This window comes from Streptomyces sp. NPDC048506 (genome assembly GCF_040651315.1).
Classification (GTDB): domain Bacteria; phylum Actinomycetota; class Actinomycetes; order Streptomycetales; family Streptomycetaceae; genus Streptomyces.
Window position 1 is genome coordinate 1 of record NZ_JBEZIX010000023.1, and the last position, 57671, is coordinate 57671.

General features: G+C 70.6%; 45 protein-coding genes. 14 read left to right on the forward strand and 31 right to left on the reverse strand.

Going from position 1 to position 57671, the window contains the following annotated elements; genetic code table 11:
• Window positions 1–332: 332 nt before the first annotated feature.
• The 3 genes from AB0C96_RS19840 to thyX form a co-directional block, all read right to left on the reverse strand.
• On the reverse strand, window positions 333–2018 hold the full coding sequence (locus tag AB0C96_RS19840) for a ribonuclease J (protein WP_362918967.1): 1686 nt from the start codon (window positions 2016–2018) through the stop codon (window positions 333–335).
• A 113-nt stretch (window positions 2019–2131) separates the two neighbouring features.
• Complete coding sequence (gene dapA, locus AB0C96_RS19845; RefSeq protein WP_362918968.1) at window positions 2132–3031, reverse strand: 4-hydroxy-tetrahydrodipicolinate synthase; 900 nt, start codon at window positions 3029–3031, stop codon at window positions 2132–2134.
• A gap of 197 nt (window positions 3032–3228) precedes the next feature.
• On the reverse strand, window positions 3229–3996 hold the full coding sequence (gene thyX / locus AB0C96_RS19850) for an FAD-dependent thymidylate synthase (RefSeq protein ID WP_362918969.1): 768 nt from the start codon (window positions 3994–3996) through the stop codon (window positions 3229–3231).
• A gap of 232 nt (window positions 3997–4228) precedes the next feature.
• Here thyX and AB0C96_RS19855 point away from each other — a divergent pair, with 232 nt between their 5' ends.
• Together AB0C96_RS19855 and AB0C96_RS19860 are read left to right on the forward strand one after the other, a co-directional pair.
• A complete protein-coding gene (locus AB0C96_RS19855) occupies window positions 4229–4468 on the forward strand; it encodes a hypothetical protein (RefSeq protein ID WP_362918970.1) in 240 nt (79 codons plus the stop codon).
• Window positions 4469–4594: 126 nt separating this feature from the next.
• Window positions 4595–5146 carry a hypothetical protein gene (locus tag AB0C96_RS19860; protein WP_362918971.1) on the forward strand — a complete coding sequence of 184 codons (552 nt, stop codon included), beginning with the start codon at window positions 4595–4597 and terminating at the stop codon, window positions 5144–5146.
• A 292-nt stretch (window positions 5147–5438) separates the two neighbouring features.
• On the opposite strand, the gene AB0C96_RS19865 is transcribed toward AB0C96_RS19860, so the two are convergent.
• The 6 genes from AB0C96_RS19865 to eccD form a co-directional block, all read right to left on the reverse strand.
• Window positions 5439–5894 carry a hypothetical protein gene (locus tag AB0C96_RS19865; RefSeq protein WP_362918972.1) on the reverse strand — a complete coding sequence of 152 codons (456 nt, stop codon included), beginning with the start codon at window positions 5892–5894 and terminating at the stop codon, window positions 5439–5441.
• A gap of 11 nt (window positions 5895–5905) precedes the next feature.
• Window positions 5906–6658: a 4-hydroxy-tetrahydrodipicolinate reductase gene (gene dapB, locus AB0C96_RS19870; RefSeq protein ID WP_362918973.1), complete on the reverse strand. Its 753-nt coding sequence runs from the start codon at window positions 6656–6658 to the stop codon at window positions 5906–5908.
• Between the two features lie 47 nt (window positions 6659–6705).
• Entirely contained in the window at window positions 6706–8082 is a 1377-nt protein-coding gene (locus AB0C96_RS19875; protein ID WP_362918974.1) for a pitrilysin family protein, read from the reverse strand.
• A 14-nt stretch (window positions 8083–8096) separates the two neighbouring features.
• Window positions 8097–10313, reverse strand: a complete 2217-nt coding sequence (locus AB0C96_RS19880; RefSeq protein WP_362918975.1) for a polyribonucleotide nucleotidyltransferase — start codon at window positions 10311–10313, stop codon at window positions 8097–8099.
• Window positions 10314–10605: 292 nt separating this feature from the next.
• The gene (gene rpsO, locus AB0C96_RS19885) at window positions 10606–10893 is read right to left on the reverse strand and encodes a 30S ribosomal protein S15 (RefSeq protein ID WP_100599495.1); all 288 of its coding nucleotides are present in this window, start codon (window positions 10891–10893) and stop codon (window positions 10606–10608) included.
• Between the two features lie 154 nt (window positions 10894–11047).
• On the reverse strand, window positions 11048–12511 hold the full coding sequence (gene eccD / locus AB0C96_RS19890) for a type VII secretion integral membrane protein EccD (protein ID WP_362918976.1): 1464 nt from the start codon (window positions 12509–12511) through the stop codon (window positions 11048–11050).
• Window positions 12512–12766: 255 nt separating this feature from the next.
• Here eccD and eccCa point away from each other — a divergent pair, with 255 nt between their 5' ends.
• Window positions 12767–16720 carry a type VII secretion protein EccCa gene (eccCa, locus tag AB0C96_RS19895; protein ID WP_362918977.1) on the forward strand — a complete coding sequence of 1318 codons (3954 nt, stop codon included), beginning with the start codon at window positions 12767–12769 and terminating at the stop codon, window positions 16718–16720.
• A gap of 110 nt (window positions 16721–16830) precedes the next feature.
• Here eccCa and AB0C96_RS19900 read toward each other — a convergent pair whose 3' ends face one another.
• On the reverse strand, window positions 16831–17583 hold the full coding sequence (locus tag AB0C96_RS19900; RefSeq protein ID WP_362918978.1) for a WXG100 family type VII secretion target: 753 nt from the start codon (window positions 17581–17583) through the stop codon (window positions 16831–16833).
• The gene (locus tag AB0C96_RS19905; protein WP_362918979.1) at window positions 17580–17888 is read right to left on the reverse strand and encodes a hypothetical protein; all 309 of its coding nucleotides are present in this window, start codon (window positions 17886–17888) and stop codon (window positions 17580–17582) included. The genes AB0C96_RS19900 and AB0C96_RS19905 overlap by 4 nt, the downstream gene beginning before the upstream one ends.
• Before the next feature lie 237 nt (window positions 17889–18125).
• Here AB0C96_RS19905 and AB0C96_RS19910 point away from each other — a divergent pair, with 237 nt between their 5' ends.
• The 3 genes from AB0C96_RS19910 to AB0C96_RS19920 all read left to right on the forward strand — a co-directional run bounded on the left by AB0C96_RS19910 (window position 18126) and on the right by AB0C96_RS19920 (window position 22505).
• Complete coding sequence (locus tag AB0C96_RS19910; protein ID WP_362918980.1) at window positions 18126–18536, forward strand: hypothetical protein; 411 nt, start codon at window positions 18126–18128, stop codon at window positions 18534–18536.
• A gap of 415 nt (window positions 18537–18951) precedes the next feature.
• Complete coding sequence (locus tag AB0C96_RS19915) at window positions 18952–21096, forward strand: ATP-binding protein (RefSeq protein ID WP_362918981.1); 2145 nt, start codon at window positions 18952–18954, stop codon at window positions 21094–21096.
• Window positions 21093–22505 carry an SUKH-4 family immunity protein gene (locus AB0C96_RS19920; protein ID WP_362918982.1) on the forward strand — a complete coding sequence of 471 codons (1413 nt, stop codon included), beginning with the start codon at window positions 21093–21095 and terminating at the stop codon, window positions 22503–22505. Before AB0C96_RS19915 ends, AB0C96_RS19920 begins: the two co-directional genes overlap by 4 nt.
• Window positions 22506–22765: 260 nt before the next feature.
• Here the strand turns inward: AB0C96_RS19920 and AB0C96_RS19925 are convergent, their stop codons facing one another.
• Window positions 22766–23125 carry a hypothetical protein gene (locus AB0C96_RS19925; protein ID WP_362918983.1) on the reverse strand — a complete coding sequence of 120 codons (360 nt, stop codon included), beginning with the start codon at window positions 23123–23125 and terminating at the stop codon, window positions 22766–22768.
• A gap of 695 nt (window positions 23126–23820) precedes the next feature.
• On the opposite strand from AB0C96_RS19925, the gene AB0C96_RS19930 reads away from it, so the two are divergent.
• Window positions 23821–24150 (forward strand): hypothetical protein, encoded by a 330-nt coding sequence (locus AB0C96_RS19930; RefSeq protein WP_362918984.1) that lies wholly within the window; start codon window positions 23821–23823, stop codon window positions 24148–24150.
• A gap of 124 nt (window positions 24151–24274) precedes the next feature.
• The gene (locus tag AB0C96_RS19935; protein ID WP_362918985.1) at window positions 24275–25282 is read left to right on the forward strand and encodes a PE-PGRS family protein; all 1008 of its coding nucleotides are present in this window, start codon (window positions 24275–24277) and stop codon (window positions 25280–25282) included.
• Between the two features lie 371 nt (window positions 25283–25653).
• Here AB0C96_RS19935 and AB0C96_RS19940 read toward each other — a convergent pair whose 3' ends face one another.
• The 7 genes from AB0C96_RS19940 to AB0C96_RS19970 form a co-directional block, all read right to left on the reverse strand.
• Window positions 25654–27009, reverse strand: a complete 1356-nt coding sequence (locus tag AB0C96_RS19940) for a S8 family serine peptidase (protein ID WP_362918986.1) — start codon at window positions 27007–27009, stop codon at window positions 25654–25656.
• An 87-nt stretch (window positions 27010–27096) separates the two neighbouring features.
• Complete coding sequence (locus tag AB0C96_RS19945) at window positions 27097–28644, reverse strand: hypothetical protein (protein WP_362918987.1); 1548 nt, start codon at window positions 28642–28644, stop codon at window positions 27097–27099.
• Between the two features lie 51 nt (window positions 28645–28695).
• On the reverse strand, window positions 28696–29001 hold the full coding sequence (locus tag AB0C96_RS19950; RefSeq protein WP_362918988.1) for a hypothetical protein: 306 nt from the start codon (window positions 28999–29001) through the stop codon (window positions 28696–28698).
• The gene (gene mycP, locus AB0C96_RS19955) at window positions 28994–30274 is read right to left on the reverse strand and encodes a type VII secretion-associated serine protease mycosin (RefSeq protein WP_362918989.1); all 1281 of its coding nucleotides are present in this window, start codon (window positions 30272–30274) and stop codon (window positions 28994–28996) included. The genes AB0C96_RS19950 and mycP overlap by 8 nt, the downstream gene beginning before the upstream one ends.
• 245 nt (window positions 30275–30519) lie before the next feature.
• Window positions 30520–30813, reverse strand: coding sequence for a WXG100 family type VII secretion target (locus AB0C96_RS19960; protein ID WP_362918990.1), 294 nt, complete (start codon window positions 30811–30813; stop codon window positions 30520–30522).
• Between the two features lie 122 nt (window positions 30814–30935).
• A complete protein-coding gene (locus AB0C96_RS19965) occupies window positions 30936–31259 on the reverse strand; it encodes a WXG100 family type VII secretion target (RefSeq protein ID WP_362918991.1) in 324 nt (107 codons plus the stop codon).
• 485 nt (window positions 31260–31744) lie between these two features.
• Window positions 31745–33391, reverse strand: coding sequence for a type VII secretion protein EccB (locus AB0C96_RS19970; RefSeq protein ID WP_362918992.1), 1647 nt, complete (start codon window positions 33389–33391; stop codon window positions 31745–31747).
• 346 nt (window positions 33392–33737) lie between these two features.
• On the opposite strand from AB0C96_RS19970, the gene eccE reads away from it, so the two are divergent.
• The 3 genes from eccE to AB0C96_RS19985 all read left to right on the forward strand — a co-directional run bounded on the left by eccE (window position 33738) and on the right by AB0C96_RS19985 (window position 38859).
• A complete protein-coding gene (eccE, locus tag AB0C96_RS19975) occupies window positions 33738–34967 on the forward strand; it encodes a type VII secretion protein EccE (RefSeq protein WP_362918993.1) in 1230 nt (409 codons plus the stop codon).
• Window positions 34967–35812, forward strand: coding sequence for a hypothetical protein (locus tag AB0C96_RS19980; protein ID WP_362918994.1), 846 nt, complete (start codon window positions 34967–34969; stop codon window positions 35810–35812). Before eccE ends, AB0C96_RS19980 begins: the two co-directional genes overlap by 1 nt.
• Before the next feature lie 326 nt (window positions 35813–36138).
• Window positions 36139–38859, forward strand: coding sequence for an SCO5717 family growth-regulating ATPase (locus AB0C96_RS19985; protein WP_362918995.1), 2721 nt, complete (start codon window positions 36139–36141; stop codon window positions 38857–38859).
• 878 nt (window positions 38860–39737) lie between these two features.
• Here AB0C96_RS19985 and AB0C96_RS19990 read toward each other — a convergent pair.
• The 9 genes from AB0C96_RS19990 to rimP all read right to left on the reverse strand — a co-directional run bounded on the left by AB0C96_RS19990 (window position 39738) and on the right by rimP (window position 51939).
• Window positions 39738–40685 (reverse strand): bifunctional riboflavin kinase/FAD synthetase, encoded by a 948-nt coding sequence (locus AB0C96_RS19990; RefSeq protein WP_362918996.1) that lies wholly within the window; start codon window positions 40683–40685, stop codon window positions 39738–39740.
• Between the two features lie 192 nt (window positions 40686–40877).
• Window positions 40878–44546 carry a hypothetical protein gene (locus AB0C96_RS19995; RefSeq protein ID WP_362918997.1) on the reverse strand — a complete coding sequence of 1223 codons (3669 nt, stop codon included), beginning with the start codon at window positions 44544–44546 and terminating at the stop codon, window positions 40878–40880.
• A 231-nt stretch (window positions 44547–44777) separates the two neighbouring features.
• Complete coding sequence (gene truB / locus AB0C96_RS20000; RefSeq protein WP_362918998.1) at window positions 44778–45707, reverse strand: tRNA pseudouridine(55) synthase TruB; 930 nt, start codon at window positions 45705–45707, stop codon at window positions 44778–44780.
• Window positions 45704–46159, reverse strand: coding sequence for a 30S ribosome-binding factor RbfA (rbfA, locus tag AB0C96_RS20005; RefSeq protein WP_362918999.1), 456 nt, complete (start codon window positions 46157–46159; stop codon window positions 45704–45706). Before rbfA ends, truB begins: the two co-directional genes overlap by 4 nt.
• A 65-nt stretch (window positions 46160–46224) precedes the next feature.
• Entirely contained in the window at window positions 46225–46518 is a 294-nt protein-coding gene (locus AB0C96_RS20010) for a DUF503 domain-containing protein (protein ID WP_362919000.1), read from the reverse strand.
• A gap of 199 nt (window positions 46519–46717) precedes the next feature.
• Window positions 46718–49798: a translation initiation factor IF-2 gene (gene infB / locus AB0C96_RS20015; RefSeq protein ID WP_362919001.1), complete on the reverse strand. Its 3081-nt coding sequence runs from the start codon at window positions 49796–49798 to the stop codon at window positions 46718–46720.
• 174 nt (window positions 49799–49972) lie between these two features.
• Window positions 49973–50254, reverse strand: a complete 282-nt coding sequence (locus AB0C96_RS20020) for a YlxR family protein (RefSeq protein ID WP_362919002.1) — start codon at window positions 50252–50254, stop codon at window positions 49973–49975.
• Window positions 50255–50392: 138 nt separating this feature from the next.
• Window positions 50393–51385 carry a transcription termination factor NusA gene (gene nusA / locus AB0C96_RS20025; protein WP_362919003.1) on the reverse strand — a complete coding sequence of 331 codons (993 nt, stop codon included), beginning with the start codon at window positions 51383–51385 and terminating at the stop codon, window positions 50393–50395.
• 2 nt (window positions 51386–51387) lie between these two features.
• Window positions 51388–51939: a ribosome maturation factor RimP gene (rimP, locus tag AB0C96_RS20030; RefSeq protein ID WP_362919004.1), complete on the reverse strand. Its 552-nt coding sequence runs from the start codon at window positions 51937–51939 to the stop codon at window positions 51388–51390.
• A gap of 169 nt (window positions 51940–52108) precedes the next feature.
• Here rimP and AB0C96_RS20035 point away from each other — a divergent pair, with 169 nt between their 5' ends.
• The 3 genes from AB0C96_RS20035 to AB0C96_RS20045 all read left to right on the forward strand — a co-directional run bounded on the left by AB0C96_RS20035 (window position 52109) and on the right by AB0C96_RS20045 (window position 54218).
• On the forward strand, window positions 52109–52603 hold the full coding sequence (locus AB0C96_RS20035; protein WP_362919005.1) for a hypothetical protein: 495 nt from the start codon (window positions 52109–52111) through the stop codon (window positions 52601–52603).
• A 66-nt stretch (window positions 52604–52669) separates the two neighbouring features.
• Window positions 52670–53224: a ferritin-like domain-containing protein gene (locus tag AB0C96_RS20040; protein WP_362919006.1), complete on the forward strand. Its 555-nt coding sequence runs from the start codon at window positions 52670–52672 to the stop codon at window positions 53222–53224.
• A gap of 82 nt (window positions 53225–53306) precedes the next feature.
• Window positions 53307–54218, forward strand: coding sequence for an aminoglycoside phosphotransferase family protein (locus AB0C96_RS20045; RefSeq protein ID WP_362919007.1), 912 nt, complete (start codon window positions 53307–53309; stop codon window positions 54216–54218).
• Between the two features lie 60 nt (window positions 54219–54278).
• On the opposite strand, the gene AB0C96_RS20050 is transcribed toward AB0C96_RS20045, so the two are convergent.
• The 3 genes from AB0C96_RS20050 to AB0C96_RS20060 form a co-directional block, all read right to left on the reverse strand.
• Window positions 54279–55988 (reverse strand): proline--tRNA ligase, encoded by a 1710-nt coding sequence (locus AB0C96_RS20050; protein ID WP_362919008.1) that lies wholly within the window; start codon window positions 55986–55988, stop codon window positions 54279–54281.
• A 90-nt stretch (window positions 55989–56078) separates the two neighbouring features.
• The gene (locus AB0C96_RS20055) at window positions 56079–56615 is read right to left on the reverse strand and encodes an N-acetyltransferase (protein WP_362919009.1); all 537 of its coding nucleotides are present in this window, start codon (window positions 56613–56615) and stop codon (window positions 56079–56081) included.
• Window positions 56616–56695: 80 nt separating this feature from the next.
• On the reverse strand, window positions 56696–57541 hold the full coding sequence (locus AB0C96_RS20060) for a GNAT family N-acetyltransferase (protein ID WP_362919010.1): 846 nt from the start codon (window positions 57539–57541) through the stop codon (window positions 56696–56698).
• Window positions 57542–57671: the final 130 nt, after the last annotated feature.

Sequence of the window (57671 nt, forward strand, 5' to 3'; positions counted from 1 at the left end):
GTCTTGCGTTTCCGACTCTATCAGATCCTCGCGGCTCCGATTTTCGCCGGTGCGATCCGGCCTTTCGGCTTTCTCGCGGTTCCGACTTTAGCAGACCCGGATTCGTTTCGTTTCCGGTTCCGATTTCCGTCGGAGGGTTTTTGCCTTTCGGCTGATCCGACTTTATCAGATTGCTCTGGGCCGGAATTCCGCCGCTTGTGGGCGCAGCTCCGGACGCGCAGGCGTCCGGGGCTTCCCGTTCAGGCGGAGCCGTAAACGTACTGGAGCGGGGCGCCTGGATGCAAATCCGGGCGCCCCGCTCCGACTTGAGTACCTTCGTACGGGCCTGTGCGTCAGACCTCGACGACGACAGGGAGGATCATCGGGCGGCGGCGGTAGTTGTCCGACACCCACTTCCCGACCGAGCGACGGACCAGCTGCTGGAGCTGGTGGGGCTCGGTGATGCCGTCCTGTGCCGACTTGCTCAGGGCGTCCTCGATCTTCGGGATCACGCCGGAGAAGGCCTCGTCGTCGATGCCGGAGCCACGGGCGTGGATGTTCGGGCCACCGACGATCTTGCCGGTGCTGCTGTCCACGACCACGTAGACCGAGATGATGCCCTCCTCGCCGAGGATGCGGCGGTCCTTGAGGTGGGCCTCGGTGACATCGCCGACCGAGAGGCCGTCGACGTAGACGTAGCCGGCCTGGATCTTGCCGGTGATCTTGGCGATTCCATCGACCAGGTCGACCACCACGCCGTCCTCGGCGATGACGATCCGGTCCTTCGGCACTCCGGTCAGAGCGCCCAGTTCAGCGTTGGCCCGCAGGTGGCGCCACTCGCCGTGCACCGGCATCAGGTTCTTCGGCTTGCAGATGTTGTAGAAGTACAGCAGCTCGCCGGCCGAGGCGTGGCCCGAGACGTGGACCCTGGCATTGCCCTTGTGGACGACGTTCGCGCCCCAGCGGGTGAGGCCGTTGATCACGCGGTAGACCGCGTTCTCGTTGCCCGGGATGAGGGACGACGCCAGGATCACCGTGTCGCCTTGGACGATGCGGATCTGGTGGTCGCGGTTGGCCATCCGGGAGAGGGCCGCCATCGGCTCGCCCTGGGAACCCGTGCAGACCAGCACGACCTCTTCGTCGGGGAGGTCGTCAAGCGTCTTGACGTCGACGACCAGGCCGGCCGGGACGCTCAGATAGCCCAGCTCCCGGGCGATGCCCATGTTGCGGACCATGGAGCGTCCGACGAAGGCGACCCGGCGGCCGTACTCGTGGGCCGCGTCGAGAATCTGCTGGATGCGGTGCACATGGCTGGCGAAGCTGGCGACGATGATCCGCTTCTGGGCGCCGGCGAAGACCTGGCGGAGCACATTGGAGATGTCGCGCTCGGGCGGGACGAACCCCGGGACCTCGGCGTTCGTGGAGTCCACGAGGAGGAGGTCGATGCCTTCCTCGCCGAGCTTGGCGAAGGCGGGAAGGTCGGTGAGGCGGCGGTCCAACGGGAGCTGGTCCATCTTGAAGTCGCCGGTGTGCACGACCATGCCCGCGGGGGTGCGGATCGCGACCGCCAGGGCGTCCGGGATGGAGTGGTTGACCGCGATGAACTCGCAGTCGAAGGGGCCCAGACGCTCGCGCTCGCCCTCGGCGACCTCCAGCGTGTACGGCCGGATGCGGTGCTCCTGGAGCTTGGCCTCGATCAGGGCGAGGGTCAGCTTGGAGCCGATGAGGGGGATGTCCGGCTTCTCGCGCAGGAGGTAGGGGACGCCGCCGATGTGGTCCTCGTGGCCGTGCGTGAGCACGATGCCGTCCACGTCGTCGAGGCGATCCCTGATGGACGAGAAGTCCGGCAGGATCAGGTCGATTCCGGGCTGCTCCTCCTCGGGGAAGAGCACTCCGCAGTCGACGATCAGCAGCCGGCCGCCGTACTCGAAGACGGTCATGTTGCGGCCGATCTCGCCCAGGCCGCCGAGGGGGGTGACGCGCAGGCCACCCTTGGGGAGCTTCGGCGGAGCGCCGAGCTCAGGATGCGGATGACTCAAAAGACTCTCCTCACCACACGCGCCACGCTGCCGTCGAGGCACGTGGCGCGCATGACATTCGTGCACTTGCTATATGGCGGTTGTTGGTCCGTATTCAGTTGTGAAGTCTGTGTTCAGAGCTGTACCCCGCCGGCGGCGAGATCGCGCTTGAGCTGCTCGGTCTCCTCGGGGGAGAGCTCGACGAGCGGCAGGCGCAGCGGTCCGCCGGGCAGGCCCTGGAGGCCGAGGGCGGCCTTGGTGGTGATCACGCCCTGGGTGCGGAACATTCCGGTGAAGACGGGCAGCAGCTTCTGGTGGATCTCGGTGGCCTTGGTGACGTCGCCGTTGAGGTGGGCGTCCAGGAGGGCGCGCAGCTCGGGGGCGACGACATGGCCGACCACGGAGACGAAGCCGATGGCGCCGACCGAGAGCAGCGGGAGGTTGAGCATGTCGTCGCCGCTGTACCAGGCGAGGCCGGAGCGGGCGATGGCCCAGCTGGCGCGGCCGAGGTCGCCCTTGGCGTCCTTGTTGGCGACGATCCGGGGGTGCTCGGCCAGCCGGACGATGGTCTCGGTGTTGATCGGAACACCGCTGCGGCCGGGGATGTCGTAGAGCATGACCGGCAGGTCGGTGGCGTCCGCGATGGCCGTGAAGTGGCGGAGCAGGCCCTCCTGCGGGGGCTTGCTGTAGTACGGCGTCACAGCGAGCAGGCCGTGGGCGCCGGCGTCCTGGGCGGCGCGGGCCAGCTCAAGGCTGTGGTGGGTGTCGTTGGTGCCGGCTCCGGCGACGACAAAGGCACGGTCACCGACCGCATCGACCACGGCGCGGACCAGCTGCGCTTTCTCCGCGTCGCTGGTGGTCGGGGACTCTCCGGTAGTGCCGTTCACGACGAGGCCGTCGTTGCCGGCGTCCACCAGATGGGCGGCGAGCCGCTGCGCGCCGTCGAGATCGAGAGCGCCATCCGCCGTGAACGGCGTGACCATGGCGGTCAGCACCCGCCCGAAGGGGGTCTGCGGTGTGGAAGTCGGAGCCATGGGTCCCACGCTACTCGTAGCTCACCGCGGGATGCGCCTCCGGGGAGCAGGGATGTGGACTCCGGCACTGCCTGCTCGGGGGTTCAAGCAGTGCCGGGTCCGTCTGTTCAGCGTAGATGAACATCTTAAAATGCCGCAATCCGGACACTTCACCCGGCTGTCCGGTGGGCCTGGGTATCCGGCCCGGGGCCTGGACGCTACGGAGCGATCCGTCCGTTCGCATTGAATGCGCCGTACGTGAGCGGCATCAGCTTGGCCCAGTGGGCCTCCATCTGCTCACCGACCATTTCGATCTCCCGCTGCGGGAAGGACGGCACCTTCGCCTGCTCGTGCTGCGTGCGCAGGCCGAGGAAGTGCATCAGCGAGCGGGCGTTGCAGGTCGCGTACATGGAGGAGAAGAGGCCCACGGGGAGCACCGCGCGGGCGACCTCGCGGGCGACGCCGGCTGCGAGCATCTCCTGATAGGCCTCGTAGGCCTGGCGGTAGGAGTCCTCCATGGCGCGGGTGGTGAGCTCGTGCTGCGCCTGGGTGCCCTCGACGAATTCGTACTTGCCGGGGCGGCCCTGCTGGACGAGCTTGCGGGACTCCCCGGGGACGTAGAACACCGGCTCCAGCTGGCGGTAGCGGCCGGACTCCTCGTTGTACGACCAGCCGACGCGGTGCCGCATGAACTCGCGGAAGACGAAGATCGGCGCGCTGATGAAGAACGTCATGGAGTTGTGCTCGAAGGGGCTGCCGTGGCGGTCCCGCATCAGGTAGTTGATCAGGCCCTTGGAGCGCTCCGGGTCCTTCTGGAGCTCCTCCAGGGACTGCTCGCCGGCCGTGGAGACCCGGGCCGCCCACAGCACGTCGCTGTCCGCTGCGCTGTGCTTGACCAGCTCGACCGTCACCTCGCTCCGGAAGCGGACGGCTGCACCCTCGGCGGGCTCAGCGCTCTCGGGGCTCTCGGCGGGGGTGTGGGACACCGGCGGTTCCTTCCGTTCGATCCTCGTGCGCGACCAGCCTACGACCCGCCACTGACAGTCCAGTAAATGCGGCGTGATGCCGCGTTAGCCGCAAATCGGACGCTCTATAGCAGGGCGCCGAACGGGAGTTGATATTTTTCACAGAAGTCTCGGAAAACGGGCACCAATCGGACGCCACAGACGTCTAACCCTGTGACAGTGCCCACTTCGAGGTTCCTAGGAGAGCCCGCTCATGTTCCGCCGGCGAGAGCCCGTCCCGTTCGCCTTCGTTGCCGAGGCAGACCGGTTCCGCAGCAATGTCACTCCCCCACCACGCGAGCGCGCCTCCCGCGCGCAGCTCGTCGGCCAGTCTCTGATCACCCTGACAGTCGTGGGCGGCCTGGCCGGCGCCCTGCTGTTCGGCGTTCCCGCACTACAGCAGGACAGTTCCACGTCGAATCGGGTGCATCAGTCCGAGGCCGCCCGCCGCTGAGCGGGCAAGGGCACGCCCGGGCGGAGCGGGCCGAGTGGTTCCGCTTCACCCGTACCGATAGCCTCACCGGTCACAGCTTCCGTCAGCACGTCCCCGAGTGCTGAGCAGCCCGAGTGAGGATCAGCCGTGCCCCTGACCTTTCTGACGGCCGACCGCGACCTCGATGACCGTGCCGCGGAATCGGCCGCACTCCCGCACGACGAGCCCGACCACTGGCGCCGTCCCTACCGCCCCGGACCGTGGCGTGTAGGGGCGGCGGCGGTGTTTCTGCTGCTCGCCTCGTTCGTCCTGCTCTCCGCGATGATCATCGCGCTGGCCGGTTCGCTGCCCGGTGCGCTGGCCGTCGCCGCGATCGGGGCGCTGGTCATCGCCCTGGCGCTGCGGCTGCTGCGGGTGGGCATCTGGGTCAGCGCGCAGGGCCTGCGGCAGGTGAACCTGCTGCAAACGACGACCGAGCCGTGGAGCACCGTCGCATCGGTGCGGACGCGCCAGCAGCCGGTGCGCTGGCTGGGGCTGCCGCGGACGGTGCAGGGGCAGGCGCTGATCGTCGAACGCCGGCAGGGCACGCCGCTGCGGGCCGTGGTCACCGACCACAGCGGTGACTTCCTCGCCCGCCCGGAGGCGTTCGAGCAGGCCGCGGACGTGCTGGAGGCGTGGGCCGCGGAGTACTGCGCCTAGCGGAGTCCGCCTAGGGGGCGGGCGAACAGATCCCTTAGGGGACGCGAGGGCCCCCTGCGGGGCCACAACGGGGTGGCGTCGGGGTGGTATTCCCGGCGTGGGGTGGTACTCCCGGCGGTTGGTACGGGACGGGGCCCTCACCCACCGCCCGGCGCCCGCCTTCCGCCGCCCACCTCCCGCATACCGCCTCACGCCTCACGCCTCACGCCTCACGCAGGACCGTGCGGCACGCCGCGGTGTGGGCGTGGCGTGGCCGGCGGCGCGTGCGGTGTGTCGGGGCGCGAGGGGCGGGTTACGCCGTTGGGACGGGCTTGGCGTCGTGGAGGGCGATGGCGCGCTGCATGGCCTTGCGGGCGCGCGGGGTGTCCCTGGCGTCGTGGTAGGCGACCGCGAGCCGGAACCATGTGCGCCAGTCGTCCGGCGCGTCCTCGGTCTCGGCCTGCCGCTGGGCGAACACCGCGTCGGCCGCGTCCCGGTCGATCCGGCCGCCCGGCGTCCGCTTCAGCTCGTCGACCGGCAGGCCGCCCTCGGCCTCCAGCTCGTGTGCCAGCCGGTGGGCGTCCCGTGCGAAGCGGGTGTTGTGCCAGAGGAACCATCCCCCGATGCACGGCAGCACGAAGGCCACCGCGCCCATGCCCATGGCGGCCGGCTCACCGGTGAGGAGGAGCAGTACGCCCTCCAGCGCCACCACGCCGAAGACGAGCACCAGCACGGTGGCGAGGAAGAAGTACGTGATCTTTCCACCCATGACTGCCGGCCTCAGCCCAGGTCGAGGAAGTTTTCCAGGCCCACGGTCAGGCCCGGAGTGGTCACCACGCGGCGCACGCCGAGCAGGATGCCCGGCATGAAGCTGCGGTGGTGGAGGGAGTCGTGGCGGATGGTGAGGGTCTCGCCCTCGCCGCCGAAGAGCACCTCCTGGTGGGCCAGCAGGCCACGCAGCCGGACCGAGTGCACGGGGACACCGTCCACATCGGCGCCGCGCGCGCCGTCCAGCGCGGTGGTGGTGGCGTCCGGCTGCGGGGCGCAGCCGGCCTCCTCGCGGGCCTTGGCGATCAGCTGGGCGGTGCGGGCCGCGGTGCCGGACGGGGCGTCCGCCTTGTTCGGGTGGTGCAGCTCGACCACCTCGACCGACTCGAAGAAGCGCGCCGCCTGCTGGGCGAACCGCATGGTCAGCACCGCCCCGATGGAGAAGTTCGGGGCGATCAGCACGCCCGCCTCCGGGGCGGCGGCGAGCGAGGTGCGCAGCTGCGCGAGGCGTTCGTCGGTCCATCCGGTGGTGCCGACCACCGCATGGATGCCGTGGCGCACGCAGAAGTCGAGGTTGCCCATCACCGCGCCGGGGTTGGTCAGCTCGACCACGACCTGGACACCGGCCTCGACCAGCGTCTCCAGCTTGTCCCCACGGCCGAGTCCGGCGACCAGCTCCATGTCCTCGGCGGCCTCGACGGCCCGTACGGCCTCGGAGCCGATGCGCCCCCGGGCTCCGAGTACGGCCACGCGCAGCTTGCTCATCGTTTCCAGTCCTTCGTTCGGTGGTACGGCAACGGGGCGGGGCGGCCCTAGGCGACGATGTCGTCGAGGCGAGCCGCCTGTCGGTCCTTGAGGGGGCCGATGACGGACAGCGAGGGGCGCCCGCCCAGTACATCGCGGGCCACCTCGCGCACCTCGTCCGGGGTGACGGCCGCTATCCGGACGAGCATCTCGTCGACCGACATCTGCTCGCCCCAGCACAGCTCGCTCTTGCCGAGGCGGTGCATCAGCGCGCCGGTGTCCTCCAGGCCGAGGACGGTGGATCCGCGCAGTTGGCCGATCGCACGGTGGATCTCGTCGTCGCTGAGGCCGTGCGCCACCACCTGGTCCAGTTCGTCCCGGCAGATCTTCAGGACGTCGTGCACCTGGTTGGGGCGGCAGCCCGCGTAGACGCCGAAGAGCCCGCAGTCGGCGAAGCCGGAGGTGTACGAGTACACGCTGTAGGCCAGCCCGCGCTTCTCCCGGACCTCCTGGAAGAGGCGGGAGGACATGCCTCCGCCGAGGGCGGTGTTCAGGACGCCCATGGCCCAGCGACGGTCGTCGGTGCGGGCCATGCCGGGCATGCCGAGGATCACATGGGCCTGCTCGGTGCGGCGGTTCAGCAGCTCGACCCGGCCGGCGGTGCGGATGGCGCGGGTGCCGGAGCGCGGGGCGATCGGGGTGGCGTCCGTGCGGTCCAGGGCCCCGGCCTGTTCGAAGGCGCGGCGGACCTGGCGGACGACCTTGGCGTGGTCGATGTTGCCGGCGGCCGTGACGACGAGGTGGGTGGGGTCGTAGTGCTTCTTGTAGAAGCGGCGGACGCGGTCGGGGGTGAGGGCGTTGACGGTGTCGACGGTGCCCAGGACCGGGCGGCCGAGCGGGGTGTCGCCGAGCATGGTGTGCGCGAAGAGGTCGTGCACGCAGTCGCCGGGGTCGTCCTCGGTCATCGCGATCTCTTCGAGGATGACGCCGCGCTCGGCGTCCACGTCCTCGGCTTCGATCAGCGAGCCGGTGAGCATGTCGCACACCACGTCGATGGCGAGCGGCAGGTCCGTGTCAAGCACCCGTGCGTAGTAGCAGGTGTACTCCTTCGCGGTGAAGGCGTTCATCTCGCCGCCGACCGCGTCGATGGCGGAGGAGATGTCCAGCGCGCTGCGCCGCTCGGTGCCCTTGAAGAGCAGGTGCTCCAGGTAGTGCGTGGCGCCGTTGAGCGACGGGGTCTCGTCGCGGGAGCCGACGTGCGCCCAGATCCCGAAGGTGACGGAGCGGACCGTCGGCAGCGTCTCGGTGACGATCCGCAGGCCGCCGGGGAGCGTGGTCCGGCGGACCGTGCCGGCGCCGGCCGTGCCCTTGAGAAGCGTTTGGGTACGGGCGACGGCCCGCCCCTCCGAAGAGGTGCGGGCCGTCGGGCGGTGCGATCCACCCAAAGGGGAAGGGGGAGTCACTTGTCGGCGTCGTCCTTCTTGTCCGCCGCGTCCTCTTCCTCGATCACGGGGATGAGGGAGAGCTTGCCGCGCTGGTCGATCTCGGCGATCTCGACCTGGACCTTGGCGCCCACCGCGAGCACGTCCTCGACGTTCTCCACGCGCTTGCCGCCGGCGAGCTTGCGGATCTGCGAGATGTGCAGCAGGCCGTCCTTGCCCGGGAGCAGGGAGATGAACGCACCGAAGGTGGTGGTCTTGACGACCGTGCCCAGGTAGCGCTCGCCGACCTCGGGCATGGTCGGGTTGGCGATGCCGTTGATCGTGGCGCGGGCGGCCTCGGCGGCCGGGCCGTCGGCGGCACCGATGTAGATGGTGCCGTCGTCCTCGATCGTGATGTCGGCGCCGGTGTCCTCCTGGATCTGGTTGATCATCTTGCCCTTGGGGCCGATGACCTCACCGATCTTGTCCACCGGGATCTTGACGGTGATGATCCGCGGCGCGTTCGGGGACATCTCGTCCGGAACGTCGATCGCCTCGTTCATCACGTCCAGGATGTGCATCCGGGCGTCGCGGGCCTGCTTGAGGGCCGCGGCCAGGACGGAGGCCGGGATGCCGTCCAGCTTGGTGTCCAGCTGGAGGGCGGTCACGAAGGTCTTCGTGCCGGCGACCTTGAAGTCCATGTCACCGAAGGCGTCCTCCGCACCGAGGATGTCGGTGAGGGTGACGTAGTGGGTCTCGCCGTCGATCTCCTGGGAGATCAGGCCCATGGCGATGCCCGCGACCGGGGCCTTGAGCGGCACACCGGCGTTGAACAGCGACATGGTCGAGGCGCAGACCGAGCCCATGGACGTGGATCCGTTGGAGCCGAGGGCCTCGGAGACCTGACGGATCGCGTACGGGAACTCCTCGCGGCTGGGCAGCACCGGCATGAGCGCGCGCTCGGCGAGCGCACCGTGGCCGATCTCGCGGCGCTTGGGGGAGCCGACGCGGCCGGTCTCGCCGGTGGAGTAGGGCGGGAAGTTGTAGTTGTGCATGTAGCGCTTGCGGGTCACCGGGGAGAGGGTGTCCAGCTGCTGCTCCATGCGGAGCATGTTGAGGGTGGTGACGCCCAGGATCTGGGTCTCGCCACGCTCGAACAGGGCGGAGCCGTGCACCCGCGGGATGGCCTCGACCTCGGCGGCGAGCGTACGGATGTCCGTGACGCCGCGGCCGTCGATGCGCTTCTTCTCCTTGATGACGCGCTCGCGGACCAGGGTCTTGGTCAGCGAACGGTACGCGGCGGAGATCTCCTTCTCGCGGCCCTCGAACTCCGGCAGCAGCTTCTCGGCGGCCAGGCCCTTGACGCGGTCCAGCTCGGACTCGCGCTCCTGCTTGCCGGCGATGGTCAGGGCCTGGGCGAGCTCGTCCTTGACGGCCTTGGTCAGCGCCTCCAGGACGTCGTCCTGGTAGTCGAGGAAGATCGGGAACTCGCCGACCGGCTTGGCGGCCTTGGCGGCGAGGTCCGACTGGGCCTTGCAGAGGACCTTGATGAAGGGCTTGGCGGCTTCCAGACCGGCGGCGACGACCTCTTCGGTCGGGGCCTCGGCGCCGTCCTTGACCAGCTGGATGGTCTTCTCGGTGGCCTCGGCCTCGACCATCATGATCGCGACGTCGCCATCCGGGAGGACGCGGCCGGCCACGACCATGTCGAAGACGGCGTCCTCCAGCTCGGTGTGGGTCGGGAAGGCGACCCACTGGCCCTTGATCAGGGCGACGCGGGTGCCGCCGATCGGGCCGGAGAAGGGCAGGCCGGCCAGCTGCGTGGAGCAGGAGGCGGCGTTGATGGCGACCACGTCGTAGAGGTGGTCGGGGTTGAGCGCCATGATCGTCTCGACGATCTGGATCTCGTTGCGCAGGCCCTTCTTGAAGGACGGGCGCAGCGGGCGGTCGATCAGGCGACAGGTGAGGATGGCGTCCTCGGAGGGGCGGCCCTCACGACGGAAGAAGGAGCCGGGGATCTTCCCGGCTGCGTACATCCGCTCCTCGACGTCGACGGTCAGCGGGAAGAAGTCCAGCTGGTCCTTCGGGTTCTTGGAGGCGGTGGTGGCCGACAGCACCATGGTGTCGTCGTCCAGGTATGCCACGGCGGAGCCGGCGGCCTGCTTGGCCAGGCGGCCCGTCTCGAAGCGGATGGTGCGGGTGCCGAAGGTGCCGTTGTCGATCACGGCTTCGGCGTAGTGGGTCTCGTTCTCCACCAGGAATATCTCCTCGTCTGCGTCTGCTGCCCGTGTGGCGGCAGACCTTCTTCGGTGGAGCGCCGGTGCGGGCCGGTCTTCGATCGAAGCACCCGGGGTGATGAAACCTGAGGTCAGGGATCGTCCGGGGGCCACTACCGAGGACCGGCGGCCAGGAGGCGCTCCTACCGCGTTCACTTTTGCGATATGGCACCAGACTACAAAGCTTCCGTCCACCGTGAGGTGGCGTCGGTGTCAGGTGCCTATGGCAAAGGGAGCGGCCCCCGGTGGGAACCGCTCCCTCTACGGCGTCTTACTTGGCGCCCGCCGCGCCGCGGCGGATGCCCAGGCGCTCGACCAGCGCACGGAAGCGCGTGATGTCCTTCTTCGCCAGGTACTGCAGCAGGCGGCGGCGCTGGCCGACGAGCAGCAGCAGACCACGGCGGGAGTGGTGGTCGTGCTTGTGGGTCTTCAGGTGCTCGGTCAGGTCCGAGATACGGCGGGAGAGCAGCGCGACCTGGACCTCGGGGGAGCCGGTGTCGCCCTCCTTGGTGCCGAACTCGGTCATGATCTGCTTCTTCGTAGCGGCGTCGAGCGACACTCGGTACTCCTTGGGGTTGGTGGCCGTCGAGCGCCCCTGGTCTGCTTCACAGGGAATTCTTGGATGACTCGACCGAGCCGTCACACAGGGTACCAGCTGGAAACGGCCCCCCGACCGGGTGGTCGGGGGGCCGTGGCCGGGGCCGGCGGGCGGGTCAGCTGCCGGTGAGGCCGCGCACCTTGTTGTAGACGTCCAGGACCGCCAGGCACAGCGGCACCAGGGACAGCAGGACCAGGCCGTCGAAGATGTCGAAGATCCGGCCCCAGAAGGGGGTGACGCCCTTGCGCGGGACGATCAGGCCGACGCCGACCAGGACGGCGGCGCCCACCGCGATGCTGCTGGAGAACCAGACGGTGCGGATGTTCAGCGGGCCGGAGTCCTGGTACTGGACGAGCTGGACGAAGATGTCCTGCGGCGGGTGCAGCGCGATGCCCAGGATCAGCAGGACGATCGTCAGGATGCCGGCGATGGTCAGGCAGGCGACCTGCGCGGTGTAGTCGAAGAGCCGGGCGCGCAACATGATCGTGATGCCGGCGGCCATGGCCAGCAGCTGGGCCCACATGTTGTCGGAGAAGCCGAGGACGATGCCGGCCGAGCCGACGACCAGGGCGGCGCAGCCGGCGACGAGGCCGAGCAGCAGTTCGTGGCCGCGCTTGGCCTGGTTGCCGATCTTGATGAAGTCGACGGACTCGGTCTCGTGGCCGTTGTCGTAGGAGCCCTTGGCGATCTGGTCGGGCGACTTGTAGCCGATGGGCAGCCGGGCGAAGCGGGCGGAGAGGCCGGGCAGCCAGGCGACCATGGCGATGGCGACGACGGCGGTGACGGCAGCGACCTCGCGGGGCGCGGCGTCGGTGAGGATCGCGGCGAAGACCGCGAGGGTGCCGATGGCGGAGAGGAACGCGGCGGCGACGAAGGGGGCGTCACCGCGCGGCAGCAGGACGACCAGCAGGACCGAGGCGATCAGTACGGTGACGCAGCCGACGAGCAGGTGCAGCCGGCCGGGGCCGGACCCGTCCTCCACCGGGAAGATGCCGGAGCCGGCGATCAGCAGGTGCGGCAGCGCGGACAGGCCCAGCGCGATGGAGGAGCCGTGGTCGTCGTAGACCCGGGCGCGGACGCCGGCCAGCGCGACCAGGACGATGCCGACGACGCCGGCGATGATGCCGGGCAGGCGGTGCATGTCGCGGTCGACGGGGTTGGAGAACCACAGGGCGAACGCCATCATGACGAGCAGCAGCACGCCGGCGGTGAGGCCGACGAGGTGCATGAGGTCGTCGCTCCACCGGCTGCGGTTGCGCTTGACCGCGGTGGCGACGGCGTCGGAGACGTCGTCGAAGACCGGGAGCGGCAGCGACTCGGCGAACGGCTTCAGCAGCAGCAGGTCACCGTCGAGGATCTGCTGCTGGGCGAGGGACTGTCCGGCGTCGAGCACCGTGCCGTCGCGGCGTACGAGGTGATAGCCGGTCGGTGCGCCCTCGGCCTGGGACTGCCCGGAGAGCCGCAGGATCTCCGGATAAATGTCGACGAGTGCGACGTCCTCCGGCAGTGCCACGTCGATCCGTGCGTCCGGCGCGGCGACTGTGACCCGGCAAAAGCCGGTGCCAGTGCTCGTGCTCACCTGGCGGTTCCCCCTATCCGTTGGGCGTTTTGTCGCTTCGCGCGCCGTATATAGAGGGCCGTCACTTCGGGGCCATGGCACGCTCGCGAGGCGTCAGCGTACCGTCCAATTCGGCCACCGCCCCACCCACCCCGAGACTTGACGCTTAACAGTAGGATCAACGCCTGGTTCGGGCCAAGGACTTGGCTCGGGGGGACCGTCGAATCCAACGGGGGCGGTCCGAGACTGCGAGATGCATGAAGGACTGATGCCTCGGTGAGCGTTGTCATCGTCAAGCGCCCGCCCCGCGCGCTGCCACCCGAAGTCCCCTCGGAGGAGGTGACACTTGAGGCTCCTCCTGAGCTCCCCCGCGAAGGCGAGCAGGAGAACCTCTTCATGACGTTTATGCCCATGATGGGCATGGCGTCATCGGCGGGATTCCTCTTCATGGGCAACCAGCCGTTCATGAAAATCATGGGCGGCTTTATGGTGGCGTCCACTCTGGCAATGGCGATCATGCAGATCGTCAAGGCCCGCCAAGGCCCTTCCGGACAAATGGTCCAGGAGCGCCAGGATTACCTCAAGTACTTGGCGCAGAAGCGGAAAGAGGTGCGGCGCACCGCGCGGAAGCAGCGGGACGCGCAGCTTTTCACCCACCCCGATCCGAGCCAGTTGTGGGCCGTCGTCGCCGAGGGCAAACGGGTGTGGGAACGCCGGGCGACCGACCCCGACTTCGGGCAGGTGCGCCTCGGGCTCGGGCCACAGCAGTTGGCCACCCCGCTGAGGGCTCCGGAGACCGCCCCGGTCGACGAGCTGGAACCGCTCACCGCGCATGCGATGAAGGAGTTCCTCGACAAGCACGGGCAGTTGGACAACCTGCCGCTCGCGGTCTCGCTGCGCGCCTTCTACCACCTGACCGTCTCCGGTGACCCGGACACGGTCTACGGCGCAGCGCGCGCCATCCTCGCCCAGCTGTGCACCCTGCACTCCCCCGAGGACCTGGTCGTGGCGGTCGTCGCCGCGCCCGGTGCGCAGGCGGAGTGGGAGTGGACGAAGTGGCTGCCGCAGGTGCAGGACAAGACCACGGACGGCGCGGGCAGCCGCCGGCTGGTCGTCGGCGACCTCGGTGAGGTCGAGGAGCTGCTGGCGGACGAACTGGACGGCCGCGGGCGCTTCAGCCCGCAGGGCACTCCGGTCACCGACACCCCGCACGTGGTGGTCGTGCTCGACGGTGGCGAGGTGCCGATGGACTCGGTGATCGCCGGGGCCGAGGGCCTCCAGGGCGTCACCATCCTGGAGGTCGTGCCGGGCGACCTGGACGAGATCCGCGGTGGTCTGGCCGTCCAGGTGTGGCCGGGCAAGCTGGTGCTGGAGTCGGCCAGCGGTGCGGTCTACCACGGTGTCTGCGACACCCTGTCGATCGCCGAGTCGGAGGCGCTGGCGCGTCAGCTGGCCCCGCTGCGGGCGGGATCGGGCGCCGACGGCGAGGAGCCGCTGCTGTCCGCCCTGGACTTCACCGACCTGCTCAACATCGGCGACGCCGGTTCGCTGGACGTCTCGCGTACGTGGCGGCCCCGGACGCTGGCCGAGCGGCTGCGCGTCCCGATCGGTGTGGACCGCGACGGCCAGCCGGTCATGCTGGACATCAAGGAAGCCTCGCAGCAGGGCATGGGCCCGCACGGTCTGTGTGTCGGTGCGACCGGTTCCGGCAAGTCCGAGGTGCTGCGCACCCTGGTGCTCGCCCTCGCGGTGACGCACTCCTCCGAGACGCTGAACTTCATCCTCGCGGACTTCAAGGGTGGCGCCACCTTCACCGGTATGTCGGAGATGCCGCACGTCGCGGCCGTCATCACCAACCTCGGTGAGGACGTCACGCTGATCGACCGCATGCGCGACTCGATCACCGGTGAACTCCAGCGCCGTCAGGAGCTGCTGCGCTCCGCGGGCAACTACGCCAACATCACCGACTACGAGAAGGCGCGTGCCGCGGGTGCCCCGCTGGACCCGCTGCCCTCGCTGGTGATGATCATCGACGAGTTCTCCGAGCTGCTCGCCGCCAAGCCCGACTTCATCGAGATGTTCATCCAGATCGGCCGTATCGGCCGTTCGATGGGTGTGCACATGCTGCTCGCCTCGCAGCGTCTGGAAGAGGGCAAGCTCCGCGGTCTGGACACCTTCCTGTCCTACCGACTGGGTCTGCGCACCTTCTCCGCGGCCGAGTCGCGGACCGCGATCGGTGTGCCGGACGCCTACCACCTGCCGAACGTCCCCGGTTCCGGCATCCTGAAGTACGACACCGAGACGATGGTCCAGTTCAAGGCCGCGTACGTCTCCGGTGTCTACCGCGGTCCGGGCGGCGGCGGCCGCAGCGGCGGCGGTGGCCGGTCGATGCGGATGCCGGTGCCGTTCACCGCGGCCCCGGTCGTCGAGCAGATCATCGAGGAGCCCATCGCCGTCGAGGCTTCCGAGCCGGAGATCGACGACGCGCTGGCCGACACCGTGCTGGACGTCATGGTGCAGCGGATGCAGGGCCAGGGCCCGCCGGCGCACCAGGTGTGGCTGGCCCCGCTGGAGGAGCCGCCCACGGTCAACCAGCTGCTGCCGGCCCTCGCGGTCACGCCCGAGCGGGGTGTGCACGCGCCGGAGTACACCGCGCTCGGCAAGCTCGTGGTGCCGGTCGCGCTGGTGGACAAGCCGTTCGAGCAGCGCCGTGACGTGATGTACCTGGACTTCTCCGCCGGTGCCGGTCACGGCCTGGTCGTGGGTGGTCCGCAGTCCGGTAAGTCGACCCTGATCCGGTCCACCATCGCGGCGTTCTCGCTCACCCACACCCCGTCCGAGGTGCAGTTCTACTGCCTCGACTTCGGCGGCGGCGGCATGCTGACGATGGAGAACCTGGCGCACGTCGGCGGCGTCGCCTCGCGTCTGGACGCGGAGAAGGTCCGCCGTACGGTCGCCGAGGTCGTCGGCATCCTCAACCAGCGCGAGGAGTTCTTCCGGGCCAACAACATCGACTCGATCTCGACCTACCGTCAGCGGCGGGCCGCGGGCGCCTTCCCCGACGAGAAGTGGGGCGACGTCTTCCTGATCATCGATGGTTGGGCCACGTTCAAGACCGACTACGAGCAGCTGGACCCGGTGATCCTGGACATCGCGGCCCGTGGTCTCGGTTTCGGTGTCCACCTGATCCTCGGTGCCGCCCGTTACACCGAGGTCCGGCCGGCGCTGCGCGACCAGCTCCTCAACCGCGTGGAGCTGCGCCTGGGTGACCCGATGGAGTCGGAGTTCGACCGCAAGCGCGCGGAGAACGTCCCGATGGGCAAGCCCGGCCGCGGTCTGTCCCCCGAGAAGCTCGACTTCCTCTCGGCGCTGCCGCGCCTGGACGGGATGAGCGACCCGGAGACGACCAGCGACGGCATCGCGAACCTGGTGTCGACGGTCAACGAGCACTGGCAGGGCGAGCCCGCTCCCAAGGTGCGGATGCTGCCGACGATGCTGCACATCAACGAGCTGCCCAACGGCGGCGACTACCCGGAGCACGGCATCGCGATCGGTGTCGACGAGACCACGCTGTCGCCGGCGTTCATCGACTTCGAGTCCGACCCGCTGCTGGTCATCTACGGTGAGAGCGAGTCCGGAAAGTCCTCGCTGCTGCGCCTGCTGACGAAGCAGATCGCCGAGCGGTACCCGTCCGACAAGGCGCTCATGGTGGTCGGTGACTACCGCCGCGCCCTGCTCGGCGAGCTCCCCGAGAGCCATGTGTACAAGTACTGCGCGGCCGGACCGCAGCTCCAGGAGGTCATCAGCGGTCTGGCGGGTTCGCTGGGCCGACGGATGCCCGGTCCGGACGTCACGCCGGAGCAGCTGCGCAACCGCAGCTGGTACGACCTGCCGGACGCGTTCGTCATCGTCGACGACTACGACCTGGTGGCGACCAGCAGCGGCAACCCGCTTCAGCCGCTGGTCGAGTACCTGCCGTTCGCCCGTGACGTGGGTCTGCGCCTGATCATCGCGCGCAGCTCCTCGGGCGCCGGACGGTCCTCGTTCGAGCCGGTGATGCAGCGCACCAAGGAGCTCGGTGCGCAGGGTCTGATCCTCTCCGCCGACCCGGCGGAGGGTCCGCTGATGGGCAACATCAAGGGTCAGCCGCTGACGCCCGGACGTGCCACGTTCATCACGCGCAAGCGCGGTGCGCAGCTGGTCCAGACGGGCTGGCTGCCCGGCCAGTAACTCGGCCACCGCACAACGGCGGTGGGGCGCCCCTCTCAGGAGGGGCGCCCCACCGCCGTTTCGTCTTCGTCATCGTGCCCGTTGGCGACCGGGCCGTGCCGGGGATCCGGTCAGCCGAAGGCCCCGTGCTGGCTGGTGTCGGGGGCGGCGGCCCCCGCGTCCTTCTGCGCCTTCTCGGGCTTCCCCGGCGTCTGAGGCTTCTCCGACGTCCCGGGCTGCTCTGCCGTCCCGGGCTTCTCCGGCTTACCCGAGCGGGCCTTGGGGTCCCGCTCGTCGCCCGTCGCCGGCTCCGGGCCGGCCGGCTGGGTCCGTACGCCCTTGGCGAGGCCCTCGCCGCCGCGCGTCTTGGCCGCGCCGTCCTGGACCGGGCCGAACGGATCGGGCCCGTGCGCGGCCGTGGAGGTGTCCCAGCGGTGCCGTACGACCGGCCCCTGGCTCTGGCCGCCGGCCCTGCCACCGCTGCCGCCACGCCGCCCAAAAGCGCCGCCCAGGCCGTTGGCGAGCTGGCCGAGCGCCATGAAGCCGTAGGCGGTGTTGGTGCCGGACGCCGACTGGCCGCCGCCGGAGTTCTGCACCGGCGGCGCGCCGTGGTCCTGGCCGTCCTTGTCGTCGTCCGGGTGCGCGGCGGCGTTCTCCAGGTCCGCCGCGGCCAGTTCGAAGACCGGCAGCGAATCGTCCACGGACCGCTTGAGACGGTGCCACTCCGCGGCGAACGCCTCGCCCGCCGGGCCGTGCCAGTTGGCCGCGGCCGCGATGCCGACGTGCCGGTCCAGATCGCGGACCATGCCGTCGAGGTGCTTGCCCATCTCCCGCCAGCCGGCCGCCGCTTCGTGCAGGGCGTCGGGGTTGCGTCGCTCGCTCACTTGACGCTCCGCATGATCTCGACCAGGTCGTCCTCGGCCGCCTGCGCGTTGGCGACGGTCTCCTTGATGTCGCCGCCGACCTCGGCGAGCCGCTGCTGTAGCTGGGACAGTGCCTGCTCGGCCTGCTCGTACAGCTCGAGGAACGGCCGGGCCGCCTCCTCGCTGCCGAATCCGTCCCGCAGCGCCTCGGCATCCGCCCGCCGTCTGAATGCGGCCAGCTGCCGGCTCAGTTCTTCCGCGCGTATCTCGAAGGTCGCACCGAGCGCGTGCAACTCCTCCGTACTGAGCCGGACTTCGTCGGACATCATTTCTCCCCGAATTGAATGACAGCTACCTGCCAACATCGCCTCAGGTCTAGCACACCCGCAATAGGCCGGTAGCCCACCGCCGAGTAGCGGACGGGCCGACTGCGGAATGCATACGGAGCAATATGCGGCATTAGCGACAACCCCGCCTTGACGACCCGTTCACACCCGTCATTAGACTCAGGACGCGGGTGCAGCACACGCGGTTGCTGTGCCATGACGTCCAAGGGGGCAGAGATGAGCAACGAGCGGCAGATCCAGGACGAGGACCTGATGGACGTCGCGCACGACCCGGAGCAGGCACACCGGCTGCGCAAGGCACTGAAGGTCCTGGCGGAGAACCCCCATGTGGGCGGCAAGCTCCAGGAGATGGCCCAGGAGGTGCTCGCCGGCCGCATCGGCATGAAGGACGCCATCCAGACGCCGGGCTACATGGACGCCATCGGCGACCGGCTCGGCGAGATCCGGCGGGCCGCGGAGAACCAGACGATGGCCGAGCGCGAGGAGTCGCGCGAGAAGTTCGCCGTCTGGCAGCGGGAGCAGGAGGCGAAGGAGGACGAGGAGCGCGCCGAGCGTGACGGCCCGTCGCTCAACATCGTCACCGGCTCCTCGCGGCGCGGCGGCCGAGGCCACGGCCACCGCGGCTGATCTCCGGGCGCCGTCCCGGCACCCGCCACGGATTTCCGTCGAACGGCCGCTCCGCCCACCGCCGGAAATCCACCAAAGAGTTCATTGCACCGAAAAGGCCCATTGCGTCGGTAGCGGCCGGCGCACGGCACGGAAAGGGAGCAGATCACCCCGTGGAGAATTCGGGGAGATCTGCTCCCTTTCCGCACACGGCCGTCCCGTTTTCTCCATATCCGGCCACTGGAACGACGGACGTCACGTCCGTCCCACCAGCCGCCGGCGCAGCCGCCCGCGCACCCGTCCCGGCCTGCATGTTCCAGTTCCGGTACAGCCGCCCCCGCACCGTCCCCCGCGCCCGGCCCGGAACATAGGATCGGGCCGATAGACGCAGGAATCCACGAAGGTGGAGGCGGGATTGATGGGGGACGGGGAAGCCATGAGCGCCTCAGACGAAGGACACGCCGCACCGGCCGGATACGCACCGCATCCCTATGTCGGCGGCCGCACCGCGGCGCTCCGGGCACTCGCGGCCTGGCGCATGAGCTGGCCGGGCGCACCGCGCGTCATCGTGGTCACCGGAGACCCGGGCAGCGGGCGTTCACGCCTGGTCACCGGCTTCCTGATGATGTGTGATCCCGAGTACCGCAAGCAGCTGCCGCTGGACGACCTGGACCCGGCCACCGTGCCGCCGGACCTCCCCACACCCGCCGTGCCGAACCCCACGGGGCTCACCGCCGCCCAGGTGCTCTGGCTGCTCGCCGACCACTTCGACCTCGACGCGGGCCGCAGTGCGGACATCTTCACCGAACTCGCCGCTCGTGACGAGCCGGTGAGCATCGTGGTGCCGGACGTCGACCAGGCCGGTCCGGTACGCGCCGCGAACGAGCCGGCCCGGCTGGTCCGGGAGGTGCTCAAGCCGCTCGCCGCCACCCCGACCGTCCAGCTGGTCGCGGACGTACCGCGGGCTCTCGCCGCGGAGCTGGCCGAGGCGCTGCCGAGCGGGCAGGTGCAGGTCGTCGATCTGGACGCGCCCGAGTGGGCCGATCCCGAGGGCTTGGCGCTGCACGCCGAGACCGCGCTCGGCACCGCCTCCGGGACGGCGGAACTCCCCTACCTCGCCGACGCGGACGCCCGCCGGGCGCTGTCCCGGGCAATGGCCGAGCGGGCGGCCGGCAACCGGCTGACCGTCCAATTGGCCGCCCAGTCGCTGCTGATGCAGCCCGACGACTTCGACCCGGCGGACCCCGCCCTGCTGCCGGCCACCGTCGGCGAGGCGCTCGACCTGCACGCCCGTCGGCTGGGCGCCGACCCGCAGACCCTGCGGCTGATACTGGCGCCGCTCGCCTTCGCCGAGGGCGAGGGGCTGCCCACCCAGCTGCTGGGGCCGCTGGCGACCGCCGTCGCGGGACGCGACATGAGCCGGGACATCGCCGACGGCATGCCGCTGGTGGCCCCGTTCGTCCAGGCCGCCGAGGCGTCCGGGGACTCCGACGGGTCCCCGGGCGGGAACGGCGCGGCGGAGTCCGACGCCGACGGCGGGCGCCCGCTGCTGCGCCTGGTGCACCCCGGCATCGCCGAGGAGGTCCGCTCCTGGCTGCCGGACGTCCGTGACGCCCAGACCAAGATCGCCATGGCGCTGCTGGAGGCGGTGCCCCAGCAGGACTGGTCCCGGGCCGACCCGTACGTCCGCAACCACCTGGCGGCGCACACCCTCGAAGCCGGCCTGCTCCCCCAACTCCTCACCGACCCCGGCCTGTTCGCGCACGCCGACCCGGTGGCGCTGCGGACCGCCGTCGAGGCCGTACCGCTGGAGCAGCTGGGCGCGCCGGCCCGTACGTACCTGCGGACCGCTCCGCTGCTCACCCGCTCGCAGGCGCCGGCCGACCTCCGGGCGGCGTTCCTGGAGACCGCATTCGTCGAGGACGGGCTGGTGCCCTATGCGGAGGCGCTGCACACGCTCGGCCTGACCCTGCCGTGGCGCACTCTGTGGAGCGTGCCGCTGACCGGTGTGCGCGCGGTGACGGTCGGCTCGCTCCAGGAGCCCGGGGGCGGCGCGGCGTCGGCCCTGGCCGGGGCCGACGGTGCCCCTGCAGCGACCGCCGGCACCACACCCCGCCCGGTCGCCGCCATCCTCGTCCCCGAGGGCACCCTGGGCTCGCGTGCGCTGCCCGGTCCCGCGGACGCCGGTGGGAGCGGCGGCGGGGCGCCCGAGGGCGACGGCACCGCTCTGCTCGTCCACGACCTGGTGGCTCCCGAGTACGTCGACGTCGACCCGTCCCAGGTGGTACGGCCTTCGGAGAAGGCACGGGAGGCGGCGCCCTTCGGCCTCAGCCGAGGAGCCGACTACCTGCGGGTCTGGGCCCGCGCCACCCGGGAAGTGGTGGCTGCCCTGGTGTCCGACGCCCCGATCACCGGCGCCGACCTCTCGCCGGACGGGGTGCTCGTCGTCGCCACCGAACGCGGGGTGACCGCCCGGCGGATCCTGGCGGACGTGCCCGCCGCCACCCCCACCGTGCCGCCCCAGCGCACCGTCACCGCTGACGCCGATGCCACCCACGGCCTCGAAGGAGACCACTCGTGATTACCCAGGCGCAGGCACGCTCGACCGCCGACCGCTGGCTCAACCCCGAGGGGCACCAGGGCCCGCCGCGCGAGGTGGCCATGCAGGAGTTCGACCTCGGCTGGGTGGTGTGGGCCGTTCCGCCGCCTCCGGAGGTCGACCCGGAGACCGGCCGGCGGCGTCCGCCCGCCGAGATCGGCACCGCCTGCGGCGTCGTCGACCGGGCCTCCGGCGAACTGACGGTCTGGCCGTCCGTCCCGGTCGACGAGGTCGTGCGGATGTACCAGCAGAAGCACGGCGGCGAGGGGGGCGCCTCCCCTGCCCCCGAGGCAATGGGTGCCCCCAGGGCAACGACGGGTGCCCCCGGCGCGACAGGGGAGGGCGCGGCACCGACGGCGCCGCAGGAGCCTGCCCGGCCACCGGTCACCGGGCCCGGCAACACCGCCGTGGCGACCTACCCCGACCCGGCGACCGGCGAGGAGACCAACCTCGTCAAGGTCTCGGCCCCCGGACAGCCGCCGGTCGAGTTCCAGCTCCACGCCGAACTTCAGCGGCTCGGCGTGGACCCGGCGAACGTGCGCGCGGTCCACACCGATCTGCGGTCCGCCCTGCTGCCCGGCGGCTACCCCGGCGACTTCGTCCTCCGCACGTTCCCCAACGCCGGCTTCTCGTGCACCGAGGGCTACGGCATGCGCCCCGAGGAACGTGCCGAGGGCGTCGCCGGACTGCTGCGGCACGTCGAGTTGATGCACCGGATGGCGGGGCAGCAGGCGCCTCCGCAGCCGCACCGGGTACCGGTGCCGGAGCGGGTCGAGGCCGCGCCGCAGCTGCGCGACGTGGCACTCGGCAAGCACCTGGTGGAGGTCTTCGGCCCCGAGGGCGTCCACCGCCCGGACGCCGACGACCTCGCCGCGACCGAGCTCCCCGAAGCCACCAGGAACACCCTGCTCTGGGCCGGACTGCCGACTGCCGTCCCGTACTTCTTCACCGCGGACCGCCCCGACGCGCCACCCGCCGGCGGGCTGTTCACGAACGTGGCGACCCATCTGCGCGAGACCGGCACCCGGGCCGAGGAACAGACCCTGGAGACCCTCGCCGGCTACGTCCGCATCGGCACGGACGGCCTCTACACCCTCGCCGTCCAGTGCACCGCCCCGGAAACGAACCAGAGCCTGATCGGCACCGTCTGGGCCGTCCAGCCCTCCTCGGGCGGCGGACGCTTCGTCAACCGCACCCTGTCCGCGTACCTCCGCTCACTCGCCCTACTGGTCACCACCCGCCGGCAGATGCAGGGCATGGACCCGCTCGCGGCGGGCACGGCGGTGGCCGGCTTCCAGGAACAGATCGCGGCGATCGACTCGTGGTCGCTGGACGACACCGGCAACTGGTGGTCACTGGTGGTCGAGCAGATGTGGCACGGGTTGTTCTGAGGGTGTGTGTGGGAGGGAAGGAGTGGGGGGAATGAGGAGCCGGGGCCCCGGGGATGGAGGCTTGAGGCCTGGGCTCGGGGTTTGGAGCGTGGGGGGTTGAGGTTCAGGGCCCGGGGTTCGGAGCGTGGGGCTTGAGGTTCTGGGGCCGGGCTGCGGCGCTCGCGGCGTGGGGCTTGGGATTCGAGGCTTGATATTCGAGGCTCGGGTTTGGGGATTCGCGGTTCGGGTTTCGGGGTTCGGTTCCCCCTCCCGCGTTCCGCTCAGGGCAACAGCAGCCAGTCCGCGGCCAGGGCGGCCGCCAGGCCGATGCCCAGCATCCAGGTGCCGAGTCGGGTCCGCCCGTGCCGGCTGAGCTCGATCACCACGCCGCAGAGCACCAGCGCGGCTCCGTACACCCCGACCACCAGCACCGACGTACGCGAAGCCAGGCGCACCACGAGCACCACCGCCATCGCGGCCATCAGCACCGAGGCCAGGACGATGCGTATTCGCCGTGCCTGACGAGGGGTCAGCCCCACGCGATTCTCGGAAAGCTCCTCGTCGAACGGCTCGTCAAGGGGCTCGTCCAGGGCCTCATCGGGGGCCTCGTCGAGGGGCCCTTCGTTGCCGGGTTCGTCCATGAGCGGGAATGCTACGGGACGAGTGATCGTCCGCACGCCCCGATCCCCTTCCCGGCCTCAACTCGCCCCTCGTCCTGGCCTGCTGGCCTGCTGGCCTGCTGGCCTGCTGGCCTGCTGGCCTGCTGGCCTGCTGGGCACCCTGGCGCTGCCGTCCCGATGCACCGGTCCTGGCGCGAAGGACGCAACACCGGAACACCACATCGCCACGGGAATTTCGTGCGAGTCCCGCAGGCCCTCCGAGACCAGCCGCACACGCGTCCGGGACCGACGGTGCACTTGATCGAATTCCCGCACCCCGGCCACCACCCCTACGAGCGATTTTCCGGACACAAGGCTGACCCATAAGGCCCTCATACCTCAGACGCCCCAACCTCCCCTCGTCTCCCCCACCCCCTCATTGACCAGCAACGCACCAATACTTAACCTGCACTTTAAGGAGCGATGACGCGCCCCCAGACCGGTCGCGACCGCATTCGCCCGCTCCGCCACAAGATTCCGCAATGCCGCCAATGCCTCGCCTGCCGTCAATGTCATAGGCCGGCCAATTCCCCAGAATCTTCACAGCGTTGAACACGGAGATGCCCACGCACCCTCCACATCGTCGCCTTGACATGCCTGTGTTCAGATCGCCTAATGTGGAAGCGTTAGAATCGCGCCAAGAGTCGGCGCGGACGCGTAGAAAAACGGGGGCAATCGTGGCAGGCAACGCATTTGACGTCGATCCGGATGTCCTGCGCTCACAAGGCAACGCGTTCGTCCACATCGGCAGCGATTTCTCCAAGGCCTCGAAGAAGCTGAAGGACGACCTCGAAGGTCTCGGCAGCCCCTGGGAGAACTGCGACTTCGGCGACATCTTCGAAACGATCTACACGCCCATCAGGGACGGGATGTTCGAGTCCATGGACTCGCTGGGCGAGCGCCTCGAAGGCATCGGCGACAAGCTCCAGCACATGGCCACCACGTACGCCGACTCCGACGAGCAGGGCATCCACACCATCAGCGCCGTCGGCCGCCCGGTCATCTGACCCCCGGTCCGCCACAGACGCTTCCGGGGCAGGGCACTGAGTCCCGCCCCACGCTCTTCACCCCAATTCCCAATCTCTCCATTGCGCTCCGCAATCGGCTACCACTGCACGGGGGACGATCACTGTGTCACTGACACTGCCCAGCGAGGTCGCCTGGGTCCTGGACCTGCTCGGCTACAACTGGCCGGACGCCGACGAGGACAAGCTCCACGAATGCGCCCAGGTCTGGCGCAACTTCGCCGAGTCGGTCAACCAGGCGTCCTCCTCGGGCTCTTCGGCGGCCAACGAGGTCGTCTCCGCCAACTCGGGCGAGGCGATCGAGGGCTTCACCAACGAGTGGGGTGAGTTCTCCGGCGGCGGCAACAGCGGGGACAACTACCTCCGCGACGCCGCAGCCGCGGCCGAGGTCATCGCCATCGCCTTCGACGCCGCCGCCATCGCCGTTCTCGCCGGCAAGATCGCGGTCATCGTCCAACTCGTCATGCTGGCCGCGGAATTCATCGCCGCACAGGCGGCCGCGCCGTTCACCCTGGGCCTTTCCGAGCTCGGCGCCGCCGGTGCCACGCAGGCGACCCGTCTGATCGTCCGCCAGATCCTGGACAAGATCAAACGCGAGGTCATGGAAGCGGCCACCAAGGCCATGGAGCACGCCACCATGGACGCCATCAAGAAGATGGCGAAGAAGGCGGTGTCCAAGGAAGCCCGCAAGCTGGCCATGGACTACGCCAAGAAGACGGTCAAGGACACGGTCAAGGACACCGTCAAGGAAAAGGTTGTCGACGCGGCCAAGGAGAAGGCCAAGGAAGCCGGCACCGAGATGGCCCAGAACGTCGCACAGCAGGGCATCGAAAGCCACTTCGGCGCCCGCGACGGAATCGACTGGGGCGAAACCGCCGACATCGGCAAGAAGAAGGCGGGCGAATACGTCGACGGCATCAAGGAAGGCGCCGACGACCTCACCAACCCCAAGACCTACGTCGATCACGCCCGGCAGGACCTCACCAACCGCGGCCTGGACGCGGCACAACGGCATGCCGATCAGCGCACGGGCGGCGCCGCCACCCGCCACCAAGGCGCCACGGATGCCGTCAGGGAAACGGTGAGCGGCAGCGTCGAGGACGTCTTTGGCTGATCAGCCGGCGTACGCACGGGCACAGGCATAAGCCCAGGCATAAGCCCAGGCATAGGCATCCGCCACACCGCACCGCACCACACCACACTCGTGATGCCTTTGTTCTCCGTGGACTTCCTCCACTGAGAACAAAGGCATCACGCTTTTCGGCACCACAGCGGTGCACCTTGCGCCCGCTCATCCACCGCTGTCATCGCTCCTCATCCACCTACGCCTACGCCTACGCCTGCACCTGCACCTGCACAAGGGCACAACTACACGTACACGAAATGACTCGGGGTCCACAGCTCGTACGCTGCGGACCCCGAGTCACATGTCCATGAACTACTTCGACTTACGGCTGTGCCGTGCTCTGCCGTCCCGCTCCCTGCCTACCGGCCGGGCGGCTGCGTGGGCGGCGCCGGCGGGTAGGAACCGGGCGCGCTGGGCTGCTGCTGGTAGGGGTTGTTCGGGTTCGGCGGGTGCGGGACAAAGCCACCGGGACCACCCGGACCCCCAGGACCACCGAAACCACCAGGACCACCGGGCGGCGGACCGTTGCGCCCCTTCTTCTTGGCCACCAGAACCACGACCACGATGATGACGAGAACGACGACCACACCGGCACCAATACCGATGATGGCGCCGGTGCTCATGCCCTTGTCACTGTTGATCTTGTCCGCGCCCGTGTCGTTGCCGGGGGCCTTGGATGAGCTGGGGGACGAGCCGCCGTCCAGCGCGGGCAGCGGACCGTTCTTGGAGCCGGCGGGAACGTCCTTGGTGAGGGCGCTGTAGGGCTTGATGAAGCCGTAGCCATAGTGCGGATCCGGAAGCTTGGTGCCCTTCTTGTCCTCCGGCAGACCGGCGGTCTTCACGAGTCGGTTGGCGATCTGACCGGCGGTGAGGTCGGGGAACTTGGAGCGGAGGAGGGCTGCGGCGCCGGAGACGTAGGCGGCAGCGTCGGAGGTACCGTTGGCGAGGCGGTACGGGTCCTGGACACCCGCGGAACGGATGTAGACGCCTGGGGCCGTCAGCTTGATGTGATCGCCGTAATTGGAGTACTTCCAGGCGTCGAGATGCTTGTCCACGGCTCCAACTGCGAGCACTCCAGGAGCCGACGCTGGATTACGAGGTGTACTTACACCACTGTTCCCAGATGCAGCCACAAGCAGCACATCGTGCTTTCGCGCATAATTAATAGCTTCCTGATCTTCTTGGGAAGGCGATGCACCGATGTAGAATGACATGTTCACGACGGTTGCACCATGGTCTACCGCGTACCGAAGAGCATCGGCATAGTCCGCAGACCCTTCGCCCAACTTGGCGACCCCGCTGCCGGAATTCCCGATGTCCAGTCCAACAGGAAGGATCTTGGCTCCAGGCGCCAGCCCCTTCACCCCATCGGCCCCTCCGGTGCCATGCCCATGGCCAGCGATGAGCGAGGCCATGGCTGTTCCGTGCTCTCGGTCACCGTACGGGTGATCCGCAGTCCCCCCGGTAATGAAGCTCTTTCCTGGCAGGACGTTGCCCTTGAGGTCCGGATGATTGCCATCGACCGGGTCGTCGATAACAGCCACTGTGACGCCCTTGCCCGTGGAGATCTTCCAGATGTCCTCGACACCGAAGGCTTTCAACGCCCACTGGTCGTTTCTGATCTGGTCTGCCGAAGCAACCGGCGCGGTGCCGAAGAGCAGTGCTCCCGCCACTACCGCGCCGCCCACCGCACGCAGCGTCCGCGTGAAGCTCATGCCATAATACCCTTCCTCACAGAGTTGGGGCCCGCAGCCCGAGGGCTGCGGGCCCCAAGCGTCTACCGATTGCTTGTCCGGCCGTTCCTACTCGATGACCCGGGGAGCCACATTACGCTCCGTCGTCCAGGTCTCCTCGTCTTCCACGAGGTAGTCCGGACGGCTGGAGTCGTTCCCCTTGCCTTCGCCCTTGGATCCATGGGCACCGTGTGCGCCGCCCATCATGCCTGCCGGGCGACGTCCGGAGCCAGAACCCGTACCGGCGGCGGTTCCGCCTCGGCTGCGGTGCAGCCCGGACCCACCTTGACCGCCACCGCTGGCCTTACCACCGGCCCCACCGCCGACGATGCCGCCCTTCTGCCGGGCCATGGCTCCACCGGTGCTGACGCCCTTGCCGCCCATGCCCTTGCCTGCCGCGCCACCGTGTGCGCCGCCGCCCATGCCGGGCATACCGGGACGGCCGGTGCGGGCACCACCAGTGCCTGCCGCGCCACCCTTGACACCGCCAGCACCGCCCTTGACACCAGCGCCAGCGCCACCACGACCTGCCATGCCACCAGTGCCTGGCATGCCAAGACCGCCACCACCGCCGCCAGGAATGTTGACGCCTGCGCCACCGCCGCCACCAGGCATGTGAACGCTGCCGCCGCCGCCACCGCCGGCCAGGCCACCGCCACCACCACCGGGGATCTTGACCCCAGTGCCGCCACCGCCGAGACCATCGAGGCCGGTGTTGACGTTGGGAGTCTTCGGCTTCAGCGAACCGACACCACCACTGATCCCAGGGGTCTTCGGGGTGTTCGGGATGTTCGGGGTGTTGATGTTGGGGGAGGTCGGCATCTTGGGAGTGCTGCCGGCCTTCATGCCGCGGTTGGGAATCTTGATTCCAGCGCCACCGCCGCCCTTGGGACCGCCGCCCATGCCCATGGGGGTGGCAATGGCACCAACACCAGCGCCGTCTGTCGGGTCCTTGTGCTCGGGGATCTTGTCGTCGAGGCTGCCCGTCGGCGGCTTGAGCGACGACGACCGCACCACATAGGCGGTGCCCAGGTTCTCCATGGCGATGGCAGCCTCAAGCCGCTTCTTCTGGTGCCCGGACAGGTTGTCCTTGTTCGCATCCAGGATTCCCTGGGTGCTCACACCGTCCTTCTTCAGCGCGTCGTTCAGATCGTCGTCGTCGATCTGATCCGACCAGGGCATCTCGCCCCAGAAGTCATCGCTCCAGTTCCAGCCGTCGTCGACCGGCTTGACCTTGTCGATGGCCTTCTGCAGGTCGTTGGCCGTCTGCCCCATGACCTGCGCCGTGTGGCTGGCGTACGGAGCGCCGTTCCTGAAGTTGTTGCTGACCTTCTGGGCCTGCTTGGCGAACTTCTCTGCCGTGTCACCGTGCCAGGACTCCAGCACCTTCTTGACGGCATCCTCGAACGTCTTCTGGATTCCGCCGCCACCGCCGTCACCTGGTCCGACCAGCTGGTCGTGAAGGTCCTGCCAGTGCTGGGCGACGTCACGGACCTGCGAGACGCTGGAGCCGTCCAGCATGCCCTTCAGTCCGTCGAGGTCGTGCTGATTGAACTTGGTTGTGAACGTCTCCCAGCTGTTACCGCCTGTGGGCACACTGCCCGCATCTCCACCCATTTGTGGACCCCCTTCTCCTTCACCTACAGATCAACCGTTTGGCAGTCAGCGTTAGTGCATGCTGTTGTCGTGCTCGGCGTCCTCGTAGGCGTCCTTCGTCTGCTTGGACTTCTTACCGAACTCGTCGATCATTTTCTCGATCAGGCCAACGATGTTGTCCTCGATGAACGACTTCATATCGTTGTGGGCCTTGTGCATCTTGTCCCGCTCAGCAAAGCCCTTCCCGAGCGCCCCGTCCGGCAAGTAAGTCTGGTTCTTCGCCTTGTCCTTGGGACCGCCCATGTCCTTCAGGACCTGGTTGAGCTCCTTGACGACCTGATCCAGCGCGTCGAGATCGACGCCGTATTCCTTAGCCATGGTTGGCCTCCCCGTGAGTTGTCAGTCCGGTCTTGCGGCGCCAGTCGCGGATGGCGATCGAGGAGCCGACGACCGCGGCGACGGCCAGAAGTCCGCCGCCGACAATGTAGATGGCGATGCGGCCACGCCGTTCCTCGGGGGACTCTCCGATGATGATGGCGGCGGGCTGGATGTTGGAGCCGTCAGCCGTGCTGGAGGGCTTGTCCGGCTGAGGTTCGGCGGTGGGCCTGGTGTCGTCGTTGAGGGCGGCCACCGGGTCGACGACGCCCCAGCCGATGTTGTCGTCGCGGCCCTTTCGCACGCGGTCGGCGGTCTGCTCCAGGTGCCAGATGATCTGCCGCGGGCCCCACGCCTCCTTGTCGTTCTTGTGCTTGGCGACCAGGAGGGCCGCGGCACCTGCGACGTACGGTGAGGCGAAGCTGGTGCCCTGGTCCACACAGTTGCCGCCGAGGGGGACCGTGGAGACCATGTCGACGCCCGGGGCGGCGATGCCGACGAAGTGGCCGGGCTGGGAGAAGGATGCACGTTCGTTGTTGCGGTCGGAGGCGGCCACGGCCAGGACGTTGTCGAAATCGTTGCTGAACGCGGCGGGGTAGATGTTCTTCTCCGCGCCGCTGGCACCGCTGTTGCCGGCCGAGGCGACGATCAGGATGCCCTTGGCCTGGGCGTTTTTGACCGCGGTCCTGAGGGTCGGGAGCTTGTCCTCGCTGGCGGCCGTGCCCTGCGAGATGTTGATGATGTCGACCTTGTCGGCCACCGCGGCGTTGATGGCCTTGGCCAGGGTGTCGGCGGTACCGGCCTGTTCGTCGCTGGTCTGCTGGTAGGCGATGACCTTGGCCTCCGGCGCGAGACCGTAGAAGCCGGACGTCGCGCGGGGGCGGGCGGCGATGATGCCGGCGACCTTGGTGCCGTGGCCGACCTTGTCCTGGGTCGCCTTGCCGTCCTTGACGAAGGTCCTGCCGTGGCCCTCGATGGCGCCCTGGAGCTGCTTGTTGCCCGCGTCGATCCCGGTGTCGATGACGCCGACCCGTATGCCTTTCCCCTGGCCACTGGCCCACATCTGGTTGGTCAGCAGGCGCTGTAGCGACCAGGGGGTCTCTTTGATGTCGTCGGTGCCGAACTTGCACTCACCGCTCTGAAGCGGGGTGTTCTCGTCCGCTACCGCCGGCGCGGCGGCGGCACTCGACAGGCCGACGATGCACGCCGCCGTGACCAGTGCGCCCGTCGCTCGGCGACGGCGCCCGGCTCGTTGACCAATGGCGCGAGATCCCACGGGTTGTCTGCTCTCCATATGTGGCGGATGTGGTGGGTGGGGCGGGGCGAGGGGTGGGCTGGGGCGGGGTGTGGAAGTGCCCGAGAAGGGGCGAGAAGGGGAGGGTCTGGTGCGGATGCGGTGGAGGCGTAGGGCTGGACGGCAGAAGGGCGAGCGCACTGGTGCAGCGCGCTCGCCCTCATTGACCACTGTGCGAGCCGTCGGGCTGCTCAGCCGATCGCCATCCGTGCTGTGCTGACGCGAGGTCAGCCGGCCCAGATACCAGCGTTCTTGTGCTCGGTGGACTGGTAGTTCTGGGCAGCGGTGTCCAGAGCCTTGGCGATGGCCTCCAGCGTGGAGTGCAGGGAGGCGGCGCGCTGGTCCCACTCGCGCTGGCGGGCCTGGTAGCCCTCCTGCGCCGCACCTTCCCAGCTGGCGGCGATCTTCTTGACGCCGGACTCAAGGTCGTCGAGCTGCTGGCGGATGTTGTTGGCCGTCTGACGCACGTCGGAGCTGGCCTGCTGGATCGTCGCGAAATTAACGAGGATCTGGCCTGACATGGTGTCTCCTCAGGAGTTGATGAGCGAGGTCGAATCACATGCCGCAGCGGGCCGGCGAACTGGTCGGCGGGCCCGCGTTTGCGGCGGCTGGGCCGGGCGTCGCGGTCAGCGACGCGGCCCCATCATCCGAACGGGGAAGCCGAGGCGGAGATGTGCGAGATCGACTGCGCCTGCTCCTCTTCGGAGGCGGAGTAGTTCTTGGTGGTCTCGTCGATCGCTTCCTTGATCTCACCAAGAAGCTGGTTGATCCGGTTGCCGTCCTCGTTCACCTGGGACTGGAGCTGGTGGTACGAGGAGGCCGCAGCACCCTTCCACCCGGACGTGATGGTGTCGACGACCGTGTTCAGGCGGGAGAGCTCACCCTGGATCGACTGATTGACCGAGGCGATCTTGCCGCTGAACGCGACCATCTCCTCCTCGGTGGTTGTGTACTGCTGACCAGCCATAGTCAACGTCCCCCATGAGACTCGTACGTCGTACCGCGCCGTGCCGTCAGGGGCGCACGCGGTCGGCATCTACTGCTGACGCCTTTGACTACTTTAACCACTCGATATGCCCGTCCCCAACAGGGGGAGCGCTGTTGTGACGGGATCACAACATTGTCAACTGCCCGTCGCCGAAACGTTGTTCAACGCGCTTCCCATCGGAATCGGACAGATCCGATGCTATCGGTCGAGGACCGGTCATGGCGAGAGAACGACGAAGATCACATCGAGAAGTCCACAGCGATCGATCTATGGACAGCAGTGGACGCCAGTGGATGGCTGTTGACGGCCGCGGATGGCAGTGGACGACAGAGTATGACGACGGCAATTTTTGCCGTGCGCGGATCAATGCATGCGGAAACCTGACGGAATCCGGGACACGGCGAAGGCCGCGCCGATCACCCGTTTCCGGGGCCTTCGGCGCGGCCTTTGCCCATGCCGTCAGATCAGGACGACTGCGGCTTCTTGGCGCTCTGGGTCTCCAGCGCCGGCCCGCTGGAGAGCAGGTTGGACCATGCCTTCAGGATCAGCGGGGGGTGCGTGCCCGCATATCCCAGGTGGGCCCTCGCCTGGTCCACCTCCTGCTTGTCATTGCCGGCCTTGGTGGCGCTGTCGTTGTTCACCGGAATCGAGTAGCGCAGTCCGGTGTCGGTGACCAGGAACAGGCTGCCGTTCGACGCCTTGGGGGTGGCCACCTCCGTGTACAGCAGGCCGCTGCCGGGGGTGACGTACGAGCTGGCACCCGAGGCCATCTTGACCGGGTAGTCCTTGCCGACCCAGGTCTGCATGTCCGGCACGCCGTTCGGGTAGCCGAGCTGCTTCTCCTCACCGCCCGGGTACTTGGTGTTGTGGCCGGTGTAGACGCTGCACGACACGCCGCTCTCGGTGGGGCCGGCCAGGCCGCCGGTCTGCGAGCCGGGCTCGTTGGCCGCGGTGACGGTCTCGGTCGGCCACGGCGAGGGGATGCCGAAGAGCTTGCCCATGAAGGCGCTGGGCTTGTTCGCCTCGTCCGGCTTCGGGTGGACCGATCCGGTGGCGACCGGCACGGCCTCCAGCGCCGAGCGCGAGCCGTCGTTGTTCACCTTCTGCGCGTTGGCGCCCTCCATCAGCAGCTTGGCGATGAAGTTCGTCACCGTCTCCACGCCATCCTGCTCGACGACGTACTTCTGCCCCTCGCTGTCCTGGAGGATCGAGCCGACGGTCTTGGCCTTGTCCGGGACCTCGTTGTCGCTGGTCCGGGCACCCGCGCCGGGGACCATGGGCATGCTGATCCCGGCGGGGGCGGGCAGCTTCAGCAGGGTGTCCATGAACTGCTTGGACACCTTCTGGGGCTCGCCCTTGGTGCCGAAGATGATGCGCTGGAGGTCGCTGTCGCCCTCCGTCTTGCCGCCGGGCGCCCGCCATCCGCTCGCGGTGGAGTTGAACTCGAACGCCATGCCGTCATGGCTGACCAGCCAGCGCTTCTTGTCGGGGTCCTCGACGTACAGCGCCTGGTGGAGGTCGAGCCGGCCCTTCCGGGGGTCGTTGACGGCGTCCTTGTCCTTGCCTGCGAGGACGAACACGGCCTGCTGCGGCTCGCTGTCGGCGACGGATCCGGGGCGGTTGCACACGGCCCAGGTCTTGGGCTTGTCGGCGTCGTCGGCACTGGGCAGCCGGTCGGGGGCGTACGGAATGCCGATGGCGGGCCCGTGCGGAATTTTCCCGTCCAGCTCGGATTCCTTGACCTTGACGACTTGGAACTTCGGGTCGAGAAGGAGCCGGGCGGACGCCAGGTTCAGGATGGGGTGCAGCAGTTTCTGCTTTTTACCGTTGATGTCCGTGCTGTTCAGCACGATATAGCGAGTGGTGGATTCATCCCCGACGATGACGTTTTTCCCCACCTCGTCCCACCCTTGGGGCGCAACCGGCTTGACGATGCCGCAGGCACCGAATCCCACGAGGACCAGCACACCCATCACGATGCTCGGCACCACCGCCTTGAGCGGCTTGGGAGCGCTCTCGATCGAACCGTTCGGCAGCGGCTTCAGAAATGCCGCATTCGTACGCTTTCGAGCGAACGAATACGCATTCAGCTCGTCCCGACGTGATGCCATTGTTGCTTTCTCTCCCCGCCTGTTGGATCCACATCGAACCGCCCCCGGCACTCACGCCGTAGCGCCCTCTACTATGCCGTGTATCGATCGACCCGTACGGTACGGGTGCCAACTTCCAACGCACCAGTCTCCGCGGCGGCCGATACGCGCAGAGGCCCACATCACCAGTAGAGGAGCAGGCCGGGGGATGTCCAGCGCCACCAGGGCTCGACGCCGCAATGGGCGGCAACAGCAGCAACAACCGTCCGCTGCACCGCAGAACGCGGGAAACGCTGGCCAACACGGCACAGCTCCGGGCAACAGAGGAAATGGCGGCCGGGGTTCCGCGGCCCGCCCGGCCGGTCCGGTGGCACCGCGGCTGCGCCAGCAGGCGGGGACGATCGGCGGTGTCCGCGTCCAGCAGCTGGCCATCATCGAACTCGCCGCCGCGCTGGTCCTGGTGGGCCTGGCGATCCATCACCCCGTCGCGGTGACCGTGGCAGCCGTGATCGCGGTGGTGCTGGTGGTCTTCGCGCTCGGCCGGCGACGCAAGATCCCGCTGCCGGAGTGGATCACGACCGTCCGCGCGATGAAGCAGCGCAGCAAGAACAGCGGCGCCGCGCTCGCCGCCACGCAGGGCGTCGACCCGGCGCTGGCGCCCGTCGTCGAGTGCGAACCGGCGCTGCGCACCTTCGAGTACACGACGGAGTCGGACCAGCGCGCCATCGGGTTCGTCGGCGACGGTACGTTCCTGACGGCCATCGTGCAGGTGGATGCCCGTGACGAGCCGCTGCGGCCGCAGCGCGGCAGCCACATGCTGCCGCTGGAGGTGCTGCACACCGCCCTCGACATCGAGGACATCCACCTCGAATCCGTACAGTTCGTCCAGTACACCCAGCCGGCGCCGGCGCCGCACCTGCCCGAACAGGCCGTCGCGGCCCGCTCGTACGCCCCGCTTCAGGCGCAGTCCCAGACCCCGGGTGTCCAGCTGACCTGGATCGCGCTGAAGCTCGACCCGGAGCTGTGCTCGGAGGCCATCGAGGCCCGCGGCGGCGGGCTGGAGGGCGCCAAGCGTTCGCTGCTGCGCGCCGCCGACCAGCTGGTCAGCCGGCTGACCGCGCACGGCGTCCGGGCACGGGTGCTCAACGAGCGCGAGGTCGTGGCCTCGATCGGCACCGCGGTGTGCGTCAGCCCGCGGGCCGCGAACGGCGCGATGGGGCGGGACGGCCGGGCGGGACGGCGCACGCAGGAGACCACCCGGGCGATGCGCTGCGACGACCGTTGGCACTCCACGTACTGGATCGGCCGGTGGCCCCAACTGGGCCAGGGCGGCGCGCCGTTGGCGGCCATCACCCAGCTGCTCACCAGCACCAGGGCGATGGCCAGCACCTTCGCGCTGACCGCCACGCACGGCGGCGGCCGCGCCCCGGCCATCTCGGGCTACGTCCGCCTGTCCACCCGCAGTGAGAACGAACTCTCCGCCGCGCAGGACGAGTTGGAGCGTCGTTCCGGTTCCGTGAAGGTCGGCCTCGTACGGCTCGACCGCGAACAGCTGCCCGGCCTGCTGGCCACGCTCCCCCTCGGAGGTACCCGCTGATGGCCTCGCCCACCTATCAGCCCCGCGTCAACGCCAGCAGCGACGGCTGGCGCAACCCCCCGCTGTCCAGCACCGGCGGGGGCGGCAGGCTCTCGCACCAGCCGCGTCCGGAGGAGGAGCAGTCCGGTCCGACCGGGCCGAAGCCCAAGCCGGGTTACGGTCTGCGCGGCCCGCGGCGCAGCCCGCACGTGCTGACGGCCGAGTCGCTCGCCTCGCTGACCCTGCCGGTCGGTGACGACGGCGTGATCATCGGCATCGACCCGCAGAACCAGCCCGCCGTGCTGAGCCTGCTGCGACCCACGCCGATGGAGGTCGTGCTGGTCGGCAGCATGTGGATGGCGCAGGTGCTGGCGCTGCGTACGGTCGCCACCGGCGCCCGGGTCGCGGTCGAGACCGCCCGTCCGCCGGCCTGGGGGCAGATGGCGCAGAGTGCGGGCGGCGGACAGCAGTGCGTGTCGGTGCACGACGTGCGTCAGATCGCGCCCCAGGGACCGTCGGTTTCCAGCCCCGTGCTGGTCGTCCGGGACATGGGTGCTCGGCCGCCGCGCAATCAGCTCGCCCCGAGCCCCTGGCAGTCGGTGCTGACCGTGCTGCCGTTCCTCGGGCCGCGCTCACCGCAGATGCTCAGCCGGGCCGATCTGGTCGGCCTTCAGCGCCTCTCCCCCGAGGAGGCGGAGGTTGTGACGCGAATCATGCGGCTGCCGGAGCAGGTCGGCGGGGTGCTGCCGACGCTGAGCGACAACGCCATGCTGTGGTGCCGGCGTGACGGTGGCCACCAGTTCGTCATGACCCAGCCGACCGAGGCGGAGACCAACCTGCTCGGCGGGCCGCGCCGAATGGACTGACCGCACCTGCGGGCCGGTTGACCGTGCGGACCATGCGCGGACGGCCGGCCCCGGGCACCACCTCACGGGCGCATCTTCGGGTGCGCCCGTAGGTGTGCCGAAGGGGCTTGAAGACGACATGACATCGACTGCCGTTATGGGCCGACTCTTGATTAGGCTGTGTGGGAGAGCCGGAGGAGCACGGCACGACGGCAGCCGATACGGGGATGGAGACAGTTAGTGTTGGCGCAACCCCGGGTGGTGTGTTCCGACTTCCGATACATCCGAACGATCCGCCTGTATCCGGTCCTGCCGTTCAGGTGCGTTGCAGTACACCAGGAGGCACAGTGAACGAGCAGGAGGCTTTCCGTCCGGACGGAATCGATCCTGACGACGACCAGTCCGAGTTCGACCTGACCGGCGAATTCAAGATCGATTTTGCCGCGCCGGCCTGGTACGCGAGCAGCGACACCAGTGGCGGCGGCACGAGCACCGCGGCTTCTCCTGCGCCTTCGCCCACCGCTCCGCCGGCCGCGCAGCAGCCCCCCGGGCCGCCCACCGGCCAGCCGCTGTCGGGGCCTCCTCAGGGCGCGCCGGTGCCCGGGGTTCCGCAGCAGGGCGTACCGGCTGCACCGGCGCCGGCGCCGGTCGATGCCACACCGCCCGGATTCCCGACGCTGCGCCCGCAGGACGGCGCCAACGCGCCGGCCGCCGCCGCGTCCCCGACCGCTCCGGAGGCCCCCGCGGAGGCCGCACCGCCCGCGAAGGACGCCTCCGACATCGGCAACAGGCGTTCCGGCTCGGGTGTCGACCCGTCGGCGTCGCTCTGGGACGACGACGATGATGACGACACGGACGCGGAGTCCGAGGCGTCGCCGGCGTCCGCGCCGGAGGCCGCACCGGCACCGCAGCCGGAGGCCACTGCTCCCCAGGCGCCCGTCGAGGGCGCTGCGCCGGCCGCTCAGGGCGCTCCGCAGGCCCAGCCCGCACCCGAGGCCGCCGCGCAGGGCGCGCAGCCCGTACCGGCCGCTCAGGCCCAGCCGCAGCCGCAGCAGGGCGTGCCGCAGCAGACCGTTCCGCAGCAGCACGGTGCACCGCAGCAGGCGCCGGCTCCCCAGGGTGTGGCCCAGCAGGCGGCCCCCCAGCAGGGCGCTCCGTGGGGCGCGGCGGCGGAGGGCCAGCAGCAGGGCGTGCCCGGACAGGGTGCACTGCCGCCGCTGCCACCGGAGTTCCAGCCCGCGGACCCGCGGATGGCCCAGGCGCAGCAGCAGGCCGGCCAGCAGGTCCCGACCCAGCACCCGCAGCAGGCCGCGCAGCACCCGCAGCAGGCCCAGCAGCAGGCCGGCTATCCGCAGGGGCAGCCGCAGCAGCAGGCCGGATACCCGCAACAGCAGCAGGGCGTGCCCGCGCAGCAGCAGCCGGCGTACGGCTATCCGCAGCCCGGGTACGGCTACCCGCAGCAGAGCCAGCAGCAGGCGCCGCAGCAGCCCAACGCGGCCGCGCAGCAGCCCGCTTACGGCTACCCGCAGACCGCCGCGCAGGGCGGCTACCCGCAACAGGGCCAGCAGGCCCAGCCCGGGTACGACCAGCAGCAGGCCGCCCAGGCCCAGCAGGCGGCACAGGCGCAACAGGCGGCGCAGGCCCAGCAAGCCCAACAGGCAGCGCAGGCCCAGCAAGCGGCACAGGCCCAGCAAGCAGCGCAGGCCCAGCAGGCTCAACAAGCCCAGCAGGCGCAGCAGTACCAGCCGCTCCCCGGGCAGCAGTACGGCGACCCCAACGCGGCGGCCAACTACGCGTCGTACTCCCAGCCCGGTCAGCAGCAGCCGCAGCAGCGGGCGGCTCCGGGCGCGCCGCTCGGTTACAGCGCGGCCGTCGAGCTGACCTCCGACCGGCTGCTGCGCAACCAGCCCAAGAAGCGGAAGCCGGGCGCCAACGCCCAGCCGTCCAAGTTCAAGCTGGGCGCGAAGAAGGAGCAGGAGGAGCGGCAGCGCAAGCTGGAGCTGATCCGTACGCCGGTGATGTCGTGCTACCGGATCGCGGTGATCAGCCTCAAGGGCGGTGTCGGCAAGACCACCACGACCACGGCGCTCGGCTCCACGCTCGCCTCCGAGCGGCAGGACAAGATCCTGGCGATCGACGCCAACCCGGACGCCGGCACGCTCGGCCGACGGGTACGCCGCGAGACCGGTGCGACCATCCGTGACCTGGTGCAGGCGATCCCGCACCTGCACAGTTACATGGACATCCGCCGGTTCACCTCACAGGCCCCCTCGGGTCTGGAGATCCTCGCCAACGACGTCGACCCGGCCGTTTCGACGACCTTCAACGACGACGACTACCGGCGGGCGATCGACGTCCTCGGCAAGCAGTACCCGATCATCCTCACGGACTCGGGCACCGGTCTGCTCTACAGCGCGATGCGCGGAGTGCTCGACCTCGCCGACCAGTTGATCATCATCTCCACCCCGTCCGTGGACGGCGCCAGCAGCGCCAGCACCACCCTGGACTGGCTGTCCGCGCACGGATACGCCGACCTGGTGCAGCGTGGTATCACGGTCATCTCCGGTGTCCGCGAGACCGGCAAGATGATCAAGATCGACGACATCGTGTCGCACTTCGAGACCCGCTGCCGCGGGGTGGTGGTCGTCCCCTTCGACGAGCACCTCGCCGCCGGTGCCGAGGTCGACCTCGACATGATGCGACCCAAGACCCGCGAGGCGTACTTCAACCTCTCCGCCCTGGTGGCCGAGGACTTCGCGCGGGCCCAGCAGGCGCAGGGGATGTACCCCCAGCAGCAGATGGGCGGCGACCCGTACGCGCAGCAACAGCAGTACGCCCAGCAGGGCCAGCCGCACCAGGCGCAGCCCCAGCAGGGTCAGCCCCAGCACGGGCAGCCGCAGCACGGGCAGCCGCCGGCCGGCTACCCGCCGCAGCAGGGCGGCTGGACCCAGCAGCCGGCCCAGCAGCCGCCGGCCCACTGGCAGCAGCAACAGCCGGCCCCGGACGCCCCGCAGCCGGAACAGCCCGGCCTGGCTCCGGGCTGGCAGCAGCAGCCGCCTCCGCAGTGAGAACGGCTCAGCCGTCACGGTAGAAGGGGCGTGGCCCGGCACTCGTGAAGTGCCGGGCCACGCTCGTTCTCGCGTCATCCCGCTTGGCGTCTTCAGGCATCGGGACGTCTTCAGGCATCGGGACGTCTTCAGGCATCGGGACGCCATCACACATCGCGTCATCCTGTATCACGGCATACCTCGAAAGAGTGAACAACTCTCGGCCGAACTCCCCCTGAATCCAGTCGAGTTGGCGCGCCTGCCGGTCGGGAGGGAAGTGCGGCCGGTGCCGTCGGCGCTGCAACTGCCGCGGGTGCCGGGCGGGATGGCCGTACCGCGGCAGGACGCGCTTGCCGGCGCTGACGGGACGCACATGCCGCCCGCCGGGTGAGGCGTCGTGCCGGCTGCTGGGGGAAAGCGCCACCGCACCACATACACCCGCCCACCCCCCGAAGGGGGGTGGGCGGAGGGGAAAAACCAAGGCGGAGGAAAAACCAAGGCGGGGAGGGGAGAACAACGCGGGGGAAGAGAGAACCAAGGCGGAGGGGAGAACCAAGGCAGAAGGAAAAAACCAAGGCAGAAGGAAAATTCAAGCCGCAAGAAACCCAACCGGCGAAAACCCAACCGGAGTCAAAGCCTCAGCCGCCCTCGGCCCGCCCCGCCCCGCCACAGCGCAAGCCCCGACATCGCCACCACAGCGCAAGCCCAGACGCCGCCACCACCGCACGAGCCTTCACCCCCACCACAGCACGAGCCCCGGCCTCGTCACCACAACTCGAGCCCTCATCCCCCACCACGGCGCGCGCTCAACCCGCCACCCCGGTGCGAGCCCTCACCCCCACCACGGCGCGAGCCCCGACCCCCTACCCCAGCGCGAGCCCCTACCCCAGCGCGAGCCCTCACCCCGCCGCCGCGATCAACCCCCGTGCCAGCTTCACGTCGACCGCCATCCGCTCCAGCAGCGCGTCGAGCGTGTCGAACTTCTCCTGGCCGCGGATGTAGGCCAGGAAGTCCACGCCGACGTGCAGGCCGTACAGGTCCAGGCCGACACGGTCGATCGCATACGCCTCGACGGTGCGGTCCTTGCCGTCGAACTGCGGGTTGGTGCCGACCGAGATCGCGGCCGGCATCGCCTCGCCCTCGACCTGGAGCAGGCCCGCGTAGACGCCGTCGGCCGGGACCGCGGTGTGCGGGAGGGTCTCGACATTGGCCGTCGGGAAGCCGAGTTCGCGGCCGCGCTGGGCGCCGCGCACGACGACGCCCTCGACGCGGTGCGGCCGCCCGAGGACCTCCATCGCGCCGGCCACCTCGCCCGCGGCGACCAGGCGGCGGGCGAGTGTGGAGGAGAACGCCTCGCCGCCGCCCGCGGTGCCGCGCTCGTAGAGGTCGATGACCTCCACGGCGTAGTCGTAGGTGCTGCCGAGCTCGGTGAGGGTGGCGACGTTGCCGGCGGCCTTGTGCCCGAAGCGGAAGTTGGGGCCCTCGACGACGACCTGCGCACGCAGCTTGTCGACCAGCACCTTGACCACGAAGTCGGCCGGCGCCAGCTTCGAGAACTCCTTGGTGAACGGGAGGACCAGCACCGCGTCCACGCCCAGCTCGGCCATCAGCTCCGCACGCCGGTGGTGCGGCGCGAGCAGCGGCGGGTGGGTGCCGGGCCGTACGACCTCGCTCGGGTGCGGGTCGAAGGTGACGACCACCGCCGGTATCCCCAGCTCGCGGGCGCGCTCGACGGCCTTCCCGATGATCAATTGGTGGCCGCGGTGCACTCCGTCGTACGAGCCGATGGTGACGACACTGCGTCCCCAGCCCGCGGGGATGTCCTCCAAGCCACACCAGCGCTGCACTGTGCCCGCTCCTCGCCCGAACTCTGGTCAGTTCCTCGCGCCACGTCGGCATGGCGCACGTCTAAGACTGCCATGCCCCAGCAGGTGCTACGCGCGAAGGGTGGCTCAGGGGGCCGTGCAGTGGATCTTTGCGGCACGTGGGCGGGCCCCGCCACCAGGCCGGGGCCGATAGTCGACGGCGCCGGTACCGGGTCAGCTCCTGCGGCAGCCGGCGAGCGTGGCCCGGGCGCTCGGTCCCACCACGACCGCCCACTCCCCCGGCTCGGCCGCCAGCCAGTCCTGCACCCGGCTGGCGAAGCCCGGCACCCGGCGGCCCAGCTCCACCAGCGCCCGGTCGAAACAGGCCGCGCCCTCCGGCGTACGGATCAGCAGCATGCCGGTGCGGTGCACCAGCTCCCGGGTGCGGTCCCCCGGCCGCCGCTCGGCTCCCTCGGCGGCCGCCCGCAGCAGCGCCTCCAGTACCCGGGTGTCCCGGCCGCCGTCCGCGTACGCGCCGTGCGGTGCCGCGTCCGTGTACGAGGCCTCGCGCGCCAGCAGCACCTCCAGCAGCTCACGGCGGAGCGGGGCCGAGTCCCCGGATCCCGGCTCGGCCAGCACGGCGGCGAGCGCGCAGCGGACCGGCGCGGGGTATCCGGTGAGCAGCTCCACGGCGAGCGGGCGGAGCGTGGCGCGGGCGGCCGGGCCGCGGTCCAGGCGGTGCGCGAGGTACTCCGCGACCGGGCGGGCGGCGCGGTCCGGGCACTGTCCGGCGTAGGCGCGGACGAGAGCGGCGGCGCGGGCGGCGAGCTCGGGCGCGTCGAGGCGGGCGAGCAGCCGCATCAGGGGTCCCGCCACCGGCGGCCCCTCGCCGCCGGTCAGTCGGGCCCGGAAGGCGGCCAGCACCAGCGCGGGGTGGTCCGCGAGGGCGTCCGTGAAGGCCGTCGGCGGCAGCTGGGGGTCCCCTGCCACGAAGCGGGCCAGCGCCCGGTCCAGGAAGCGCGGGCGGCTGGCCGGATCGCCGATCAGCAGGGCGAGCGCGGAACCGTGGTGCGCCTCGTCGCCGGGCCGGGAGAGCAGGCGGAGGGCGGCCTGGCGCAGCAGCGCGCGGTCGGTGGCAGCGGTGGCGTGCGGCGCCACGCGCAGGCCGTAGGTCACGGCGGCGAGGCGGCGCTGGGGGCACTCGTCGTGCGCCCAGCGGTCGACGGCCCGGCACATGGCGGACGGCTCGTCCTCGGCGAGCGCGTCGAGCAGTTCGTCGCCCTTGGGGTGTGCGACGGACACCAGCGCCTCGGTGAGCTCGTCCAGTGCCGGGCGGCGGTGGGTGTGCAGCAGGGCCTGGGCGGCACCCGCGACGGTGATCTCGTCGGGGATGGCGGGTGCCGGGTGGGCCCGGTCCGCGGGCGCGGTGCCGGGGCGTTGGAGGGGGCGGGGGTCGTCGAACCAGGTGCACAGCAGCGGCTGGATCCGGCCGGGGTCGCAGCTCAGCAGGGCGGCCGCGGCGTCGAGGAAGCGCGTCGGGCAGACGGCGGCCGGCTCCTCGCGCGCCGCGGGGGCGGGTTCCCCGGGGGCGGGGTGGACGCGGACCCGGGGCGGGCGGGCGAACGGCGGACGGGCGCCGCGCCGTCGCTCCGCTCCGGCCGGCGGACCGTCGGCGGGCAGCAGACGGCGCAGCAGCTCCAATCGATCCTCGTCCGGCAGTGCCAGCCGCTCCCAGAACCACGGTCCGAAGGCCACCAGGCCGGTCCGCGGGAACCCGCCGGCCCGCAGCGAGCGTTCGGTGATCCGGTCGGCGAGCAGCCGCAGCACGCCCGCGTACGGCCGGGCGTCGGGGACCCGGAGCAGCACCCCGGCCAGCACCTGGGCGGCCCACCGGCGGCCGTCGGCGTCCCGGCCGCCGGCGTCCCGGCCGCCCGCGTCCTCGGCGGCGGTCGCCAACGGCACCAACTCGGCCAGCCGAAAGGTCAGTTGCACCGTTCCCCTGCGCCGGGCGAGCAGCAGCAGCCCATGGACGGCCGGCCCGAAGCGGTCCCCGCCGGGGATGGGCAGCAGATCGGCGTCCGCATGGGCGCCCTGGAGCCACTCCGCGAACTCCTCGTGCACGAAGCGGTACCCGGGGCCGGCGGCGACCAGCAGCCCCTCGGCGAGCACCGCGGCGGCCCAGCCGGCCCCGGGCGGGAACACCTCCTCGAACGACGCGCGGTCCAGCGCGCCCGGGCCGGAGGTCAGGGCGCGACGGGCCGCCTCGTGGACCTGGCCGGCGACCTGGGCGGCCAGCCGGCGCACCGCGGTGCCGCGCGGCACGGGTCGGTGGTCCGCGGCGATCCGCAGGGCGATGCGGAGGCACACCAGGTCCAGGTAGGCCTCGAAGATCTGGTGCCGGTCGGGGGCGCCGATGCCCACCGGTCCGTCGGCCGCCGGCGCGGCCCCCGCGTCGTCGAACAGCGCCGCGCCGACCTCCGCGAGCAGCCGCAGGGCGAGGGGGTGGCGGGCGTCGGCGGCGGCCGGTGCGCCGGGGGGCAGGCCGTAGCGGCGGCGGGCGAGCTCCGCCGCGCCGTCGGGCAGGTCGCCGATGCCGGTGCAGGCGGGCAGTCCGGGCACCGGTCGGAGCGGGCGGTGCAGCAGACCGGGCGGGAAGAACGCGCCGGCCCGCTCCCAGTACCCGGGGCGGCAGGCGATGACCAGCCGCACGCCGGCGGTGCGCAGCCAGTCGGCGGTCGCGGCGGTCCAGGCGGCCAGGCGCTCCCGTTGCGCCAGTTCCGCCGGCATCTCCTCGGGTCCGTCGAGGAGGACGAGCAACGGACGGCCGGCCGCGGTCGCGAGCCGGGCCACCGCGTCGGGGGTGACCTCGGTCGGGTCGCCGACGGTGCGGCCGGCCGCGGCGAGGGCGCCGCCCGCGGCGCACAGCGCGCGCCCCACCGCGGTACGCACGCCGTCGTCGTCGGACCGCAGCTCCGCGCCGCGCAGCCGGACGACCGGTGCCGGGTCCGGGCCCGCCGCCCGGCCGTCCGCGAGCCGGACCAGCTCGGTGCTGCGCCCGGTCCCCGGCTCCCCCACCAGCGCCAGTACGCCGGGCCCGGCACCGTCCGTGAAACGGGCGAACTCCTCGGCCACCTCCGGCCGTTCGACCGGTTCCCGTCCTCGTGGGAGCCGCTCGGCCGGGCCGGTGCGGACCGCGGTGAGCCGCAGCAAGCCGGCCTGGTTGAGCTCGCTGCCGTATGCGGGGACGGTGCGTGCGTTGCGGTCCAGCAGGGTGGCGAGGGCGCCGCGGGGCGCGGCCTCGGCGACCGCGCGCAGCGGGATCGCGAAGCCGCCCGCCCGGCGTCCGGAGTGCAGTGCGGTGCCCAGCACGCCGAGGACCGCGCCGGTACGGGCGTCCAGCACCGGACCGCCGATCGCCGGGCCGCCCAGCCGCAGCGCCTCCCGGCCGCCCGCGCACAGCCCCAACTCCAGCGTCTCGTCGAGCAGATGGACGCGGTCGGTGGCCGTGTACGTCACCCCGGTGCCCGGTCCGACGACCGTGCCGTCCAGCCAGCCGCCGGCCCACAGCCGGGCGCCGGTGCCCGGCTGTGGACGGCCGGTGGCGACGGGCAGCGGGACGAGCCGGCGCAACCGGTGGTCGTCGCTCCGTACGAGGGCGAGTCCGGTCTCCGGAAGGGGGGTGATCGAGGCGGGCTCCACCGGGCGGCTCCATCCGGCGCCGCCGGACGTGCCGCCGCTCGTGGCCATCGGCTGGAGCACCAGCCGCTCCGGTCCGTCCACCGCCTCGTGGCTGGTGACGACCGTGCCCTCGTGGTCCACGAGGAACCCCGTGCCGCGCGTCCGACCTGCCAGATCGCGGATGCGTACCAGTGCCGCGTCCGCGTCGGCATCCAGCAACGCCATTGCCGATCCTCCCCGCCTGTCCCGTCCTTCGACGGTAGGCAGGTGGTGATCGTCGCGGGAGGGAGCTCTGGGAACGCGCCCCCGTCCGCGCCTTGATTCACTCCGAGCGCCTCACCGAAGGAGTGAATGCTCCGGGATCGCTGGATAGAGATCCATTGGAGGGGGATGGTGGAGCGCGGACCGCCGCTCGCTCGCGCCGGGCGGCCCGCGTTCCACCACCTTCCTGCGGCCTCAGATGGCGAAGACCGCCAGGCTCTTCGCCTTCCCGCCCTGGTTCTCCACCAGTGCCAGGAACGCGCCGTCCGGCCCGAAGGCGGCGACCGGGCCGTCGCCCTCGAAGCGCGGCATGGCGATCCGCGCACCGTTCAGCAGTAGCCGGGCCTGCGCCTCGGTGACGTCCCAGCGGGTGAACGCCGCCTCGGCCGCCTCCCCGATCGGCATGACGGGCAGCCCGCCGCCCTCGGGGTCGTCCACCGCGGCCTGCAACTGCTCCAGGGTGCGCGCCCGGTCCAGCTTGTACGGGCCGACCCGGGTGCGGCGCAGCGCGGTCAGATGGCCGCCGACGCCGAGCCCGGCGCCCAGGTCACGGGCGAGGGCCCGGATGTAGGTACCGGAGGAGCACTCGACCGAGACCAGCAGGTCGGTCACCGGCGTGCCGTCCTCGGCCTCGGTCTCGTGCGCGGAGTGCACCACGAACGAGGAGACGGTCACCGGGCGGGCCGGGATCTCGACGTCCTCGCCCTGGCGGACCCGCGCATAGGACCGCTTGCCGTCGATCTTGATGGCGCTGACCTTGGACGGGACCTGCATGATCGCGCCGGACAGCTGCGCGACAGCGGCGTCGATGTCCTCGCGGGCGAGGCCGTGCGCCGCCTTGGACGCGGTGATCTCGCCCTCGGCGTCGTCGGTGATCGTGTTCTGCCCGAGCCGGATCGTGCCGACGTACTCCTTCTCCGTCAGCGCGAGGTGGCCGAGCAGCTTGGTGGCCCGCTCCAGGCCCAGGACGAGCACGCCCGTGGCCATCGGGTCGAGGGTGCCGGCGTGCCCGACCCGGCGGGTCCGGGCCATACCGCGCATCTTCGCCACCACGTCGTGCGAAGTGAAACCGGACGGCTTGTCGACGATGACCAGCCCGCCCGGCTTGTTGCTCTGACGCTTCATTCTGCCGCGGTGCCCTCGTCGTCCTCGTTGTCGCCGGGCTTGCGGTACGGGTCGGCTTCGCCGGCGTACTGGGCTCCGGAGGAGACCTCACGCACCTTGGCGTCCGAGGCCCGCGCCTTGTCGAGCAGGTCCTCGATCGTCTTGGCGGTCTCCGGCAGGGCGTCCGCCACGAACGACAGCGTCGGCGTGAACTTCGTGCCGGCCGCGGCGCCCACCGCAGAGCGCAGGATGCCCTTGGCGCTCTCCAGGCCGGCGGCGGCGCTGGCGCGCTCCTCGTCGTCTCCGTAGACCGTGTAGAAGACCGTAGCCTCCCGCAGGTCGCCGGTGACCCGGGTGTCCGTGATGGTCACGTGCGAGCCGAGCCGCGGGTCCTTGATTCCGCGCTGGAGCTTCTGGGCGACCACCTCCCGGATGAGGTCCGCCAGCTTCTTCGCCCGCGCATTGTCGGCCACTGGTCCGTCTCCTTCTTGTCTTCCACAATTGTGCTTCCACCGGCGGCGCCCCGCCCGTGACCGGGTCAGTCTTCGTCGCCGTGCAGCCGTCGGCGTACCGACAGCAACTCCACTTCGGGCCGTGCGGCGACCAGGCGCTCGCAGCGGTCCATGACTTCGGTGAGGTGCCCCATATCCCCGGACACCACCGCCAGGCCGATCCTGGCCCTGCGGTACAGGTCCTGGTCCCCGACCTCCGAGACGCTGACCGCGTACTTGCGGTGCAGCTCGGCGACGATCGGGCGGACGACGGAGCGCTTCTCCTTCAGCGACCGTACGTCGCCGAGAAGCAGGTCGAAGGACAGCGTCCCTACGTACATGCAAGCCGGGTCAAGCCACCCGTGGGGCCTTGGGGGTACCACCCGGCGTTGGCCGGGGGCGTGTGTCAGTTCGAACCGTACACGCAACGGCCGGGGCCGATCGACGGAGTTTCTTCCGCCGATCGGCCCCAGCCGGCCGCCCGTCGCCCGACCACCATTCCTGGTGGACCGAGCGACGCACGGGCTGTGATCCGCGTGATCAGCCGCGCGGCTTCTCCCGCATCTCGTAGGTCGCGATGACGTCGTCGACCTTGATGTCGTTGAAGTTTCCGAGGTTGATACCGCCCTCGAAGCCTTCGCGGATCTCGGTGACGTCGTCCTTGAAGCGACGCAGGCCCTCGATGTTGAGGTTCTCCGCGATGACCTTGCCGTCGCGGATGAGGCGGGCCTTGGTGTTCCGCTTGACCTCGCCGGAGCGGATGAGAACACCCGCGATGTTGCCCAGCTTGGACGACTTGAAGACCTCGCGGATCTCCGCCGTACCGAGCTCGACCTCCTCGTACTCCGGCTTCAGCATGCCCTTGAGGGCCGCCTCGATCTCCTCGATCGCCTGGTAGATGACCGAGTAGTAGCGGACGTCGACGCCCTCGCGCTCGGCCATCTGCGTGGCGCGGCCCTCGGCCCGCACGTTGAAGCCGATGACGATCGCGTCGGAGCCGGACGCCAGGTTGATGTCGGTCTCGGTGACCGCACCGACGCCGCGGTGCAGCACGCGGATGTCGACCTCTTCGCCGACGTCGAGCTGGAGCAGCGAGGACTCCAGGGCCTCGACGGAACCAGAGGCATCGCCCTTGATGATGAGGTTGAGCTGCTGGACCTCGCCGGCCTTGAGCACCTTGTCCAGGTCCTCCAGGGACACCCGACGGGTGCGCTTGGCGAAGGCGGCGTTGCGCTCGCGCGCCGCGCGCTTCTCGGCGATCTGGCGGGCCGTACGGTCCTCGTCGACGACCAGGAAGTTGTCGCCGGCGCCCGGGACGTTGGTCAGACCCAGGACCATGACGGGGGTCGACGGACCCGCTTCCTCGACGTTGTTGCCCTTGTCGTCGAACATCGCACGGACCCGGCCGTACGCGTCACCGGCGACCATCGTGTCACCGACGCGGAGGGTACCGCGCTGGACGAGGACGGTGGCCACGGCGCCGCGGCCGCGGTCGAGGTGCGCCTCGATCGCAATACCCTGCGCGTCCTGCTCGGCGTTGGCCCGCAGGTCGAGCGCCGCGTCCGCGGTGAGGACCACGGCCTCCAGCAGGGAGTCGATGTGCAGACCCTGCTTGGCGGAGATGTCGACGAACATGGTGTCGCCGCCGTACTCCTCAGCCACCAGGCCGTACTCGGTCAGCTGACCGCGGACCTTGGTCGGGTCGGCACCCTCGACGTCGATCTTGTTGACCGCAACCACGATCGGCACGTCGGCCGCCTTGGCGTGGTTCAGGGCCTCGATCGTCTGCGGCATGACACCGTCGTTGGCCGCCACCACGAGGATCGCGATGTCGGTCGACTTGGCACCACGGGCACGCATGGCGGTGAACGCCTCGTGACCGGGGGTGTCGATGAAGGTGATGCGCCGCTCTTCTTCGTTGACCTCGGTCGCGACCTGGTAGGCACCGATGTGCTGGGTGATGCCACCGGCCTCGCCCGCGATGACGTTCGTCTTGCGGATGGCGTCGAGCAGGCGGGTCTTACCGTGGTCGACGTGACCCATGACGGTCACCACCGGCGGACGGGAGACCAGCATCTCCTCGCCGCCCTCGTTCTCGCCGAACTCGATGTCGAAGGACTCGAGCAGCTCGCGGTCCTCCTCCTCCGGGCTGACGATCTCGACGACGTAGTTCATCTCGTCGGCGAGCAGCTGGAGCGTCTCGTCGGAGACGGACTGGGTCGCGGTGACCATCTCGCCCAGGTTCAGCATGACCTGGACCAGCGACGCCGGGTTGGCGTTGATCTTCTCCGCGAAGTCCGTCAGCGAGGCACCGCGCGACAGGCGAACCGTCGCACCGTTGCCGCGCGGCAGCATGATGCCGCCGACCGACGGGGCCTGCATGGCCTCGTACTCCTGACGGCGCTGCCGCTTCGACTTGCGGCCACGACGCGCCGGACCGCCGGGACGGCCGAACGCGCCCTGCGTGCCACCACGGCCACCGGGGCCGCCGGGACGACCGCCGAAGCCGGGACGGCCGCCGCCACCACCGAAACCGCCGCCACCGCCAGCACCGGGGGCGCCGCCACCGGGACGACCGGCGAAGCCGCCGCCACCCGGACGACCGCCGCCGCCACCGGGACGACCAGCGAAGCCGCCGCCGCCACCCGGACGACCGCCGCCGCCACCGGGACGACCGGCACCGCCGGGACCGCGGCCGCCGCCACCGGGGCCGGGACGCGGGCCGGCAGCCGGACGCTGCGGCATCATGCCCGGGTTCGGACGGTTACCGCCGCCGGGACGCGGGCCGGCGCCGCCGGGAGCCGCACCCTGCGGACGGGGCATACCACCGGGGGTCGGACGCGCGCCGCCCTGGCCCTGGGGACGGGGGCCACCCTGGCCGCCGCCCTGCGGACGCGGGCCGCCGGGGCCACCCTGGCCGCCGGGGCGCGGAGCGCCACCGGGACGGGGGGCCTGCGGACGGGCCATGCCCGTGGAGCCACCGGAGGTGAAGGGGTTGTTGCCCGGACGCGGACCGGACGGACGCGCGCCGGGGCGGGGGCCCTGACGGTCGGCGCCGGGGCGCGGGGCGCCGGAGCGGCCCTGGCCGCCCTGGCCGGGACCGGGAGCCGGACGGCCCGGACGCGGACCGGGGGCGGCGCCGGGACGGGGTGCCGACGGGCCTGCGGGCGCAGCCGGCGGTGCCTGGAACTCGGGCTGCGCGGGGGCGGCCGGAGCGGGCTTGGGGGCCGCGGGGCGCGCCGGGGTGGGGCGCGGACCCGGGGCGGGGGTGCTCTTGGGGGCCGCGGGGGCCGGTGCCGCCTCGGAGGCGGCGACGGGCGCCGGGGCCGCGGGGCCCGGCTTGGGGGCGCCCGGCTTCGGGGCAGCAGGACGGGCCGCCTGCGCCGGAGAGGGCGCCGACGGCTTCGCGGGGGCCGACTTGCGCGGCGCCGCGGGCTTACCGGCGGCGCGGCCACTGCCGCTGCCTGCCTGGAAAGCGTCAGTCAGCTTGCGAACAACCGGCGCCTCGATCGTCGAGGACGCCGAACGGACGAATTCACCAAGTTCTTGGAGCTTGGCCATGACGACCTTGCTCTCAACGCCGAACTCCTTGGCGAGTTCGTATACCCGGACCTTAGCCACTTCGCTCCTTCTAGGTCCGGGGTGTCCACCGGACCGTCGCTACTTCATGGGCGTACTCATCGCGTACTCATCGAGTGCTCATCGCAATCTCGACCTACTTCCGACTCGCGAGGTACCTGACCGCACGGTTTTCCGTGCGCTGTGCGTTTCTTGCTGTGCTGTAGTGCAACGGCTTCAACCAGCGCCCCGCTCGACGAGGTACCGGCGCAAGTCCGTCGTGTCGAACGGTCCCCGGCCCCGGAAGGCCCGGGGGAACGCCCGGCGGCGAACCGCCAGATCGAGGCAGACCAGTGTGGGATGCACGTAAGCACCCCGGCCGGGCAGCGTACCGCGAGGATCGGGGGCGCACTCACCCTCGACCTGCACGATGCGCAGCAAATCGCCCTTGGCCGCTCGCTCCCGACATCCCAGACATGTGCGCTCAGGGCATGCGCGGGCATGCGTCCGGCCAGACACTGCTTAAGTCTACCTCCCCGCACCGACCGGACCCCGTTGGGGTAAAGGCCGGGGCACTCCTCAGAATTCCCGGCGGACCGCGGCGGCACCACCGATTTTTCCGGTGCGCCGCGGACCCGCCGACTACCGTGGGTTTCCTCAGCCCTGCGGTGCGTGCTGCTCGGTGTCCGGCCGGATGTCGATCCGCCAGCCGGTGAGCCGCGCCGCGAGCCGGGCGTTCTGCCCTTCCTTGCCGATGGCCAGGGACAGCTGGTAGTCGGGGACGGTCACCCGGGCGGAGCGCGCCGCCAGGTCCACGACCTCGACCTTGCTGACCCGGGCCGGCGACAGCGCGTTGGCGACCAGCTCGGCCGGGTCGTCCGACCAGTCGACGATGTCGATCTTCTCGCCGTGCAGTTCGGCCATCACGGCCCGCACCCGGCCGCCCATCGGGCCGATGCACGCGCCCTTGGCGTTCAGCCCCGAGCGGGTGGACCGCACGGCGATCTTCGTCCGGTGCCCGGCCTCGCGCGCGATGGCGGCGATCTCCACCGACCCGTCCGCGATCTCCGGCACCTCCATGGCGAAGAGCTTCTTCACCAGATTGGGGTGCGTGCGCGAAAGCGTCACGGACGGCCCGCGGACGCCCTTGACCACCCGGACGACGTACGACCGCAGTCGCGTCCCGTGCGCGTAGTCCTCACCGGGGACCTGCTCCTGCACCGGCAGGATGGCCTCCAGCTTGCCGATGTCGACCAGGACGTTCTTGGGGTCCTTGCCCTGCTGGACGACGCCGGTGACGACATCGCCCTCACGTCCGGCGTACTCGCCGAACGTGATCTCCTCCTCGGCGTCCCGCAGCCGTTGCAGGATGACCTGCTTGGCGGTGGTCGCCGCGATCCGCCCGAAGCCGGAGGGGGTGTCGTCGAACTCGCGCGGCTCGGCGCCCTCCTCCAGGTCCTCCGGGTCCTCCTTGGCCCACACCGTCACATGGCCGGTGTTGCGGTCCAGCACCACGCGCGCCCGCCGGCGGCTTCCTTCGGTGCGGTGGTAAGCGATGAGGAGGGCCGACTCGATCGCCTCGACCAGCAGGTCGAACGAGATCTCCTTCTCCCGCACCAGCCCCCTCAGGGCACTCATGTCGATGTCCACGGCTACGCCTCCTCCTTGTTCTCGTCGTTCTCGTCGATCTTCTCGTCGTGCTGTGCGTCGCGCTTGTCGGACTTGCGGCTGAACTCCAGCTCGACGCGCGCCTTGGCGATCTCGTCGAAGGAGACCCGGCGGGCGGTCGGCTTGCGGCCCTTGACGCCCGGCACCTCGAGATCGAGCCCGTCCTCGTCGACGGCGGTGATCCGGGCCACCAGCTCACCGCCCCCTGCCTCGGCGGTCAGTTGGGCCTTGATGAGGCGGCCGGTGGCGCGGCGGTAGTGTCGCAGCTCGGTCAGCGGCCGGTCGGCGCCCGGCGAGGTGACCTCAAGGGTGTAGGGGGCGCCGCCCATCGCATCGGAGTCGTCCAGGACCTGGGAGGCCTCGCGGCTCAGCTCGGCGCACTCGTCCAGCTGGACACCCTCGTCGGAATCGACCACGATCCTCAGCACCCGCCGCTTTCCCGCCGGTGTCACCTCGATCTCTTCCAGATCCAGGTCTCGCGCGGCGACGAGCGGTTCAAGCAGTCCGCGCAGCCTCTCGCTCTGGGTGGTGCTCATCCGGGTGACTCCTCGGCCGCGTGTGCTGTTGTGGTTGGATCGCGTGTCGGGTCAAAGCCTATCTGTTCCGGCGGGGTACTGACGATTCGGTGGGCGGTCACGGATACTCTCGCCTGCGGTGATCACGACGAAAGACCCCGGGAAGTGCAACGTGCCGAAAGTGGCGCTCATGCGCAGAAGGACCCTGCTGACCGGCGCCGCCCTCGGGGGCGCGGCGCTGCTCACCGGCTGCTCCGAGAGCGACGGCCCCGCCCGGGCCGAGCACTCCGACGCCGCTGACCGGCTGCGCCGGCGCGCCGCCCACGACAGTGCGGCCCTGCTCGCGCGCTACGACGCGACGCTGGCCGCGCACCCCGCCCTGGAGGAGCGGCTGCGCCCGCTGCGCTCCGAAGTGGCCCGGCACGCCCAGGCGTTCACCGATGACGGTGCCGCGCCCTCCGCCAGCGGCACCCCGTCCAAGGCACCGGCGCACCCGGCGCACGCACCGGCGGTACCCGAGGACGAGAAGGCCGCCCGGAGCGCCCTGGCCGACGCGGAACGCGGGCTCGCCGACGCCCGGGCCCGGGCGCTGCTCACCGCGCCCCCCGAGCTGGCCCGACTGCTCGCCTCGGTGGCCGCGTCCGGCGCGGCCCATGCCTACCTGCTCGCGGATCCGGCCGGGTGACGGCCGCCGGATGACGGAACGCGGCACGGCACGACGGACGGCACCGACCAGCGAAGGGGCGCACCCATGAGCGCACGGACGGCTCACGACACGAAGAAGCAGCGAAACAACGAGGACGGCCGGGACAGTCGGGACGGCCCGGACGGTCAGGACGGCCAGGACGAGCTGACAGCGGTACAGGCGGCCCTGGCCGCCGAGCACGCGGCGGTCTACGGCTACGGCGTGGTCGGCGGCCGGATCGCCGCCGACCGGCGCGCGGAGGCGACGGCGGCTTACGACGCCCATCGCGCGCGCCGGGACGTACTGCGCCGCGAGGTGCGTGATCTGGGCGGTACGCCACAGGCCTCGGCCGCCGCGTACGAGTTGCCCTTCCCGGTCCCGGACGCAGCCGCCGCGGTGCGTCTGGCGGCGGAGCTGGAGGACCGGCTGGCCGCCGTCTACGCCGACCTCGTACGGGCCGGTGGCCGGGCCCGGCGCACGGAGGCGGCCGCCGCGCTCCGGGAGGCGGCGGTGCGGGCGGTGCGCTGGCGCGGCAGCGGCGTAGCCTTCCCCGGGCTCGTGGAGCGGGCCGCGGCCGCCGCTCCGTCCGGCTCCGCGAGCGCTTCCGCGGGCGCGCTCTGAACGACCGGCGACCCCGCCGCAGAGAGACGAGCTGGGTACTTGCAGAATTCTGCAATTGCCCAACTGAAGGGACAGCTCAAGCATGGCAACGGCACCCATCGAACCGCCGCAGCGGTTGGTGAGTTCGCTGAGCGGCGATCCGGACGGCCTCGCGCAGGAGTGGTTGCGGGAGCTGCCGACGCTGGTTCAGCAGCTGCTGGACGCCTGGGAGCTGACGCTGGAACGGGTGCACGCCCCTGGTGGGCGCAGCAGCCTGTTGGCCCTCGTACACCGGGCGGACGGCGCCCCCGCGGCGCTGAAGGTCCCGGTGCCGGGGCGGCTTTCCGGGCAGGAGGGCGCCGCGCTGACGGCCTGGGACGGCTGGGGCGCGGTGCGGCTGCTGCGGTCCGACGACGCGAGCGGCGCGCTGCTGCTGGAACGCCTGCACGGCGCGGTCTCGCTGCGCTCGCTGCCGGAGGCCAAGGCGCTGCTGGAGGCGGCGGGCACGGTGCGCCGGCTGTGGGTGCCGCCGGCCGAGGGGCACCCCTTCGCGACGCTGCTCGGGCGTACCGAGGAGGCGGTGGAGGCGCTGCGCACGGCCGGGGCCCACGCCCCGGCGGCCGGGCCGCTGATGGACGAGGCGGTGGAGCTGCGACGCGCCCTGCCGGCCGACTCCGGCGAGGAGTTCCTGCTGCACGGCGCCTTCCGGCAGGGCAAGGTGTTGGCCGGCGAGCGGGCGCCCTGGCTGGCCATCGGCCCGTCGCCGGTGGTCGGCGAGCGGGCGTACGACCTGGCGGCGCTGGTGCTGGACCGGTTCGAGGACCTGATGGCCGGTTCCGGCGCGGCCCCCGCGGCCCGCCGCCGGGTGGCCAAACTCGCCGACTCCCTGGACGTGGACCGGGACCGGCTACGCGCCTGGACGCTCTACCGGGCGGTCGACACCGGCGTGGCCGAGGTGGCCTCCGGCGACCGTCAGCGCGGCGAGCTGCTGCTGGAGTTCGCGGCCTGGCTGTAGCGCAGGGCGTACGGGCCGGCCCGGGGCGAGCGCCCCGGGCCGGCCCGTACGCCACGGGTGTCAGGCGCCGAGCCTGGCGACGGCCTCCTCGACCGTCAGCTCCTCGCGCTCACCGGTGCGACGGTCCTTGACCTCGACGACGCCCTCGCCGGCGCGCCGCCCCGCCACCACGATGGTCGGCACGCCGAGCAGCTCCGCGTCGGTGAACTTCACGCCCGGCGAGACCCCGGCGCGGTCGTCGACCAGCACCCGCAGGCCCGCGGCGCCGAGCCGCTCACCGAGCTCCAAGGCGAGTTCGGTCTGGGTGGCCTTGCCGGCCGCGACGACGTGGACGTCGGCCGGCGCGACCTCGCGCGGCCAGCACAGGCCCTTGTCGTCGTGGGTCTGCTCGGCGAGCGCGGCCACCGCACGGGAGACGCCGATGCCGTACGAGCCCATGGTGACCCGGACCGGCTTGCCGTTCTGGCCGAGGACGTCGAGCTCGAAGGCGTCCGCGTACTTGCGACCGAGCTGGAAGATGTGGCCGATCTCGATGGCGCGGTCGATCTTCAGGCCGGTGCCGCACTTGGGGCAGGGGTCACCGGGCTCGACGACGACCACGTCGAGGTACTCGTCGACCTCGAAGTCCCGGCCCACCACGACGTTGCGGGCGTGCTTGCCCTCCTTGTTGGCACCGGTGATCCAGGCCGTGCCGGGGGCGACCCGGGAGTCGGCGATGTACCGGAACGCCTTGCCGGCCAGACCCTGCGGGCCGACGTAGCCGCGGACCAGCTCCGGGCGGTCGGTGAAGTCCTCGGCGGTGACCAGCTCGACGGTGGCCGGTGCGAGGTGCTCGCCGAGCTTGCCGAGGTCGACCTCGCGGTCGCCGGGCACGCCCACCGCGACGATCTCGCCGTCGACCTTGACCAGCAGGTTCTTCAGGGTCGCGGAGGCCGGTACGCCGAGGTGCTCGGCGAGCGACTCGATGGTCGGGGTGTCGGGGGTGTCCAGCTCCTCGACGGGGCCGTGCGCGGAGCCGTCGACGGGCTCGACGGCGACCGTCACGGCCTCGGTGTTGGCGGCGTAGTCACAGTTCGGGCAGTCGACGAAGGTGTCCTCACCGGCCGCGGCGGGCGCCAGGAACTCCTCGGAGGCGGAGCCGCCCATCGCGCCGGAGACGGCGGAGACGATGCGGTAGTCCAGGCCGAGCCGCTCGAAGATCTTCCGGTACGCCTCGCGGTGCAGCGCGTAGGACTGGGCCAGGCCCTCGTCGCTGGTGTCGAAGCTGTACGAGTCCTTCATGTGGAACTCGCGCCCGCGCAGCACGCCGGAGCGGGGGCGGGCCTCGTCGCGGTACTTGATCTGGATCTGGTAGAGGATCACCGGCAGGTCCTTGTAGGACGTGCACTGGTCCTTGACCGTGAGGGTGAAGATCTCTTCGTGCGTGGGGCCGAGGAGGTAGTCGGCGCCCTTGCGGTCCTTGAGGCGGAAGAGCAGGTCGCCGTACTCCTCCCAGCGGCCGCTGATCTCGTAGGGCTCCTTGGGCAGCAGCGCCGGCAGCAGGACCTCCTGGCCACCGATGGCGTCCATCTCCTCGCGGACGACGCGGGAGACGTTCTCCAGGACCTTCATGCCCAGCGGCAGCCACGTCCAGATGCCGGCGGAGGAGCGGCGGACGTACCCGGCGCGGACAAGCAGCTTGTGGCTGGCGGTCTCGGCGTCGGCCGGGTCGTCGCGCAGCGTCTTGATCATCAAGCGGGACATGCGCTGGACCTGTGCGGCGTTGGCCATGGGAGTTTCTCCTGCGTAAGAAAGGTGACTCCCTGGAGGTTAGCCGCCCGGGTGTGGCACAAGGAAATGCGTTCCACCCCGAACGGGCACTCAGGGGCGCTTCAGCGGCAGCGGCGCGCCCATGACCGCGTACGGCGTCGGAGCGCTCGGAAACAGCACCCGGCGGGCGATGTCCTGGTAGCCGAGGGAGCGGTAGAGGCCGCGCGCCGGGCTCTCGACGTCGATGGCGGACAGGATGGAGCGCGGCTCGGCCGCCTCGTCGGTGATCCGGGTGATCAGCGCCCGCCCGATGCCGCGGCCCTGGTAGGCGGGGTGGACGTGCAGCTCGGTGATGGTGAAGGAGTCGTCGAGCCAGTGGTCGAGGCCCGCGCTGTGCAGATAGGGCTCGACGACGGTGGACCACCACTGGGTGCGGTCGTTGGGCATGCCGTAGACGAATCCGACGAGCCGGCCGGCGGGGGTGGTGGCGCCGAAGGCGCGCGCTCCGGGGCAGCCCAGGTGGCGCAGCACGATGTGCCGGCGGACGGCGACCTCTTCGTCGCTCAGTCCGAACGCGAGCGCCTGGACGGCGAGCGCGTCATCCACGCGGGCAGCGAGATCGAGGGGGCCGACCGCGACGTCATCCATGCTCGGAGCGTACAAGGCGACGGGCCGGAACAGTACGCGGGCGGCGGGTCCGCCCCCGGTGGCCCCGGCTCCGCGGCGGGTCAGAACAGCACGCTCATGAACGCGCCGACCTCCTCGAAGCCCACCCGTCGGTAGGAGGCGCGGGCGGCGGTGTTGAAGTCGTTGACGTAGAGGCTGACGACGGGGGCGACGTCGCTGAGCGCATAGCGCAGGACGGCCGCCATACCGGTCTCCGACAGGCCCTTGCCCCGGTGGGCGGGGTCGACCCAGACGCCCTGGATCTGGCAGGCGTGCGGGGTGGCGGCGCCGATCTCGGCCTTGAAGATGACCTTGCCGTTCTCGACGCGGGCGAAGGAGCGCCCGGATCCGACGAGTTCGGCGACCCGCGCTTGGTAGAGCAGTCCGCCGTCGCCGGCCATCGGGGAGATGCCGACCTCTTCGGTGAACATGGCCACGCACGCCGGCATGATCAGGTCCATCTCGTTCTTGCGGATCCGCCGGACGTACGGGTCGGGGGCGATCTCGGCGGAGGGCGCGGTGGTGACCATCAGCGGCTGGTGGGCGCGGATCTCGCGGGCGGGCCCCCAGTACGGCTCCAGGAGCGACCAGAGCTCGGCGGTGGGGCCGGCCGGACCGACGATGGAGGAGCAGCGGCGGCCCTGGCGGCGGGCGCGCTCGGCGAAGCCGCGGACGGCCTCGGAGGTGGCGCAGACCGGGACGAGGTTGGCGCCGGCGTAACAGAGCGATTCCAGCCGTCCGCCGACGTACCAGCCCCACATCTCGCCGCCCAGCCGCCAGGGGTCGAGTCCGGCCACCTGGACGCGGGCAGCGACGAAGGCGTTGGCGACCGGGTCGCGGTCGAGGACCGCGAGCGCGTCGTCGAGCTCCCCGGGCTCAAGGACCTTGATGGAGGTGGTCGTCAGCACGTGTCGGAATGCCTCACCGTTACGGGCCTGGGAGGCCAGGCGGGAGCAGGTCTTGGCACTTTACCTCCAGCTGTGCGGGAGCACCCGGCCCGCAGGCTGCGCGGACCTGCCCGGACGCCGGCGAGCCCCG

Bases quoted from the DNA above. Each gene is read 5' to 3' on its own strand.
- truB (WP_362918998.1), bottom strand. From the start codon at position 45,707: ATGAAGCGTCAGAGCAACAAGCCGGGCGGGCTGGTCATCGTCGACAAG.
- AB0C96_RS20035 (WP_362919005.1), top strand. From the start codon at position 52,109: ATGCGCAGAAGGACCCTGCTGACCGGCGCCGCCCTCGGGGGCGCGGCG.
- AB0C96_RS19950 (WP_362918988.1), bottom strand. From the start codon at position 29,001: ATGGCTAAGGAATACGGCGTCGATCTCGACGCGCTGGATCAGGTCGTC.
- AB0C96_RS20040 (WP_362919006.1), top strand. From the start codon at position 52,670: ATGAGCGCACGGACGGCTCACGACACGAAGAAGCAGCGAAACAACGAG.
- AB0C96_RS19960 (WP_362918990.1), bottom strand. From the start codon at position 30,813: ATGTCAGGCCAGATCCTCGTTAATTTCGCGACGATCCAGCAGGCCAGC.
- AB0C96_RS19970 (WP_362918992.1), bottom strand. From the start codon at position 33,391: ATGGCATCACGTCGGGACGAGCTGAATGCGTATTCGTTCGCTCGAAAG.
- AB0C96_RS19995 (WP_362918997.1), bottom strand. From the start codon at position 44,546: ATGGCGTTGCTGGATGCCGACGCGGACGCGGCACTGGTACGCATCCGC.
- AB0C96_RS19980 (WP_362918994.1), top strand. From the start codon at position 34,967: ATGGCCTCGCCCACCTATCAGCCCCGCGTCAACGCCAGCAGCGACGGC.
- AB0C96_RS19945 (WP_362918987.1), bottom strand. From the start codon at position 28,644: ATGGGTGGAGATGCGGGCAGTGTGCCCACAGGCGGTAACAGCTGGGAG.
- AB0C96_RS19910 (WP_362918980.1), top strand. From the start codon at position 18,126: ATGAGCAACGAGCGGCAGATCCAGGACGAGGACCTGATGGACGTCGCG.
- dapA (WP_362918968.1), bottom strand. From the start codon at position 3,031: ATGGCTCCGACTTCCACACCGCAGACCCCCTTCGGGCGGGTGCTGACC.
- AB0C96_RS20010 (WP_362919000.1), bottom strand. From the start codon at position 46,518: ATGTACGTAGGGACGCTGTCCTTCGACCTGCTTCTCGGCGACGTACGG.
- AB0C96_RS19925 (WP_362918983.1), bottom strand. From the start codon at position 23,125: ATGGACGAACCCGGCAACGAAGGGCCCCTCGACGAGGCCCCCGATGAG.
- AB0C96_RS20045 (WP_362919007.1), top strand. From the start codon at position 53,307: ATGGCAACGGCACCCATCGAACCGCCGCAGCGGTTGGTGAGTTCGCTG.
- AB0C96_RS19915 (WP_362918981.1), top strand. From the start codon at position 18,952: ATGAGCGCCTCAGACGAAGGACACGCCGCACCGGCCGGATACGCACCG.
- dapB (WP_362918973.1), bottom strand. From the start codon at position 6,658: ATGAGCAAGCTGCGCGTGGCCGTACTCGGAGCCCGGGGGCGCATCGGC.
- AB0C96_RS19905 (WP_362918979.1), bottom strand. From the start codon at position 17,888: ATGTCCGACGAAGTCCGGCTCAGTACGGAGGAGTTGCACGCGCTCGGT.
- AB0C96_RS19855 (WP_362918970.1), top strand. From the start codon at position 4,229: ATGTTCCGCCGGCGAGAGCCCGTCCCGTTCGCCTTCGTTGCCGAGGCA.
- AB0C96_RS20050 (WP_362919008.1), bottom strand. From the start codon at position 55,988: ATGGCCAACGCCGCACAGGTCCAGCGCATGTCCCGCTTGATGATCAAG.
- AB0C96_RS20055 (WP_362919009.1), bottom strand. From the start codon at position 56,615: ATGGATGACGTCGCGGTCGGCCCCCTCGATCTCGCTGCCCGCGTGGAT.
- AB0C96_RS19940 (WP_362918986.1), bottom strand. From the start codon at position 27,009: ATGAGCTTCACGCGGACGCTGCGTGCGGTGGGCGGCGCGGTAGTGGCG.
- AB0C96_RS19965 (WP_362918991.1), bottom strand. From the start codon at position 31,259: ATGGCTGGTCAGCAGTACACAACCACCGAGGAGGAGATGGTCGCGTTC.
- AB0C96_RS19865 (WP_362918972.1), bottom strand. From the start codon at position 5,894: ATGGGTGGAAAGATCACGTACTTCTTCCTCGCCACCGTGCTGGTGCTC.
- rimP (WP_362919004.1), bottom strand. From the start codon at position 51,939: ATGAGCACCACCCAGAGCGAGAGGCTGCGCGGACTGCTTGAACCGCTC.